The sequence below is a fragment of the Bradyrhizobium murdochi genome (assembly GCF_000472965.1).
Taxonomy (GTDB): domain Bacteria; phylum Pseudomonadota; class Alphaproteobacteria; order Rhizobiales; family Xanthobacteraceae; genus Bradyrhizobium; species Bradyrhizobium murdochi.
Genome location: NZ_AXAU01000004.1, coordinates 282,105 through 338,779 on the forward strand (window position 1 = coordinate 282,105; position 56,675 = coordinate 338,779).

At 63.0% G+C, this 56,675-nt stretch carries 53 protein-coding genes (2 of these 53 cut by a window edge); 41 read left to right on the plus strand and 12 right to left on the minus strand.

All coding sequences use genetic code 11. The annotated features are described in order from the left end of the window. The 14 genes from YUO_RS0114005 to trmB form a co-directional block, all read left to right on the plus strand. On the plus strand, positions 1 to 496 hold the 3' portion of the coding sequence (locus YUO_RS0114005) for a NifU family protein (protein ID WP_028347830.1). 74 nt of this gene lie to the left of the window's left edge; the window shows 496 of its 570 coding nt (coding positions 75–570); its start codon lies beyond the left edge, outside the window; the stop codon is at positions 494 to 496. Positions 497 to 583: 87 nt separating this feature from the next. Next, positions 584 to 1,282: a tRNA (adenosine(37)-N6)-threonylcarbamoyltransferase complex dimerization subunit type 1 TsaB gene (tsaB, locus tag YUO_RS0114010; protein ID WP_028347831.1), complete on the plus strand. Its 699-nt coding sequence runs from the start codon at positions 584 to 586 to the stop codon at positions 1,280 to 1,282. Further along, positions 1,279 to 1,764 carry a ribosomal protein S18-alanine N-acetyltransferase gene (gene rimI, locus YUO_RS0114015; RefSeq protein WP_028347832.1) on the plus strand — a complete coding sequence of 162 codons (486 nt, stop codon included), beginning with the start codon at positions 1,279 to 1,281 and terminating at the stop codon, positions 1,762 to 1,764. The genes tsaB and rimI overlap by 4 nt, the downstream gene beginning before the upstream one ends. Positions 1,765 to 1,815: 51 nt before the next feature. Then, positions 1,816 to 2,265 carry a Fur family transcriptional regulator gene (locus tag YUO_RS0114020; protein WP_028347833.1) on the plus strand — a complete coding sequence of 150 codons (450 nt, stop codon included), beginning with the start codon at positions 1,816 to 1,818 and terminating at the stop codon, positions 2,263 to 2,265. Positions 2,266 to 2,277: 12 nt separating this feature from the next. Continuing rightward, positions 2,278 to 2,976, plus strand: a complete 699-nt coding sequence (locus YUO_RS0114025) for an HAD family hydrolase (RefSeq protein WP_028347834.1) — start codon at positions 2,278 to 2,280, stop codon at positions 2,974 to 2,976. A 140-nt stretch (positions 2,977 to 3,116) separates the two neighbouring features. Beyond that, the gene (locus tag YUO_RS0114030) at positions 3,117 to 3,515 is read left to right on the plus strand and encodes a hypothetical protein (protein ID WP_028347835.1); all 399 of its coding nucleotides are present in this window, start codon (positions 3,117 to 3,119) and stop codon (positions 3,513 to 3,515) included. 263 nt (positions 3,516 to 3,778) lie between these two features. Beyond that, a complete protein-coding gene (miaB, locus tag YUO_RS0114035) occupies positions 3,779 to 5,215 on the plus strand; it encodes a tRNA (N6-isopentenyl adenosine(37)-C2)-methylthiotransferase MiaB (protein WP_028347836.1) in 1,437 nt (478 codons plus the stop codon). 4 nt (positions 5,216 to 5,219) lie between these two features. After that, positions 5,220 to 6,275 carry a PhoH family protein gene (locus YUO_RS0114040; RefSeq protein ID WP_035726726.1) on the plus strand — a complete coding sequence of 352 codons (1,056 nt, stop codon included), beginning with the start codon at positions 5,220 to 5,222 and terminating at the stop codon, positions 6,273 to 6,275. A gap of 62 nt (positions 6,276 to 6,337) precedes the next feature. Continuing rightward, positions 6,338 to 6,862: an rRNA maturation RNase YbeY gene (gene ybeY, locus YUO_RS0114045; protein ID WP_035726746.1), complete on the plus strand. Its 525-nt coding sequence runs from the start codon at positions 6,338 to 6,340 to the stop codon at positions 6,860 to 6,862. A 1-nt stretch (position 6,863) separates the two neighbouring features. Next, positions 6,864 to 7,982: a hemolysin family protein gene (locus YUO_RS0114050; RefSeq protein WP_035726727.1), complete on the plus strand. Its 1,119-nt coding sequence runs from the start codon at positions 6,864 to 6,866 to the stop codon at positions 7,980 to 7,982. Beyond that, positions 7,979 to 9,589, plus strand: coding sequence for an apolipoprotein N-acyltransferase (gene lnt / locus YUO_RS0114055; RefSeq protein ID WP_028347840.1), 1,611 nt, complete (start codon positions 7,979 to 7,981; stop codon positions 9,587 to 9,589). Before YUO_RS0114050 ends, lnt begins: the two co-directional genes overlap by 4 nt. A gap of 247 nt (positions 9,590 to 9,836) precedes the next feature. Beyond that, positions 9,837 to 10,253, plus strand: a complete 417-nt coding sequence (locus YUO_RS0114060; protein ID WP_028347841.1) for a helix-turn-helix domain-containing protein — start codon at positions 9,837 to 9,839, stop codon at positions 10,251 to 10,253. Between the two features lie 123 nt (positions 10,254 to 10,376). Further along, entirely contained in the window at positions 10,377 to 11,501 is a 1,125-nt protein-coding gene (locus YUO_RS0114065) for a M20 family metallopeptidase (protein ID WP_028347842.1), read from the plus strand. Next, positions 11,501 to 12,244 carry a tRNA (guanosine(46)-N7)-methyltransferase TrmB gene (gene trmB, locus YUO_RS0114070; protein ID WP_028347843.1) on the plus strand — a complete coding sequence of 248 codons (744 nt, stop codon included), beginning with the start codon at positions 11,501 to 11,503 and terminating at the stop codon, positions 12,242 to 12,244. Before YUO_RS0114065 ends, trmB begins: the two co-directional genes overlap by 1 nt. 466 nt (positions 12,245 to 12,710) lie before the next feature. Here the strand turns inward: trmB and YUO_RS0114080 are convergent, their stop codons facing one another. After that, the gene (locus YUO_RS0114080; protein ID WP_028347845.1) at positions 12,711 to 13,619 is read right to left on the minus strand and encodes a DUF2189 domain-containing protein; all 909 of its coding nucleotides are present in this window, start codon (positions 13,617 to 13,619) and stop codon (positions 12,711 to 12,713) included. Positions 13,620 to 14,154: 535 nt separating this feature from the next. Here YUO_RS0114080 and YUO_RS0114085 point away from each other — a divergent pair. The 6 genes from YUO_RS0114085 to YUO_RS0114110 all read left to right on the plus strand — a co-directional run bounded on the left by YUO_RS0114085 (position 14,155) and on the right by YUO_RS0114110 (position 19,673). Next, positions 14,155 to 14,988: a cytochrome c oxidase subunit II gene (locus YUO_RS0114085; RefSeq protein ID WP_028347846.1), complete on the plus strand. Its 834-nt coding sequence runs from the start codon at positions 14,155 to 14,157 to the stop codon at positions 14,986 to 14,988. A gap of 76 nt (positions 14,989 to 15,064) precedes the next feature. Continuing rightward, positions 15,065 to 16,840: a cbb3-type cytochrome c oxidase subunit I gene (locus YUO_RS0114090; protein ID WP_028347847.1), complete on the plus strand. Its 1,776-nt coding sequence runs from the start codon at positions 15,065 to 15,067 to the stop codon at positions 16,838 to 16,840. Beyond that, the gene (locus YUO_RS0114095; RefSeq protein WP_028347848.1) at positions 16,837 to 17,541 is read left to right on the plus strand and encodes a cytochrome c oxidase subunit 3; all 705 of its coding nucleotides are present in this window, start codon (positions 16,837 to 16,839) and stop codon (positions 17,539 to 17,541) included. Before YUO_RS0114090 ends, YUO_RS0114095 begins: the two co-directional genes overlap by 4 nt. Positions 17,542 to 17,552: 11 nt before the next feature. Beyond that, positions 17,553 to 18,275, plus strand: coding sequence for a heme-copper oxidase subunit III family protein (locus YUO_RS0114100; RefSeq protein WP_028347849.1), 723 nt, complete (start codon positions 17,553 to 17,555; stop codon positions 18,273 to 18,275). Between the two features lie 9 nt (positions 18,276 to 18,284). Next, positions 18,285 to 18,692: a cytochrome C oxidase subunit IV family protein gene (locus tag YUO_RS0114105; protein ID WP_028347850.1), complete on the plus strand. Its 408-nt coding sequence runs from the start codon at positions 18,285 to 18,287 to the stop codon at positions 18,690 to 18,692. 69 nt (positions 18,693 to 18,761) lie between these two features. Continuing rightward, positions 18,762 to 19,673 (plus strand): heme o synthase, encoded by a 912-nt coding sequence (locus YUO_RS0114110; protein WP_035726728.1) that lies wholly within the window; start codon positions 18,762 to 18,764, stop codon positions 19,671 to 19,673. Positions 19,674 to 19,721: 48 nt separating this feature from the next. Here the strand turns inward: YUO_RS0114110 and YUO_RS0114115 are convergent, their stop codons facing one another. Continuing rightward, positions 19,722 to 20,792, minus strand: coding sequence for a DUF2336 domain-containing protein (locus YUO_RS0114115; protein WP_028347852.1), 1,071 nt, complete (start codon positions 20,790 to 20,792; stop codon positions 19,722 to 19,724). Between the two features lie 338 nt (positions 20,793 to 21,130). Between YUO_RS0114115 and rimP the strand changes: the two genes are divergently transcribed. The 9 genes from rimP to YUO_RS0114160 all read left to right on the plus strand — a co-directional run bounded on the left by rimP (position 21,131) and on the right by YUO_RS0114160 (position 32,450). Next, complete coding sequence (gene rimP, locus YUO_RS0114120) at positions 21,131 to 21,889, plus strand: ribosome maturation factor RimP (RefSeq protein ID WP_028347853.1); 759 nt, start codon at positions 21,131 to 21,133, stop codon at positions 21,887 to 21,889. Between the two features lie 3 nt (positions 21,890 to 21,892). Further along, the gene (gene nusA, locus YUO_RS0114125; protein WP_028347854.1) at positions 21,893 to 23,503 is read left to right on the plus strand and encodes a transcription termination factor NusA; all 1,611 of its coding nucleotides are present in this window, start codon (positions 21,893 to 21,895) and stop codon (positions 23,501 to 23,503) included. A 75-nt stretch (positions 23,504 to 23,578) separates the two neighbouring features. After that, the gene (locus YUO_RS0114130) at positions 23,579 to 24,262 is read left to right on the plus strand and encodes an RNA-binding protein (RefSeq protein WP_028347855.1); all 684 of its coding nucleotides are present in this window, start codon (positions 23,579 to 23,581) and stop codon (positions 24,260 to 24,262) included. A 75-nt stretch (positions 24,263 to 24,337) separates the two neighbouring features. After that, positions 24,338 to 26,989, plus strand: coding sequence for a translation initiation factor IF-2 (gene infB / locus YUO_RS0114135; protein ID WP_028347856.1), 2,652 nt, complete (start codon positions 24,338 to 24,340; stop codon positions 26,987 to 26,989). Positions 26,990 to 27,158: 169 nt separating this feature from the next. Next, positions 27,159 to 27,572 (plus strand): 30S ribosome-binding factor RbfA, encoded by a 414-nt coding sequence (rbfA, locus tag YUO_RS0114140; RefSeq protein WP_028347857.1) that lies wholly within the window; start codon positions 27,159 to 27,161, stop codon positions 27,570 to 27,572. Beyond that, the gene (truB, locus tag YUO_RS0114145) at positions 27,572 to 28,726 is read left to right on the plus strand and encodes a tRNA pseudouridine(55) synthase TruB (protein WP_028347858.1); all 1,155 of its coding nucleotides are present in this window, start codon (positions 27,572 to 27,574) and stop codon (positions 28,724 to 28,726) included. The genes rbfA and truB overlap by 1 nt, the downstream gene beginning before the upstream one ends. 2 nt (positions 28,727 to 28,728) lie before the next feature. Then, positions 28,729 to 28,998 carry a 30S ribosomal protein S15 gene (rpsO, locus tag YUO_RS0114150; RefSeq protein WP_028347859.1) on the plus strand — a complete coding sequence of 90 codons (270 nt, stop codon included), beginning with the start codon at positions 28,729 to 28,731 and terminating at the stop codon, positions 28,996 to 28,998. A gap of 319 nt (positions 28,999 to 29,317) precedes the next feature. Next, entirely contained in the window at positions 29,318 to 31,474 is a 2,157-nt protein-coding gene (gene pnp, locus YUO_RS0114155; protein ID WP_028347860.1) for a polyribonucleotide nucleotidyltransferase, read from the plus strand. Between the two features lie 229 nt (positions 31,475 to 31,703). Then, the gene (locus YUO_RS0114160) at positions 31,704 to 32,450 is read left to right on the plus strand and encodes a superoxide dismutase (protein ID WP_028347861.1); all 747 of its coding nucleotides are present in this window, start codon (positions 31,704 to 31,706) and stop codon (positions 32,448 to 32,450) included. 94 nt (positions 32,451 to 32,544) lie between these two features. Here the strand turns inward: YUO_RS0114160 and katG are convergent, their stop codons facing one another. Further along, complete coding sequence (gene katG, locus YUO_RS0114165) at positions 32,545 to 34,698, minus strand: catalase/peroxidase HPI (protein WP_028347862.1); 2,154 nt, start codon at positions 34,696 to 34,698, stop codon at positions 32,545 to 32,547. 103 nt (positions 34,699 to 34,801) lie between these two features. Between katG and YUO_RS0114170 the strand changes: the two genes are divergently transcribed. The 3 genes from YUO_RS0114170 (at position 34,802) to YUO_RS0114180 (ending at position 36,989) form a co-directional block, all read left to right on the plus strand. Then, the gene (locus YUO_RS0114170; protein ID WP_028347863.1) at positions 34,802 to 35,740 is read left to right on the plus strand and encodes a LysR substrate-binding domain-containing protein; all 939 of its coding nucleotides are present in this window, start codon (positions 34,802 to 34,804) and stop codon (positions 35,738 to 35,740) included. 29 nt (positions 35,741 to 35,769) lie between these two features. After that, positions 35,770 to 36,225 (plus strand): GNAT family N-acetyltransferase, encoded by a 456-nt coding sequence (locus tag YUO_RS0114175; RefSeq protein WP_028347864.1) that lies wholly within the window; start codon positions 35,770 to 35,772, stop codon positions 36,223 to 36,225. A 167-nt stretch (positions 36,226 to 36,392) separates the two neighbouring features. Beyond that, positions 36,393 to 36,989 carry a glutathione S-transferase family protein gene (locus tag YUO_RS0114180; protein WP_028347865.1) on the plus strand — a complete coding sequence of 199 codons (597 nt, stop codon included), beginning with the start codon at positions 36,393 to 36,395 and terminating at the stop codon, positions 36,987 to 36,989. Between the two features lie 150 nt (positions 36,990 to 37,139). Here YUO_RS0114180 and fabI read toward each other — a convergent pair whose 3' ends face one another. The 3 genes from fabI to fabA form a co-directional block, all read right to left on the minus strand. Beyond that, complete coding sequence (gene fabI / locus YUO_RS0114185; RefSeq protein ID WP_028347866.1) at positions 37,140 to 37,940, minus strand: enoyl-ACP reductase FabI; 801 nt, start codon at positions 37,938 to 37,940, stop codon at positions 37,140 to 37,142. 172 nt (positions 37,941 to 38,112) lie between these two features. Then, on the minus strand, positions 38,113 to 39,336 hold the full coding sequence (fabB, locus tag YUO_RS0114190; protein WP_028347867.1) for a beta-ketoacyl-ACP synthase I: 1,224 nt from the start codon (positions 39,334 to 39,336) through the stop codon (positions 38,113 to 38,115). Between the two features lie 61 nt (positions 39,337 to 39,397). Next, positions 39,398 to 39,922 carry a 3-hydroxyacyl-[acyl-carrier-protein] dehydratase FabA gene (gene fabA, locus YUO_RS0114195; protein WP_028347868.1) on the minus strand — a complete coding sequence of 175 codons (525 nt, stop codon included), beginning with the start codon at positions 39,920 to 39,922 and terminating at the stop codon, positions 39,398 to 39,400. Positions 39,923 to 40,279: 357 nt separating this feature from the next. On the opposite strand from fabA, the gene irrA reads away from it, so the two are divergent. Next, entirely contained in the window at positions 40,280 to 40,750 is a 471-nt protein-coding gene (irrA, locus tag YUO_RS0114200; protein WP_051379439.1) for an iron response transcriptional regulator IrrA, read from the plus strand. Positions 40,751 to 40,889: 139 nt separating this feature from the next. Here the strand turns inward: irrA and YUO_RS0114205 are convergent, their stop codons facing one another. Next, positions 40,890 to 41,417, minus strand: a complete 528-nt coding sequence (locus YUO_RS0114205; RefSeq protein ID WP_028347870.1) for an SH3 domain-containing protein — start codon at positions 41,415 to 41,417, stop codon at positions 40,890 to 40,892. A 343-nt stretch (positions 41,418 to 41,760) separates the two neighbouring features. Between YUO_RS0114205 and YUO_RS0114210 the strand changes: the two genes are divergently transcribed. Then, positions 41,761 to 42,762, plus strand: a complete 1,002-nt coding sequence (locus YUO_RS0114210; RefSeq protein ID WP_028347871.1) for a 2-hydroxyacid dehydrogenase — start codon at positions 41,761 to 41,763, stop codon at positions 42,760 to 42,762. Positions 42,763 to 42,869: 107 nt separating this feature from the next. On the opposite strand, the gene YUO_RS0114215 is transcribed toward YUO_RS0114210, so the two are convergent. Then, the gene (locus YUO_RS0114215; protein WP_028347872.1) at positions 42,870 to 43,829 is read right to left on the minus strand and encodes a LysR family transcriptional regulator; all 960 of its coding nucleotides are present in this window, start codon (positions 43,827 to 43,829) and stop codon (positions 42,870 to 42,872) included. Positions 43,830 to 43,949: 120 nt separating this feature from the next. On the opposite strand from YUO_RS0114215, the gene YUO_RS0114220 reads away from it, so the two are divergent. After that, positions 43,950 to 44,942 (plus strand): aldo/keto reductase, encoded by a 993-nt coding sequence (locus YUO_RS0114220; protein ID WP_028347873.1) that lies wholly within the window; start codon positions 43,950 to 43,952, stop codon positions 44,940 to 44,942. Between the two features lie 62 nt (positions 44,943 to 45,004). Here YUO_RS0114220 and YUO_RS0114225 read toward each other — a convergent pair whose 3' ends face one another. After that, the gene (locus YUO_RS0114225; protein ID WP_028347874.1) at positions 45,005 to 45,808 is read right to left on the minus strand and encodes a HesA/MoeB/ThiF family protein; all 804 of its coding nucleotides are present in this window, start codon (positions 45,806 to 45,808) and stop codon (positions 45,005 to 45,007) included. A gap of 149 nt (positions 45,809 to 45,957) precedes the next feature. Between YUO_RS0114225 and YUO_RS0114230 the strand changes: the two genes are divergently transcribed. Continuing rightward, a complete protein-coding gene (locus YUO_RS0114230) occupies positions 45,958 to 47,337 on the plus strand; it encodes a serine protease (protein ID WP_028347875.1) in 1,380 nt (459 codons plus the stop codon). Between the two features lie 142 nt (positions 47,338 to 47,479). Here YUO_RS0114230 and YUO_RS0114235 read toward each other — a convergent pair whose 3' ends face one another. Continuing rightward, a complete protein-coding gene (locus YUO_RS0114235) occupies positions 47,480 to 49,582 on the minus strand; it encodes a HAMP domain-containing methyl-accepting chemotaxis protein (RefSeq protein WP_028347876.1) in 2,103 nt (700 codons plus the stop codon). A gap of 540 nt (positions 49,583 to 50,122) precedes the next feature. Between YUO_RS0114235 and YUO_RS40705 the strand changes: the two genes are divergently transcribed. After that, positions 50,123 to 50,893, plus strand: coding sequence for a ParA family protein (locus YUO_RS40705; RefSeq protein WP_051379431.1), 771 nt, complete (start codon positions 50,123 to 50,125; stop codon positions 50,891 to 50,893). Positions 50,894 to 51,013: 120 nt separating this feature from the next. On the opposite strand, the gene YUO_RS0114245 is transcribed toward YUO_RS40705, so the two are convergent. Then, on the minus strand, positions 51,014 to 51,580 hold the full coding sequence (locus tag YUO_RS0114245; RefSeq protein WP_051379432.1) for a GNAT family N-acetyltransferase: 567 nt from the start codon (positions 51,578 to 51,580) through the stop codon (positions 51,014 to 51,016). Next, positions 51,568 to 52,449, minus strand: coding sequence for a bifunctional DNA-formamidopyrimidine glycosylase/DNA-(apurinic or apyrimidinic site) lyase (mutM, locus tag YUO_RS0114250; protein WP_028347878.1), 882 nt, complete (start codon positions 52,447 to 52,449; stop codon positions 51,568 to 51,570). The genes YUO_RS0114245 and mutM overlap by 13 nt, the downstream gene beginning before the upstream one ends. A 79-nt stretch (positions 52,450 to 52,528) precedes the next feature. Here mutM and ubiE point away from each other — a divergent pair, with 79 nt between their 5' ends. The 4 genes in view from ubiE to dut are tightly spaced (at most 58 nt apart) and all read left to right on the plus strand, a layout consistent with a single transcriptional unit that may run on beyond the window. Beyond that, positions 52,529 to 53,290 (plus strand): bifunctional demethylmenaquinone methyltransferase/2-methoxy-6-polyprenyl-1,4-benzoquinol methylase UbiE, encoded by a 762-nt coding sequence (gene ubiE, locus YUO_RS0114255; RefSeq protein ID WP_028347879.1) that lies wholly within the window; start codon positions 52,529 to 52,531, stop codon positions 53,288 to 53,290. Then, a complete protein-coding gene (ubiB, locus tag YUO_RS0114260) occupies positions 53,287 to 54,861 on the plus strand; it encodes a 2-polyprenylphenol 6-hydroxylase (protein ID WP_028347880.1) in 1,575 nt (524 codons plus the stop codon). Before ubiE ends, ubiB begins: the two co-directional genes overlap by 4 nt. A gap of 58 nt (positions 54,862 to 54,919) precedes the next feature. Continuing rightward, positions 54,920 to 56,362 (plus strand): bifunctional phosphopantothenoylcysteine decarboxylase/phosphopantothenate--cysteine ligase CoaBC, encoded by a 1,443-nt coding sequence (coaBC, locus tag YUO_RS0114265; RefSeq protein WP_028347881.1) that lies wholly within the window; start codon positions 54,920 to 54,922, stop codon positions 56,360 to 56,362. After that, positions 56,359 to 56,675: the 5' portion of a dUTP diphosphatase gene (gene dut, locus YUO_RS0114270; protein WP_028347882.1), read on the plus strand. Its footprint extends 142 nt past the window's final position; 317 of the gene's 459 nt are visible here — the first part of the coding sequence; its start codon is at positions 56,359 to 56,361; its stop codon lies beyond the right edge, outside the window. The genes coaBC and dut overlap by 4 nt, the downstream gene beginning before the upstream one ends.

A 56,675-nucleotide genomic window follows, 5' to 3' on the forward strand; every position in this document is an offset into this window, starting at 1 on the left:
CGGCACGATGGAATTTTCTAGCCGCGAAGCCGCCGCCCGCTCGCCGCTCGCCGAGCGACTGTTCGGTGTACCCGGCGTCTCCGGCGTGTTCTACGGTTACGATTTCGTCACCGTGACCAAGGCGGACGGCGACTGGCAGCACCTCAAGCCCGCGATCCTCGGCGCCATCATGGAACATTACATGTCCGGCGCGCCGCTGCTGGCGGACGGCACGGCCGGCAATGACGAGGCGACGGACGCGGACGGCGAGTTCTTTAGCGAGGCCGACGCCGACACGGTGGCGACCATCAAGGACCTGATCGAGACGCGGGTACGGCCTGCGGTCGCCAATGACGGCGGCGACATCACGTTCCGCGGCTTCAAGGATGGCGTTGTCTATCTCAACATGAAGGGCTCCTGCGCCGGCTGTCCGTCCTCGACGGCGACGTTGCAGCACGGCATCCAGAATCTGTTGCGGCATTTCGTTCCCGACGTGGTCGAAGTCCGGCCAGTGTAAGGGGACGCGAATGGCGAGTAGCGAGTGGCGAATAGAGACGGATATCGATAATCTATTCGCCACACACCATTCGCTATTCGCCCCCTCATGCTGATCCTTTCCATCGATACCGCGCTCGATGCCTGCGCCGCGGCCGTGCTCGACACCAGCGCGGGCGGTTTGATTGCCCGGGAATCGCAGGCGATGAAGCGCGGTCATGCCGAGGCGCTGATGCCGCTGATTGCGCGCGTCATGAAGGCGTCCGGCGTTGCCTTTGCCGCGCTCGACCGCGTCGCCGCGACGACCGGTCCGGGCAGCTTTACCGGATTGCGTGTCGGCCTATCCGCCGCCCGCGGCATTGCACTCGCCGCCGGCAAGCCCGTGGTGGGCGTGACGACACTGACCGTGTTTGCCGCCCCCATCGTCAGCGAGAGCAGCGAACATCCCGTCATCGCCGCGATCGATGCGCGGCATGATCACGTCTATTTCCAGGTGCTCGGCGGCGACGGCAGTTCGCTGGTCAAGCCGAAGGTGGCGCCGATCGCCGAAGCGCTCGATGCGGCGCGCTTCGGCGCGCCGCATCTGGTCGGCAATGCGGCGAAGATTATGGCCGAGCGCTGGCCGGCCGATGCGCCGCCGCCGTTCAAAATCAATCAGCAAGCCGCGCCCGACATCGCCTGGGTGGCGTGGCTGGGCGCCGCGGTCAGTCCCGAGAGCTCTCCGGCACGTCCCTATTATCTGCGCGCCCCCGACGCCAAGCCGCCGAAAAGTCCGTCATCCGACGCATCGCAGCCGCCGGCATCATGATGACATGGTTCACCGAATGGTGGGCCGGCGGCACTTCGGTGATCGAACCGGCCATTCCACGCGATGCGCGACGTCTGGCGCAACTGCACCGCGCATCGTTTCACCGCGGCTGGGGCGAGGGCGAATTCGAGGTGATGCTGACCGAGCGCAACACGCTCGTTCACCGCCTAAGGCTCGGGCGCAAGATCATCGGCTTTGCGGTGTCGCGCATGGCGGCCGACGAGGCGGAGCTATTGTCGATCGCCATCGACGCGACTGAGCGTGGCCGCGGCCTGTCACGCAACCTGTTGCTGACGCACCTCGGCCATCTCGCCGGCCACGGCGTGCGCAAGGTGTTCCTCGAGGTTGAAGAAAATAATCAGCCGGCGCGGCGGCTGTATGAATGGGCCGGCTTCGAGGTCGTCGGCCGCCGGGAACGCTACTATCAGCAGCCCGGCGGGGAGCAGTTGAATGCACTTCTGATGCGGCGTGACTTGTCGTAGTATGCATAGGGTGGCACAACAGCCCGACCTGCTCTTCAAGGCCCCAAAGTCATGCCCGTACTGAAATCCCCGTCTGCGCAAAAGAATACCGGCATCGAGGCTCGCTGCGCCGCCACCGGCATGCGCATGACCGAGCAGCGCCGGGTGATCGCGCGTGTGCTTGCGGAATCGGCCGACCATCCGGACGTCGAGGAGCTTTACCGGCGCTGTGTCGCGGTCGACGACAAGATCTCGATCTCGACGGTATATCGCACCGTCAAGCTGTTCGAGGATGCCGGCATCATCGAGCGGCACGATTTCCGCGAGGGCCGCGCGCGCTACGAGCAGATGCCCGACAGCCACCACGATCATCTGATCAATCTGCGCGACGGCAAGGTGATCGAGTTCACCTCCGAGGAGATCGAGAAATTGCAGGCCGAGATCGCCCGCAAGCTCGGCTACAAACTGGTCGATCACCGGCTGGAGCTTTATTGCGTGCCGCTCGACGACGACAAATCCTGATCGCGTGCCAACTTGAATCCGAATCTCGATCTGGTCATCTTCGACTGCGACGGCGTGCTGGTCGACAGCGAAGTCATTTCGTGCCGCGCGCATGCGGAAATTCTCAGCCGCCACGGCTATCCGATCACGTCGGAACAGGTGTTTCACCGCTTCCTCGGCCGCTCGGCGCGCCAGGCCAACCTCGAAGTCGAGGCCGAACTCGGCCGCGCCCTGCCCGACGATTTTCATCTGCAATTGCGGAATGAGCTGTACCGGACGTTCGAAGCCGATCTGGAAGCGATACCGCACATTCACAGCGCGCTCGATGCCATCACCCAGCCGGTCTGCGTGGCATCGAGCGGCTCGCATCAACGCATGCGAATTAGCCTCGGCCGCACCAGGCTCTATGATCGGTTTGCGCCGAATATTTTTTCGGCCTCGCAGGTCTCTAACGGCAAACCCGCACCCGACCTGTTTCTGTTCGCGGCCGGACAGATGAACGTTGTTCCGGAACGCTGCGTCGTGATCGAGGACAGCGTTCCCGGCGTCACCGGCGGCCGCGCCGCTGGCATGACCGTGCTCGGTTTTCACGGCGGCAGCCATTGCCAGCCAGGCTATGCCGAGATGCTGCGCTCGGCCGGGGCCATCGCGACGTTCGACGACATGCGGCAATTGCCCGGGCTTATTGAGAAGATCGGGTTTGAGGTAACACCGAACCAGGCCGTGTATTGAGAATCGGTCAATGTCCGCTTTGCTTCATAAAGCAGGATCTTCACCGGCACCTCCGGTATGTAAGGAACCACTGAATATCTGCGGACGTTTTCCTGTATCCCTCATTTCGAGCGAGAGACAACCTCAAGCAGGAGGTTCAGATGTCTACACGCATAGTGACCGCAGCAGCATTCGCCCTTATCCTCGCGCCGCCAGCGTTTGCTGATTGTAACCAGGAACTGAAGGCGCTCGAACCGAATATCGTTGCCGCGGGAACGGGCGCGAGCCCGAGCGAATCGGGAATGCCGGGGACCAAGCACCAAGAGGAGGTTCTGGCCGGTAAGCAAAAGAGCGCCGAGCCTGAAACCACCGGATCAACGGCAGCGGCCGTGCAGCCCACTTCACCGCATCAGGAGCAAGTCACCGGCAAGAGCAGCACCCAGAGCGCCGAACATGCCAACCAACTGATGGCCGAAGCCCGCAAGATGTCTGAGGCTGGCGACGAACCAGGGTGCATGAAGAAAGCGGCAGAACTCAAGGACGTCCTGGGAGTCAAGTGAGCGTCAGTTTGCCGGGTGCGCAAAACTGGCAATGACCTTGGATCATCGCCCTCGATTCGTTGGCTTTCGTGGTGGCGCGCAAGCCGGACGAGCGAGCTGCTTTGCTTCGACGGTAGATCTGGCTGGCCAGACCAGCGCCGCTGGTTGGTTTGCGGGGCCCTCCGCCCCGAAAATGCCGCCTACCACGCTGGATTTCTGGCCCTTTAGCCTATACTTAAGCCCCGCGCCCGGATTGGCGCCATTACCCCAACACCTAAGGTTCCATGAAGCCGCCGCGCAAGCTGCATATCAAGTCCTATGGCTGCCAGATGAATGTCTACGATGCGCAACGCATGGTGGATACGCTGGCGGGCGAGGGCTTTGTCGAGACTGAAAGCGCTGACGATGCGGATCTGGTGATCCTCAACACCTGCCACATCAGGGAAAAGGCGTCCGAAAAGGTCTACTCCGAACTCGGGCGGCTGCGCGTCGCCAAGGACGAGGCGGCACGCAGCGGGCGCGAGATGCGCATTGCGGTTGCCGGCTGCGTCGCGCAAGCCGAGGGCGAGGAGATCATCCGCCGCGCGCCGACGGTTGACGTCGTGGTCGGCCCGCAAAGCTATCACCATTTGCCGCAGCTACTGGCGCGCGCGAAGAGCGAAGGTCGCGCGCTGGAAACCGAATTTCCGGTCGAGGACAAATTCGGCTTTCTCCCCGCCCCCAAGCCGGATGCGATCCGCGCACGTGGCATCTCCGCTTTCGTCACCGTGCAGGAAGGTTGCGACAAGTTCTGCACCTTCTGCGTGGTGCCCTATACGCGCGGCGCGGAAGTCTCGCGCCCGGTCGCAAAGATCGTCGACGACGTGAAGCGGCTGGCCGACAATGGCGTGCGCGAGATCACCCTGATCGGGCAGAACGTCAATGCCTATCACGGCGAGGGCCCCGATGGCCGGACCTGGCCGCTCGGCAGACTGCTGCATCGCCTGGCGGAAATCGAGGGCATCGTGCGGCTGCGCTATTCGACCAGCCACCCCCGCGACGTCGACGATTCGCTCATCGCAGCGCATCGCGATCTCGCAGGCCTGATGCCGTTCGTCCATCTTCCGGTGCAGTCCGGCTCCGACCGGATTCTCGCCGCCATGAACCGCAGGCATACCGCCGATGACTACCGCCGCGTCATCGACCGTTTTCGCTCGGCGCGCCAAGATATTGCATTTTCATCGGATTTTATCGTCGGTTTTCCGGGCGAAACCGAGGGAGAATTTGCCGCGACCCTCGCGCTTGTCACGCAAATCGGGTACGCTGCGGCGTATTCGTTCAAATATTCGCCGCGGCCCGGCACGCCGGCGGCGGACATGCGGGAGACAGTGTCAGCGGCTGAAATGGACGAGCGATTGGTGCGGCTCCAGGAATTGATCGACAGTCAGCAATCGGCCTTCAACAGGGCCATGATTGGCAACACCGTCGATGTGCTGTTCGAACGCGCGGCCCGCAATCCCGGCCAGATCGTCGGCCGCACCGCCTATCTTCAGCCCGCGCATGTGTTTGCCTCGCCCGACATCATCGGACAGGTGCTGCCGGTCAGGATCGGGAGCCTGGAGCGTTACAGCCTGCTCGGCGAACTCGCTGATACCTCTGCGCGCGCCATCCCATCACCTGTTTCACACATGACCGATTCTTCTCAATTGACCAATTCTTCGCAAAAAATCATGGGAGCCTGAACCCTTGCCAAAAAGCGCATCGGATTCGTCTTCGCTCGCTCCCAGCCGCAAATTTGATCGCGACATGCAAATTCCGCCCGAGACCCAGGTCGTCATCGATTTCGACGACAACCGCGCCGCTTCCGCCCTCGTCGGCCCTTACGGCCAGAACCTGGCGCTGGTCGAACGGCGGCTCGGCGTCGTGGTCGATTCCCGCGGCAACCACATCACCATCGCCGGCTCGCGTGACGGCTGCGACGCCGCACGGCGCGTGCTGGAGACGCTCTATTCACAGGCCGTGCAAGGCCACGACCTCTCGCAGGGCGAAGTCGAAGGCGCGATCCGCGCCGTACTCGCGCAGGGCTCGCTGTTCGAGTTCGACGCCAAGACCGCGAAGCCCTCGTTCGAGACCATCAATCTGCGCAAGCGTCCGGTGCGCGCCCGCACCGCGGCGCAGGATTCCTACATCCGCGCGCTGAAACGCCACGAGCTGGTGTTCGGCATCGGCCCGGCCGGCACCGGCAAGACCTGGCTTGCAGTGGCGCATGCCGCGCAATTGTTCGAACGCAAGGAAGTCGATCGCATCATCCTGTCGCGGCCTGCGGTCGAGGCCGGCGAGCGGCTCGGCTTCCTGCCGGGCGACTTGCGCGAAAAAGTCGATCCTTATTTGAGGCCGATCTACGACGCGCTGTACGACCTGATGGACGCGCGAGTGGTGGAACGTGCATTGCAGGGCGGAGAAATCGAGATCGCGCCGCTGGCCTTCATGCGCGGCCGCACCCTGACCAATGCCGTGATCATCCTCGACGAAGCGCAGAACACCACATCGATGCAGATGAAGATGTTCTTGACCCGGCTCGGCGAGAACAGCCGCATGATCGTCACCGGCGATCCATCGCAGGTCGACCTGCCGAACGGACAGGCTTCGGGGCTTGCCGAGGCCTGCAAGCTGCTCGACAACGTCGAAGGCATTGCGCAGGTGAAATTCACCGCGGAAGACGTCATCCGCCATGAACTGGTGGCGCGGATCGTCGCCGCCTATGAGGGATTGCCGCAGAAACCGGCAACCGGAAAATCTTGACCGCAAACTCTTCGCGCCCGGACCTGCCGCCGGCAGGCCGGGGCCGCAACCCCAACATTGCAATGCAAACCGCTGGAACGCTCGTGTCCTCCGTCCTTCCCCTCACCGAAGTGCTCGTCGTCGCCGATTGCTGGCAGACCGAGCCGGAGGCCGAGGCGGTGATCCATCGCGCCATCAATGCGGCGGCCGAAATCGCCGATGCCGACGTCGGCGATACGGAACTGGCGGTCATGCTGACCGACGACGCCGGAATCCGCACGCTGAACAGCAACTGGCGCGGCATCGACAAGCCCACCAACGTGCTGTCGTTTCCGGCGCTGCAGCCGGCCGCGGGCGCGCCCACCAACGCGCCTCGTATGCTCGGCGATATCGCCATCGCCTATGAGACCACCCGGAAAGAGGCGGATGACGAAGAAAAGCCGTTCGATCATCACCTCAGCCATCTTGCGGTTCACGGGTTCCTGCATTTGATCGGGTACGACCACGAGAAGGACGACGACGCCGAGGCCATGGAGGATCTCGAACGGGAGATACTCGCGCAGCTCGGCATTCCCGATCCGTATGCGGACGGGGAGCGGATGGACTGAAATGCCGGACTCCGACCCAATACAGGACAACCCGCGCAACACGCGCAACCTGCCGGTGGTGGTGCAGGAAGGCGAGGTTCTGCGTCCAACCGCCGAGAGCTGGCTGATACGGGCGATCCGCACGCTGTTCGGCTGGAGAGGGGGATCGGTGCGCGCCGATCTTCAGGTGGTGCTCGATACTTCCACCCCTGATGATGCCGGCTTCTCCGCCATCGAGCGCACCATGCTGCGCAACATCCTCGATCTCAACGAGCGGCGCATCGCCGACGTGATGGTGCATCGCGCCGACATCGTCGCCGTCAAGCGAGATATTCCGCTCGGCGAATTAATGAGCCTGTTCGAGAGTGCGGCGCATTCGCGGCTCGTGGTCTACAACGAAACCCTCGACGACCCCGAAGGTATCGTTCACATCCGTGACCTGCTGGCGTTCATGACGGCGAAGGCGCGCGTCGGCGACACCACCAAGCCCAAGCGCAAGAAGCCGTTCCCGGCGGGGCTCGACCTGCGCGCGGTCGACCTCGCAATGCCGCTGGCCGAGGCCAACATCATCCGCAAGCTCCTGTACGTGCCGCCGTCGATGCGGGCGATCGATCTGCTGGCGCAGATGCAGGCCTCGCGTATCCACCTGGCGCTGGTGGTGGACGAATATGGCGGCACCGACGGGCTGGTCTCGATCGAGGACATCGTCGAGCAGATCGTCGGCGAAATCGACGACGAGCACGACAGCGACGAGCCGCCATCGATCGTCCGCCAGGGAGACAACGCCTTCATCGCGGATGCCCGCGCCAGCCTCGAGGATGCACGCAAGATGATCGGCGAGGAATTCGTCACCGGCGAGGGGAGCGAGGAAGTCGCCACCCTCGGCGGCTATCTGGTGTCCCAGGTCGGCCGGCTGCCCGTGCGCGGCGAGGTCATTGCCGGTCCGGGCAATTTCGAGATCGAGGTGCTCGATGCCGATCCGCGGCGGGTCAAGCGGCTGCGGATCGGGATTCGGAAAGAACGCCCCGCGCCGCGCGCGACGCGCGAGCGAAGCCGCCGCGAGACCACGCCCGAAACCAGCACGGCGCCGACCAATGACAATACGCCGCCGGCTTCCGGCGATGGAGCCGGCTCGCAGTGATCTCAACCAACAAATTCCGCGCCGCGGGACTTTCGATCATCCTGGCCTGGGGCTGGAAGCGCGCGGCGATCGCGCTCGTCGCCGGCGCAATGTCGGCTCTTTCGATGGCGCCGTTCAACGCCTGGCCGGTGCTGTTTGTGACATTTCCGGTCGCGGTCTGGCTGATCGACGGCGCGGCGGCGGGAAAATGGCGCGGGCTGCCGGCGGCGGCGATGGCGGGCTTCTGGTTCGGGCTCGGCTATTTCGTGCCCGGGCTCTACTGGATCGGCAACGCCTTCCTGGTCGACGCGCCGACCTTTGCCTGGCTGATGCCGTTCGCGGTGCTCGGCCTGCCGGCCTATCTCGCCTTGTTTCCGGCGCTCGGCTTCGCACTGGCGCGGCTGATCTGGACGCGGGATGCGTCGCGGGTTCTGGCGCTCGCGATCGGGCTCACGGTCAGCGAATGGCTGCGCGGCTATCTGCTATCGGGATTTCCCTGGAATGCCTTCGGCTACGCGCTGTCGGAGCCCTTGGCGCTGGCGCAGGCGGCGTCGCTGATCGGGCTGTGGGGCATGACCTTCCTCAGCGTTGCGATCTTTGCCAGCCCAGCGGCGCTGATCGACGGTTCATCGCGCGGCCGCAGGCCCTGGATCGCGCCGGTGGCGGCACTCCTGCTGCTCGCGGCGATGGGAATTTACGGCGCCGTGCGGCTGTCGCTGCAGCCGACGGTCCTGACCAAGGTCAAGCTACGTATCATGCAGCCGAACCTGCAGCAGGACGTCAAATTCAACTACGGCGCCAAGGCGGAGGTGATGCAGAAATACCTTACTCTGTCCGACCGCGCTTCAGGCCCGCAGTCCACCGGCGTGCGCGACGTGCAAATTCTGATTTGGCCGGAATCGGCTTTCCCGTTTTTCCTGACGCGCGAAGCCGACGCGATGGCTCAGATCGCCGAGCTCCTGCCCAAGGGCACGGTGCTGATGACCGGATCGGTGCGCGCTCCGGACACCCCGCCCGGCGTGCGTGTCTCCCGCGCCTACAATTCGATCTATGTGATCGACCATGACGGCGGCGTGCTGTCGGTCTACGACAAGCTGCATCTGGTGCCGTTCGGCGAGTATCTGCCGTTTCAGGAATGGATGGAGAAGCTCGGCTTCGTGCAGCTTACAAAAGTCCACGGCGGCTTCATTCCGGGCACGCGGCGCCGCGCGATGGAGATACCGAATGCGCCGCGCGCGCTACCGTTGATTTGTTATGAGGCGATTTTTCCCGGAAATGTTGCAGCGCGTGACGACCGCCCCGGCTGGATCGTTAACCTGACCAATGACGGCTGGTTTGGAAATTCAACGGGTCCCTACCAGCACCTGCAGCAGGCGCGGCTGCGTGCGATCGAGGAAGGTCTGCCGATGGTGCGCGCCGCCAACACCGGCATCTCGGCGGTGATCGATCCCTCGGGGCGAGTTGTGGCACAGCTCGACCTCGGCATCGAAGGCGTGCTGGATGCCAGCCTGCCGTTCGCGCTGTCGCCGACGGTTTATGCTCGCCTTGGAGATATCCCGGCGGCCGTGATTGTGGCCGCAGCCTTGTTGGTCGTCGTCAGACGCCGCGTTGCGAAGCACGCTGCCTGAGATTTTCACACGACCGAGTTGTCACTGGTTTACTAAAAACGCTGCGTGCGCGGTTCCACCAGTTGACAGAGAGCCTGTGATTCGCTTTCTGCGCTTGCAAGCCAAAAACGACAACCAGTCACTTCCGTTGCTCAGATCGTCCGCAATTCTACCCGATCCTCCGAGCAGGATATGACGGTACCGGCGCGCCTGAGGCATAGCATTTCCACTGCCTCATTCCCGGCGCGCAATCCTAGGAGTGATGCAGATGTCCACCAAAGCGCCCAATCCGGTCGACAAATATGTCGGCAGCCGCGTCCGGATGCGCCGCATCATGCTGGGCATGAGTCAGGAAAAGCTCGGCGAAGCGCTCGGCCTCACATTCCAGCAGGTTCAGAAATACGAAAAAGGCACCAACCGGGTCGGCGCCAGCCGTCTGCAGCAAATCTCGGAGATTTTACAGGTGCCGGTGTCGTTTCTGTTCGATGGCGGGCCGAGCGGCATAGCGAATCCGGACGGATTTGGCGACGGTGCCTCTCCGGCCTACGTGTCCGATTTCCTCGCGACGTCGGAGGGTCTGGCGCTGACACGCGCGTTCACCCGCATCACCGATTCCAAAATGCGCCGCTCCATCGTCGAACTGGTCGAGCAGATCGCGTCGCGCGACGGCCCGGACCCGCGCTGATTTTTGTCCCGCACCGATTTGAGAATTTCGTATTCCGGAATATGCCGTCATTTCGCGCCCGCATTAGCGCGGCTCCACGATGTGCAATTGCGCATCGGGACATGACACCGTATCGGATACGACATGATGATAAACAATCCCTTCGATTCCGCGCCGATCCTCGAGGGCATTCGCCGCTGGGTCGAGATCGAGAGCCCAACCGAAGCGCCTGAGCAGGTCAACAAGCTCGCCGACCTCGTCGCTGAAGGCTATCGCGGCCTGCCCGCGACGGTAGAGCGGATCGCCGGCCACTCCGGCTGCGGCGATCACTTGGTGGCGCGCTCGTTATGGGGACAGGACGAACCGGGCATCCTGGTGCTGAGCCATCTCGATACGGTGCATCCACTTGGCTTCATCGAGCGGCTGCCATTCCGGATCGAAGGTGACAGCGCATTCGGCCCGGGCATCTACGACATGAAGGGCGGCGCCTATCTCGCCTATCATGCGTTTCGGCAAGTCTGCGCCGACAGTGCGCGGCCGCCGCTCGGCATCACGCAGCTCTATGTCTCCGATGAAGAGATCGGCAGCCCGACCTCGCGCGCGCTGATCGAGGCCGAGGGCCGCAAGGCGAAATATGTGCTGGTCACCGAACCGGCACGCGACGGCGGCAAGATCGTCACCGGACGCAAGGGCGTCGGTCGCTTCGATGTCTTTATCAAGGGCGTGCCCTCGCATGCCGGCACCCGGCCGGAAGATGGCCGCAGCGCCATCCGCGAACTCGGCAATGTCATTCAAACGCTGGAGGCGATGAACGACCTTGCACGCGGTATCACCGTCAATGTCGGAGTTGTCCGCGGCGGCACCAAGCCGAACGTAGTCGCGGAAGAGGCCTTTGCCGAGGTCGATTTGCGCGTGCCGACGATGGCCGATGCCGACGAGCTCGTTGCGAAAATCCTCAATCTGAAATCGCGCAGCGAAGGCGTCACCGTCAAGGTGATCGGCGAGCTGAACCGCCCACCTTACGAAAAGAGCAATGCCGGCGCCGCGCTTTACGAGCATGCCAGGACGATCGCGGCGGAGATCGGCTTCGATCTGGTCGACACCTCGACCGGCGGCGGCTCCGACGGCAATTTCACCGCGCCGCATACCGCAACCCTCGACGGCCTTGGCGTCGACGGCCGGGGCGCGCATACCCATTACGAGCAGATGTACGTCTCCTCGATCGAGCCGAGGGCGCGGCTGCTGTTCCGGCTGTACCAGACGCTGTGATGATATCCGCCCCGAACGATACGGAAGATCGCGGCAGCCCGCCCGATGACGGCACGGCCACGCATGCGCGCGGCTCGTTCTTCGGCCGCCGCAAGGGACACAAGCTCCGCATCCACCAGGCCGACCTGATCGACAAACTGCTGCCGCAACTCGCGCTCGACATTGCGACACCTGCGCCGGAGCGGCTTGCCGATCTGTTCGATGGCCGAGCTACGGATGTCAGGCTCGAGATCGGATTCGGCGGCGGCGAACATCTGATCGCGGAAGCGCAGGCCTATCCGAACATCGGGTTCATCGGCTGCGAGCCGTATGTGAACGGCATGGCCAAGATCCTGACGCAGATCGAGGCGCACAACATCGACAATATCAGGCTCTATGCCGGCGACGCCGCGGAATTGCTGGCCTGGCTGCCGCCGCGGTCGCTGACGCGGATCGACCTGATCCATCCCGATCCCTGGCCGAAGCGGCGGCACTGGAAGCGGCGCTTCGTGCAGGACGCAACGGTGAAGGCGATGGCGCGCATTCTCAAGGACGGCGGTGAATTCCGTTTCGTCAGCGACATCGACGATTACTGCGCCTGGACGCTGGCGCATCTGATGCGCTCGCCGGATTTTGTCTGGACCGCCGAGCGCGCCGCCGACTGGCAAAAGCCCTGGGACGGCTACACCATGACGCGCTACGGCCGCAAAGCCGAACGCGAGGGAAGAGTGGCGGCGTATCTGCGGTTTCGGCGGGTCGGCTAGCGGGCGCGTACCCATGGATCCGCGTTACTTGGTGCGGAGCGCCGGCCTGCCAAACTACAGCGCTTGGCCGGAACCTTTTTGAGCCTGGATGCTTGAGTCCACCCCTTGCGGGGCGACGAATTGAGAGGCGGTAATGGTCCTGATGGGACTTGGCGCGCTCCTTGTTATCGGCGGACTCCTGTATATGGCGCGCACCACTATTTGGCGGGGACCGCTTAGCGGCCGGGATTCGGCCGGACCGGTTCGCCAGACGTTGGAGCCGCCACAGCGCAGCGTGCGATTCTTGGGATTTGGCGCGAATTGGCCGGGCATCCTCCTTATGGCCCTCGGCGGAGTTCTGTTGGTGTCGGGGGCCAATTTCTAGAGCTTGACGAAGCAAGCTTGAATCAATGCGCCCGTCACCCCGGGATGAACGCGATTGCGTTCACCCTGGGGTGGCCGCGCACAGCGCGGCCCTCGACCACATCTAGCGCTCGCGGCTCCACGGGAACAGATTGGCCGGGAAATCCGCTGCGTAACGGTGTCCTTTCCGCAGGTGGGGCTCTTCGTGCGGAGGGTTGGGATCCGGCTCCACCGCCTTCCGGTACAGATGCCAGGTGGCATGACCGAGCACCGGCAGAGCGACGGCGAGACCGACGAAGACCGGCAACGAGCCGAGCACCAGCAGCGCCGCAACAATCAGTCCCCATCCGGCCATTTCAACCGGATTCTTCATCACGACGCGCAGCGAGGTCCGGATCGCGTCAATCGCAGTCGCATGGCGGTCGAGCATCAACGGGAACGACACAACGCTAACGCACAGCGCCACGACCGCGAACACAAAGCCGACACCGCAACCAATGATAATGAGCGACCATCCGTCCGCCGTCGTCAGCACGCGCGTTGCGAAGTCAGGGATGCTCGCGGCCGGGGCGTGGCCGAAGATATCAACGTAGATTGCGTTCGCTGCGCCGATCCAGGCCCCGAACAGAACGAGCAGGAGCACGCCGAGCTCGACCATGGCACCGAAAGCCGGAGCGCGCAGCACGGAAAGCGCATCCCATGCGCCGACCTCCTCGCCGCGCTCGCGGCGGCGGCTGAGCTCGTAAAGACCGATCGCGGCAAAAGGTCCGATCAAGGCAAACCCGGCTGCCAGCGGAAACAGTAGCGGCAATACCGAATAGCCAAGGACCAGCCTGAACAGAAAAATACCGAGAACGGGATAAATCACGCACAGGACAACCGCGTGACTTGGCATTGCACTGAAATCTTCCCAGCCCAGGCGCAGCGCCTCGCCCAGGTCGGATAGTTTGATTTTGCGAACGGGATATGTGGCGGCGTCGCCGAATACGTGCCGTGCAAACTTTGAGATGTTATCGGAATACACAGTGGCCATGGACGCACCCTCCCGTGCTCACAGTTGCGGCGGTCGAAACGACGCGCCGCAACATGCGCGTCTCCGCCCTGGTGTGCGAGAGTCGCGGTCGAGCCGAGTACGGCAAACCCAAATGCATCGAAAGGAGCTTAGCCGGACGAAACTTGTCGCGACCTCCCCAGCAGCTTAGCGCTATAGCGTCCCGACAGCGCTCACGGTTCGGTGAACTGTGCACGTTCACGGTCATTTGGTGCATTGCGTCATATCAAACGAATTTGTGCTGACTGATGCTCGCCAGCTTGCTGGCATCCGCGCGGACGCTGAAGTGATCTATTGACGCCAGCCCCGACGCGTACCATCCTCACTCTTGACGCCCCAGACTTGATGGTAATCGGTCGTAACGTGTGCCCGGCGCCACGTTTTGGATGTCGCGACCGGTCAAAGTGGGCGAGGCAAGACACACTGCGATGGCGCACGTGACGTCAGCCATCCAGACGGTGTGAGCTCCGCCCTCCGATTTGTCTCCGTTGCCTTAGGTGGCAAGGAGGAGTGAGGGATGATTGTCGCTATCATACTGCTTTTGGTCGCAGTCGGCTCGGTGCTGTTTCACATCTACAGCCCGTGGTGGTGGACGCCGATCGCCACTAACTGGCGCTACATTGACGACACCATCAACATAACCTTCTGGATCACCGGGGCGGTTTTCTTCGCGGTGATCGCTTTCATGGCCTATTGCGTCTTCCGCTTCCATCACAAGGAAGGAAGACAGGCGCACTACAATCCCGAGAACAAGAAGCTCGAGTGGTGGCTCAGCATCGGTACAGCCGTCGGCGTCGGAGCCATGCTGGCGCCTGGGCTATTTGTCTGGCACCAGTTCGTCACGGTTCCGGCGAACGCTGCCGAGATCGAGGTCATGGGCCAGCAGTGGCAATGGAGCTTCCGCCTGCCGGGGAAGGATGGCCGGATGGGCACGACCGATGTCCGCCACGTCAGTGCCGAGAATCCTATGGGCTTGAATCGCGACGACCCGCACGGGCAGGACGACGTCGTGATCGAAAGTGGCGAGATGCACCTCCCGGTTGGAAAGCCGGTCAAGGTTTTGCTCCGCTCAGTCGACGTCCTGCACGATTTCTATGTGCCCGAATTCCGGGCCAAGATGGATATGGTGCCCGGCATGGTCACCTATTTCTGGATGACTCCGATCCGAACCGGAACGTTTGATGTACTGTGCGCCGAGTTGTGCGGCGCAGCGCACGCGCAGATGCGGGCGAAAGTCATCGTCGAGGAAGAAGCCGAATATCAAGCCTGGCTAGAGCAACAGAAGACGTTTGCGGAATTGTCAGGCCGAAGCGCCGTTACAAGGGCGACATACAGATCAGGCGGCAAGTAGGTGCCGCTGCGAAGATAGATTGGGCGCGTGAGACCGGGTCTCCATGCCCGACGGAAACGACCGAGGAGGTATTTCTATGGTCGATGTTCCATATGAAGCAACCGTCGACGTTCCGCCTGCCGAAGTGCCGGAGGTCGAACTCTATCACCCCAAAAGCTGGTGGACACAGTACGTCTTTTCGCAGGACGCCAAAGTCATCGCGATCCAATACTCGCTGACGGCGACTGCGATCGGTCTAGTGGCGCTGGTGCTGTCGTGGATGATGCGCCTGCAACTGGGATTTCCGGGCACATTCTCCTTCATCGATGCAAGCCAGTATCTCCAGTTCATCACCATGCACGGCATGATCATGGTGATCTACCTGCTTACAGCCTTGTTCCTGGGAGGCTTCGGCAACTACCTGATCCCGTTGATGGTCGGCGCGCGGGACATGGTTTTCCCCTATGTGAACATGCTGAGCTACTGGGTCTACCTGCTCGCCGTCATCGTGTTGGCTTCGACCTTCTTCGTACCCGGCGGGCCCACCGGCGCCGGCTGGACGCTATACCCACCGCAGGCGATCCTGTCCGGCACTCCCGGGCAGGATTGGGGCATCATTCTCATGCTGTCCTCGCTGATCCTGTTCATCATCGGCTTCACCATGGGTGGATTGAATTACGTGGTGACGGTGCTGCAGGCGCGCACCCGCGGCATGACGCTGATGCGGCTGCCCTTGACAGTATGGGGCATCTTCACAGCCACCATCATGGCGCTATTGGCCTTCCCGGCGCTGTTCGTCGCCTCCGTCATGATGCTGTTCGACCGCCTCCTCGGAACCAGCTTCTTCATGCCCGCACTCGTCGAGATGGGGCAGCAGATGAAGTATGGCGGCGGCAGCCCGATCCTGTTCCAGCACCTGTTCTGGTTCTTCGGTCATCCCGAAGTCTATATCGTCGCCCTGCCGGCCTTCGGCATCGTTTCCGATCTGATCAGCACGCATGCGCGAAAGAACATCTTCGGCTATCGCATGATGGTTTGGGCCATTGTGGCGATCGGCGCACTCAGCTTTATCGTGTGGGCGCACCACATGTATGTGAGCGGCATGCACCCGACGTTCGGGTTCTTCTTCGCCACGACGACGCTCATCATCGCGATCCCCACCGCCATCAAAGTTTACAACTGGGTGCTAACCCTGTGGCGCGGCGACATTCATCTCACGGTGCCGATGCTGTTCGCGCTCGGCTTTATCATAACATTCGTGAACGGCGGGCTGACCGGCCTCTTCCTCGGCAACGTCGTCGTGGATGTCCCGCTTTCGGATACCATGTTCGTTGTCGCGCATTTCCACATGGTAATGGGCGTGGCGCCCATCATGGTCGTGCTGGGCGCGATCTATCATTGGTACCCCAAGGTAACGGGCCGGATGCTGGATGACTGGATGGGCAAGTTCCATTTCTGGGTCACGTTCCTCGGCGCCTACCTGATCTTCTTTCCCATGCACTATCTTGGACTGCTCGGGGTGCCGCGCCGGTATCACGAGATCGGCGAAGCGGCGTTCATCACGCCATCCGTGCATACGCTGAATGCCTTCATGAGCGTGGTGGCGCTGATCGTGGGCCTCGCCCAGATCGTGTTCCTGTTCAACCTGGTCTGGAGCTATTTCAAGGGCAGGCCTTCCGGCGGCAATCCGTGGCGGGCAACAACACTGGAATGGCAGACGCCGGAGACGCCGCCCGGACATGGCAACTGGGGCAAGGAGCTCCCGGTGGTCTATCGCTGGGCGTATGACTACAGCGTGCCAGGCGCCAAGGAAGATTTCATTCCGCAGAACCAGCCGCCGGCGAGACGGGCCCTCCAGGGAGCCACGCCGTGAGCGCCATCGTCCTGTTCATGGCGGTGATTGCGGTCATCGTGGGATGGTGGCTGTCGCAGCAACGGCTGACAGCCAAGCCCTGGCTGGAAGAAGGTTCAATCGATGACTTCCCGGGCACGGGAGCGATGACCGTGCCGGCAGCGAAGCTCGGATTGGGAGTGTTTCTCGCTGTCGCCACCTCGTTGTTCGCGCTCTTCATCAGCGCCTACTCCATGCGCATGGACATGGTGGACTGGCGGGCACTGCCTGTCCCGGCACTGCTCTGGTTCAACACTGGCGTCCTGGTTTTGAGCAGCGTCGCGATGCAATGGGCATACGTATCCGTGCAACGGAACAACATGGACGGTGTAATCGTCGGCATATGCGCGGGAGGAGCATCCGCCATCATATTCCTGATCGGGCAGTTGCTGGCGTGGCGACAGCTAAGCGCCGCGGGGTATTTCGTGGCGTCCAATCCTGCCAATTCTTTCTTCTACATGATCACCGCGGTGCACGGGCTGCATCTGATGGGCGGTCTGGCGGCCCTGGGGAGAACGACCGCCAAGGTGTGGCGTGGCGCTGAGATGCCCCAGCTGCGCCTGAGCGTGGAGCTCTGTGTCATCTACTGGCATTTCCTGCTGTTGGTCTGGCTCGTCGTGCTCGGCCTGCTGACGGGCTGGACGGACGATTTCGTCAACATCTGTCGCCGGTTGCTCAGCTAGGGAGGATCCAGATGGCAGAGACTGCGCTGACAACCCCTGGACAGTCGCCTGCGCGGGCTGCCGGCTTGAAGGGTGTCGCCGCCGACTGGTCCTCGGATCAGCGCGCGTTCAAGAACGTGTCCTGGGGGAAGGCCATGATGTGGATCTTCCTCCTGAGCGACACCTTCATCTTCAGTTGCTTCCTGCTCTCGTACATGACGGCGCGAATGTCCACGACCGTGCCGTGGCCCAATCCGAGTGAGGTGTTCGCTCTCGAGATTGCGGGGCATCACATCCCGCTGATCCTGATCGCCATCATGACCTTCATCCTGATCAGCAGCAGCGGGACGATGGCGATGGCCGTTAATTTCGGCTACCGCCGCGATCGCGTCAAAACTGCAGTCCTGATGCTCGTTACGGCAGCACTTGGCGCAACGTTCGTCGGGATGCAGGCCTTCGAGTGGACCAAACTGATCATGGAGGGAGTGCGGCCTTGGGAGAACCCCTGGGGTGCGGCGCAGTTCGGCTCCAGCTTTTTCATGATCACAGGCTTCCACGGAACGCACGTGACCTTCGGCGTGATTTTCCTGATCGCTATCGCGCGAAAGGTCTGGCGCGGAGATTTTGATCACGGACGACGCGGATTCTTCACGAGCCGGAGGGGAAACTACGAGATCGTCGAAATAATGGGCCTGTACTGGCACTTCGTCGATCTTGTGTGGGTTTTCATCTTTGCGTTTTTCTATCTTTGGTGAGGTCAACGCATGACAAACGTGGCGGTAGATTTGGGGACCCAACAACCTTCGCTGCACACTCACATGCATGAGGCAGTCGCAGTCGCTGCTGGAGCCGCGCACGCAGAGGGCCAGCAGCACCCGATCAAGCTCTATCTCGTGGTCTGGGGATGGTTGTTTGTCCTCAGCGCCTGCTCCTATCTCGTCGACTACTTTGGCCTTCAGGGCTATCTCAGATGGTCGCTGATCCTGCTGTTCATGATGTTGAAGGCCGGCTTGATCGTCGCCGTGTTCATGCACATGGCCTGGGAGCGGCTGGCCCTGGCCTATGCTATTCTGCTGCCGCCGGTGCTGGTGCTGGTGTTCGTGGCCATCATGGTATTCGAGTCCGAGTACACGCACCTCATACGGGTCCTGTTCTTCGCGTCACCGACGTAGTTATCTTTGCTTCGCGCGAAGGTGCTTCAAGCCGTCACCAGTTCGCTTGCAACAGGGGGCATCAGTCTCATGCAAATCAATCGTTCAATTCTCCTTCGCGGGAGGTATGCCAACGTCGGGGATTATATCGCGCTGACAAAGCCGCGCGTCATGTCGCTGGTCGTCTTTACGGCACTCGTCGGTCTCATGGTTGCGCCAGGCGACATCGATCCATTCGCCGGTATGGCTGCCCTACTTTGCATAGCTGCCGGAGCCGGCGCTGCAGGTGCTCTCAATATGTGGTACGACGCCGACATCGATGCGGTGATGGCGCGCACCGCCATGCGTCCCATTCCCAGCGGCCGCGTATCTCGCTCGGAAGCATTGGTTTTTGGACTGATGCTCGGCGTGTGCGCCGTTCTGGCTCTCGGCACTTTGCTGAACTTGGCCGCGGCTGCGCTGCTTGCTTTCACAATTTTCTTTTATGTCGTCGTCTACACGATGTGGCTCAAGCGCCGAACACCGCAGAACATCGTCATTGGCGGTGCTGCTGGCGCACTTCCTCCGGTGATCGGCTGGGTTGCTGCCGCAGGAAGTGCCGGTATCGAGCCGCTGATCCTGTTCCTGATCATTTTCCTTTGGACACCACCCCACTTCTGGGCACTGTCGCTCAATCTTGCCGGAGAATATACAAGGGCCGGGGTGCCGATGCTGCCGGTCGTAGCCGGCGAGGCCGAAACAAAACGCCAGATTCTTCTCTACAGCGTTTTTCTCGTTCTGATCTCACTGCTGCCCTGGGCGCTGGGGTTCGCCGGAGCGATCTATGGCGCGGCTGCGGCGATCCTTGGGGCGGTCATGGTTTTTCTTTCATGGCAAGTGCATCGGAGCGACGATAAGCAACGGCGGCCTGCTCGTCGCCTGTTTGCGTTTTCCATACTCTATCTGGTTCTTCTGTTTGGCGTGCTGCTGATGAATGCTACACCCTACGCTCAGCCCCGCTAGAACGAAGTCCGCCGCTACGCGCAATGACGCCGGCGGCCGGCGAAACCGTTACCGCGTCTTCCAGAACTCGACGACGCGCTGGGCGGTCATGGGCATCAGGCGCACGTAGTTCACACGCGCGCTTTCGATGTCGGCAGGTGATGCCGTCCGGTTCGGACCGAGCCGAAGGATGATCAGCGCGCGAACCGTCGCCCATTCGAGATCGATGGCTTTGCCGGCGATCAGGATCGGATCGTAGCGATCGCCGCTGATCAGGCGGTCGAGGGTTTCGATCTTGACGCCGGTCATCGCCGACAGCGCGGCGATCGATTCCTCGTATTTGAAGACCCTGGCAAAGTTGAGCAATGCGCCTTCGCCGAGCGCGCCCTCGCGGTGGAGCTTCAGCACCGTGCGCTGCGCCGGCACGAAGTCGCGTCGCTCCTCGCGTTCGGACGGGCCGGTGATAGCGCTCATCGCCTGCTTGATATCGGCCTGCCGCTCGGGCTTGACGACCTGGAACAGGCGGCGACGGATGACGTCGATGGAGCCGGAGAGCAACTCCTTCAATTGCGCAGGCGACAGGTCGTCGCGCTGGCCGAGCCTGATCGTCAGCACGCCGTCCTGGCCGGCGCGCTTGATCAGCGTCGAATAGCCCTCCGATGAAAAGGCCGCGCCCGCATTGCCGGCGGCGCGCCTGACCACGGCGCGGTCGCCGCGGGCGATCATGACGTCGGTGAGATCGGCCGAAAGCGTCGGCCGCTCCGCCATCGCCAGCAGATGACCCTGGCCCTTCATGGATGCAATTTCGAGCAGCATCTTCTCGTCGATGACCGGCGAGTGGCGCAGCAACGGGCCTGCAATGGCGATTTCATCTTCATGGGCGAGTTGGCCGACCAGGCCACGCGGCGCATTCGCCAGCGTCGACAGGCGCTCGGCCAGTTCGGCGCGCGCCTCGATCTCGGCATGCGGAACGAGGCTGGTCAGGACGCCGTCAAAAAAATCGACGTGATCGGGGCGGAAGCTTGCTGCACCCTGCAGGAAAAGCTCGCTGATACGACGCGCGGCATCGGCGCGGCGCTTGGGGTCGCCACGACTGACAATGTCGTCGAGTTCGGGGATCAGCGATGGTGAAACAATCATAAACCCACCTAAACCGGCCAAAATTGGCTGGTTTTTCGGGAAATCTAGGCAGCGTTCATGAATGAAGGGTTAGGCTTTACCCCGCTCTCAAAGCTTGGCAAAATCGGCCTTAACGGGATTGTGGGCCTTGTCGGATTGCGGAAAAACCGCTATATCCGCGGCAACTTATGGTTCTCATACGATCGCGTATTGAGAGTGGGCCCCCCGGGACCCGCTCTTTTTTATTACCTGAACGCGCCCTGCCGAGAACGGGCCTCAAGGGCGGTTCGGGGAACCGGCCGGAGCTCCGGTTGGGCCCGGCCTAAACCCATGCAAGTAAGACGCTTTTGACCCTGGACATGACCGATCCAACTGCTGTTCCCGAGGATGCCGACCTCTTGGCCGAGCCCCGTCTCGTCGTCGAGCCGGGCGTGGCGGCGCGGGTGTCGGCCGTGGCCGGCCCGGTTTTGCAGGGAATGGGCTACCGGCTGGTTCGGATCAAGATTTCAGGCGAGGCCGGATGCACTGTCCAGATCATGGCCGAGCGGCCCGACGGCTCGATGCAGATCGAGGATTGCGAGGCGATCTCGCGGGCGCTGTCGCCGGTGCTCGACGTCGCCGATCCGATCGACCGCGCCTATCGTCTGGAGATTTCATCGCCCGGCATCGACCGCCCGCTGGTGCGCCGTTCCGATTTCGAGCGCTACGCCGGTCATCTTGTGAAGATCGAAATGGCGGTCGCCCATCAGGGCCGCAAGCGCTTCCGTGGTACGCTGGCAGGTGTCGAAGGCAATGCCTTGCGGCTACATCGGGATGACACACGCGCGGACGAAGATGCCGACGTGCTCCTGGTGATGGAAGACATCTCCGACGCCCGGCTGGTTCTGACCGACGAGTTGATCGCTGAATCGATGCGGCGCGGCAAGCAAGCCGAGCGCGAGTTGAAGCAAAATCTCGGGCTGGTGCCGCCGCCTCCGCCGCACGCAAAAAAGAGCGATCCGGCGAAGGGCAAGAAACCGAAGACCGGCAAGAAGCCGGAGCCGACGAATACAAAGAAACACCGCCTCGCTGCAGAAAGACTCCGCAGGGGCGAGATCGATCCTACCGAAGGAGACTAGACCATGGCAGTCAGTGCCAACAAACTCGAGCTGCTGCAGATCGCAGACGCGGTCGCCCGCGAAAAGTCGATCGACCGCGGCATCGTGATCGCCGCGATGGAAGACGCCATCGCCAAGGCGGCCCGCGCCCGTTACGGCAGCGAGACCGACGTTCACGCCGAGATCGACGCCAAGAAGGGCGAACTGCGGCTATCCCGCCACATGCTGGTGGTCGATCACGTCGAAAACTCGGCGAACCAGATTTCGCTGGCGGACGCGCAGCGCGCCAATCCGGGCGCCCAGGTCGGCGACACCATCGCCGACACCCTGCCGCCGCTGGAATATGGCCGCATCGCCGCGCAATCCGCCAAGCAGGTGATCGTGCAGAAGGTGCGCGAAGCCGAACGCGACCGGCAATACCAGGAATTCAAGGACCGCATCGGCGACATCGTCAACGGCGTCGTCAAGCGCGTCGAATATGGCAGCGTGATCGTCGATCTCGGCCGCGGTGAAGCGATTATCCGCCGCGACGAAATGCTGCCGCGCGAGGTGTTCCGCAACGGCGACCGCGTCCGCGCCTATATCTTCGATGTCCGCCGCGAAACCCGCGGACCGCAGATCTTCCTCTCCCGCACCCATCCGCAGTTCATGGCCAAGCTGTTCGCGCAGGAAGTGCCGGAAATCTATGACGGCATCGTCGAGATCAAAGCGGTGGCCCGCGATCCCGGCTCGCGCGCGAAAATCGGCGTGATTTCCAGGGATTCCTCGGTGGATCCGGTCGGCGCCTGCGTCGGCATGCGCGGCTCGCGCGTGCAGGCGGTGGTGAACGAACTGCAGGGCGAAAAGATCGACATCATTCCGTGGTCGCCCGACATCGCGACCTTCGTCGTCAACGCGCTGGCGCCCGCCGAAGTCGCCAAGGTCGTGATCGACGAGGACCGCGAGCGGATCGAGGTCGTGGTTCCCGACACCAACAATCAGCTCTCGCTGGCGATCGGCCGGCGCGGCCAGAACGTGCGCCTCGCTTCGCAGCTCACCGGCTGGGATATCGACATCCTCACCGAGCAGGAAGAATCCGAGCGCCGCCAGGCCGATTTCGAGAACTCGACCCGCGTTTTCATGGAAGCGCTGAACGTCGACGAAGTGGTGGGTCAGTTGCTGGCATCCGAGGGCTTCACGTCGGTCGAGGAACTGGCGCTGGTCGATGCCAAGGAATTGGCCGGCATCGAAGGTTTCGACGAGGAAACCGCCAACGAGCTGCAGAGCCGGGCGAGAGAATATCTGGAGCAGCTCGAAACCGAGCTGGAAAACAAGCGCAAGGAACTCGGCGTGGAAGATGCAATGAAGAAGGTCCCCGGCGTGACCTCGAAGATGCTGGTGAAGTTCGGCGAAAACGACATCAAGACGGTCGAGGATCTGGCGGGCTGCGCCACCGACGATCTGGTCGGCTGGACCGAGCGCAAGGAAGGCGGCGAGCCGACCAAGCATCCCGGCATTCTCGACGCCAACGAGATCTCGCGCGAAGATGCGGAAGCCATGATCATGCAGGCGCGCGTCATTGCCGGCTGGATCACCGAGGCCGAACTCGCCAAGCAATCCGAAGCGGCTGAAGCCAGCGAAGACCAGACGGTGTAATGCGGGTGTTCCGCAAAACCGAAACTCTTTTCTGCGCGCAGACCGTGCGCAGATGACTGGAGCTATCAAACCGGCATGCTTGCTTTGGCTGACCCCGATCTCGACCATGGGCCGCGGACCGACAAGTCCGCGACCATGCGGATGTGCGCGGTCAGTCGCGAGGTGCGTCCGATCGACGAGCTGATCCGGTTCGTTGTCGCCCCCTCGGGCGAGGTGATCCCCGATTTGAAACGCAAGCTGCCCGGCCGCGGCCTCTGGGTATCGGCCTCGCGCCGGACGGTTGCGGAAGCGGTGCGGCGTCACCAATTTAGCAGAGGGTTCAAGCGCGACGTCCGGGTCGCGGCGACCCTTCCCGCCGATACCGAGGCTCTGCTGGAACGGAGCTGCACCGAGGCACTGGCCATGGCGGCCAAGGCCGGTCAGGTGATTTCCGGCTTTGCCAAGGTCGAGGGCCTGCTCGAACAGGGCCGGGCCGAAGTCCTGGTCCACGCTTCCGACGGCGCGGCCGACGGAATCCGCAAATTGGACGCGATCGCCGGGCAAAGGGGCCGAAATATCGGCGATTCGAGGGGTTTGCCGATTGTTAGTGCTTTAACCTCGGCACAATTGGATTTGGCACTGGGCCGGTCAAATGTGATACATGCTGCCCTGCTCGCGGGCCCGGCGAGCAAGACGTTCCTGTCGCGCTGCCAGATCCTGGTTCGATACCGGACGGACGATGACGACAAGACCGGGATGGCGGCCAGAAATTCTGACTGACGAAGATTGGTTCCGAAGACCTGCTTCAATGACGGTGCGGAAAACGCACAACGCTAACGAGATTAGGACTGCTGAATGGTTGATACCAAAACGCCTGGCGACAAGACTTTGAGTGTTCCGACCAAGACCTTGACGCTGAAGCCGCGGGTCGAGACGGGCACTGTGCGCCAGAGCTTCAGCCATGGCCGGACCAAGCAGGTCGTGGTCGAAAAGCGTGGCAAGCGCCGCGTCGGCGGCGACGCGCCCACCACTGAGACGCATGCGCCCGAGCCGGCCGCCGCCAAGGCGGCGCCCGCCGCAAAGGCCCCCCTCTCCCGCCCTGCGGCAACGCCGGGTGCCGCGCCGCGCGGCGGTTCGGGCGTGGTGCTGCGAACATTGACGGAAGACGAGCGTTCCGCCCGCGCCAGCGCGCTGGCCGACGCCAAGATGCGCGAAATCGAGGAGCGCCGTCTGGCCGAGGAAGAGGCCAAGCGCCGCGCCAGCCGTGAAGGCATCGAACAGGCCGAACGTGAGGCCGCCGAAGCCCGCCGCAAGGCCGAGGAAGAACGGCACCGCCTGGAAGAGGAAGCCAAGCGCAAGGCCGAAGTCGAGGCCAAGAAGCGATTTGGCGAGACCGAGGCCAAGCCCGCGGCGACGCCGGCACCCGCCGCAGCGCGACCCGCCGCAGCCCGCCCAGCCGGCGCCCGGCCGGCGGCAGTGCCGCCCGCGCGTGCCCCGGGCGTTGCCGCCGACGGTTCCGATGAAGACGAAGGTCCGCGTCAGGTTCGGCGCGGCCCCGGCGGCGCCATGCGCCCCGTAGCCGCTCCCAAGACCACCCATAAGCCGGGCCCGCAAAAGGAGCGCGGCCGCCTGACCGTGGTCACCGCGCTCAATGATGACGTGCGCGAGCGTTCGATCGCCTCGTTCCGCCGCCGCACCCAGCGCCTGAAAGGCCATGCCGCCAACGAGCCGAAGGAAAAGCTGGTCCGCGAGGTCACGATCCCGGAAGCGATCACGATCCAGGAACTCGCCAACCGCATGTCGGAGCGCGCGGTCGATGTCATCCGCCTGCTGATGAAGCAGGGCGCAATGCACAAGATCACCGACGTGATCGATGCCGATACCGCGCAGCTAATCGCCGAGGAACTGGGCCACACCGTCAAGCGCGTCGCGGCGTCCGACGTTGAAGAAGGCCTGTTCGACGTCGTCGACGATTCCACCGATACCGAGCCGCGCTCGCCGGTCGTCACCGTGATGGGCCATGTCGATCACGGCAAGACCTCGCTGCTCGACGCGCTGCGCCATGCCAACGTGGTGTCGGGCGAAGCCGGCGGCATCACCCAGCATATCGGCGCCTATCAGGTGAGCTCGCCGGAAAGCGGCAAGAAGATCACCTTCATCGATACGCCCGGCCACGCCGCGTTCACCGCGATGCGTGCACGCGGCGCCAAGGTCACCGATATCGTGATCCTGGTGGTGGCGGCCGATGACGGCGTCATGCCGCAGACGGTGGAGGCGATCAACCACGCCAAGGCGGCGAAGGTGCCGATGATCGTGGCGATCAACAAGATCGACAAGCCCGACGCCAAGCCGGAACGCGTGCGCACCGAGCTATTGCAGCACGAGGTTCAGGTAGAATCGTTCGGCGGTGAAGTCGTCGACGTCGAGGTTTCCGCCAAGAACAAGACCAATCTCGACAAGCTGCTCGAAATGATCGCGCTGCAGGCCGAGCTGCTCGACCTCAAAACCAATTCGGAACGGCCTGCCGAAGGCACCGTGATCGAAGCCAAGCTCGATCGCGGCCGCGGCCCGGTTGCGACCGTGCTGGTGCAGCGCGGCACGCTCAGGGTCGGCGACATCATCGTGGCCGGCGCCGAAATGGGCCGCGTCCGCGCGCTGATTTCGGACCAAGGCGAGAACATTGACGAGGCCGGACCTTCGGTGCCGGTCGAAGTGCTCGGCTTCAACGGCCCGCCGGAAGCCGGCGACCGCCTTGCGGTGGTCGAGAACGAAGCCCGCGCCCGCCAGGTGACGAGCTATCGCGCCCACCAGAAGCGCGAGAACGCCGCCGCCTCGATTTCCGGCATGCGCGGCTCGCTCGAGCAGATGATGTCGCAGCTCAAGACCGCGGGCCGCAAGGAATTCCCGCTGATCGTCAAAGCCGACGTGCAGGGTTCGCTCGAAGCCATTTTGGGTTCGCTGGAAAAACTCGGCACCGACGAAGTCGCCGCGCGCATCCTGCACGCGGGTGTCGGCGGCATCTCCGAATCCGACGTCACGCTGGCCGAAGGCTTTAATGCCGCGATCATCGGCTTTTCGGTGCGCGCCAACAAGGAAGCTGCCGCGGCCGCCAAGCGCAACGGCATCGAGATCCGCTACTACAACATCATCTACGATCTCGTCGACGACATCAAAAAGGCGATGTCCGGCCTGCTCGCGCCGACGCTGCGCGAAACCATGCTGGGCAATGCGCAGATCCTGGAAGTGTTCAACATTTCCAAGGTCGGCAAGGTCGCCGGCTGCCGCGTCACCGACGGCACCGTGGAGCGCGGCGCCAATGTTCGCCTGATCCGCGACAACGTCGTCGTGCACGAAGGCAAGCTTTCGACGCTGAAACGCTTCAAGGACGAAGTGAAGGAAGTGCAGTCCGGCCAGGAATGCGGCATGGCGTTCGAGAATTACGGCGACATGCGTGTCGGCGACGTCATCGAATGTTATCGCGTGGAGACGATCCAGCGCTCTCTGTAAGTCCAAGTCTTACGAAGAGCTTGGAATTTTGAACTAAAACCGTCATGCCCCGCCTTGTGCGCAATTGCGCCCGAGGGCGGGGCATCCAGTAGTCACCGCAACTAACGTTGAGCACGGAATACGTCATCACCCGCTTTCGCGGGTGATGACGGCAATTGGGATTTCGACAATGCCCCGCCACCACAGCAAGGGTTCCGCTCCCGGCGGCTCGCAACGACAGTTGCGCGTCGGCGAAACGGTGCGCCATGCGGTCGCCGATATTCTGTCGCACGGTAACGTGCACGATCCCGACCTCGAAGGCCACATCATCACCGTTCCCGAGGTGCGAATGTCGCCGGACCTTAAACTCGCGACGATTTACGTGATGCCGCTCGGTGGACGCGACACCGACGTCGTGATTGCGGCGCTCGAACGCAACAAGAAATTCCTGCGCGGCGAGATCGCGCATCGCGTTAACTTAAAATTTGCTCCCGACCTTCGCTTTCGCGTCGACGAACGATTCGACGAAGCGGAACGGATCGAGAAATTACTGCGAACACCTGCGGTGCAAAGGGACCTCGCACCCGATTCGGACGACAAGTGATGGTTACGACCACTGCCAACCGCGCGATCGAGCAGCAAACTGCCGAGTCGCACGACGCTGAAAAAAATAATTTTTCCGATTCACGCAACGATGGTGAACGCCGCGTCGACAACGGCGAACGCCGCGCGGACGATAGTAATCGCCGCGACAACAACGATCCGCGCCATACCAAACAGCCGCGCCAGAACAACCAGCCGCGACGCGACAAGCGCGACGTTCATGGCTGGGTGATTCTCGACAAGCCGATCGGCATGACCTCGACGCACGCGGTTGCCCTTCTCAAGCGCCTGTTCCAGGCCAAGCGGGCCGGCCATGCCGGCACGCTCGATCCGCTGGCGTCCGGCGGCCTGCCGATCGCGCTCGGCGAGGCCACCAAGACGGTTCCGTTCGTGATGGACGGCCGCAAGCGCTACCGCTTCACGGTCGCCTGGGGCGAGGAGCGCGACACCGACGATACCGAGGGGCGGGTGACCCAGAGCAGCGAACTCCGCCCGTCAGCGGACGCGATCCGGGCCCTGCTGCCCCAGTTCACCGGGCTGATCGAGCAGATCCCGCCGCAATATTCGGCGATCAAGGTCCAGGGCGAGCGCGCCTATGACCTGGCGCGGGATGGCGAAACCTTCGAATTGAAGCCCCGGCCGGTCGAGATTCACGAATTAACCCTTGTAGAACATGGAGATAACGGTCAATCCGTGTTCGAGGCGGAGTGTGGCAAGGGCACCTATGTCCGGGCACTGGCCCGCGATATCGGCCGGATTCTGGGCTGTTTCGGCCATATCTGCGCGTTGCGGCGGACGGTGGTTGGCCCGTTCCGCGAAACGGACATGATTCCGCTGGAAGAGTTGGAGGCTTTGTGCAATAGAGCCGCGTCTGGCGAGGGAAGCCTCGCCGACGCGCTTTTGCCCGTTGAGACCGCGCTGGACGACATCCCGGCACTGGCCGTCACACGGGCTGATGCGGCAAGGCTCCACAGGGGCCAGGCCGTTTTGTTGCGCGGACGGGATGCGCCCAATAGTAGCGGCACAGTCTATGTCACGGTGGCAGGCCGCCTTTTGGCGCTTGCCGAGATTGGCAATGGCGAACTCATCCCCAAGCGCGTGTTCAACCTGACCGGGCTGACTGCCAGTCCCGGTCGCAGCAATGAGAGAGTTTGACGATGTCGATTACCGCCGAACGTAAAGCGGAAGTCATCAAGACGAATGCCACCAAAGCCGGCGACACCGGCTCGCCCGAGGTCCAGGTTGCGATCCTGTCGGAACGCATCAACAATCTCACGGGCCACTTCAAGACCCACGTGAAGGACAATCATTCACGCCGCGGCCTCCTGAAGCTCGTGTCGACGCGCCGCTCGCTTCTCGACTACATCAAGAAGAAGGACGAGGCGCGTTACAAGGCGTTGCTCGAAAAGCATAACATTCGCCGTTGATTTGAGTGTACGCGCGCGCAGTTTGCGCGCGCTTTCGCATGATTTTCCGAAGAAGCGGACTCCAGTTTTTGGAGGCGATCATGCGCAAGGAGCATCATCCGACAAGGATCGTGCTCGACAAACGTCCAGCAGCAATCCGGCCGCTGGACAGGGCAAGGTGCCCATGACTGCCGGGAGGATGGACGCCATCCGAAAGATAAAGACCATGGCAGGATCGCCGGATGCTGATCTCATGTTGCGATCAGCGTCCCGCAATCTTGCGCATGGTCTTTGTGTTTTTGGGCTCCGCTCTCTCGTGAACCCATGAAAGAAGACCACTATGTTTAATACGCATTCCGTCGAGATCGACTGGGGTGGACGTCCCCTCAAGCTGGAAACCGGCAAAATCGCCCGTCAGGCCGACGGCGCCGTGATGGCGACCTATGGCGAGACCGTGGTGCTTGCCACCGTCGTTGCCGCCAAAGCGCCGCGCGAAGGTGTCGACTTCCTGCCGCTGACCGTGGACTACCAGGAAAAGACCTACGCCGCAGGCCGCATTCCCGGCGGCTACTTCAAGCGCGAGGGGCGTCCGACCGAAAAGGAGACGCTGGTCTCCCGCCTGATCGACCGCCCGATCCGTCCGCTATTCGCCGACGGCTGGCGCAACGAGACCCAGGTCATCGTCACCGTGCTCTCGCATGACATGGAGAACGATCCGGATGTGCTGTCGATGGTCGCCGCCTCGGCCGCGCTGACGTTGTCAGGCGCTCCGTTCAAGGGACCGATCGGCGCCGCGCGCGTTGCCTTCAGCAACGACGAATACATCCTCAACCCGACGCTCGATGAAATGACCGACACGCAGCTCGACCTCGTCGTCGCCGGCACGTCGGACGCGGTGCTGATGGTCGAATCCGAAGCCAAGGAGCTCTCGGAAGAGATCATGCTCGGCGCGGTCATGTTCGGCCATCGCCACTTCCAGCCGGTGATCAAGGCGATCATCGAGCTGGCCGAGAAGGCCGCCAAGGATCCGCGCGAAGTCACCACCATCGACAACAGCGAGATCGAGAAGGAAATGCTCGGCCTGGTCGAGCAGGACCTGCGCTCGGCTTACGCGATTCCGATCAAGCAGGAGCGCTATGCGGCGGTCGGCAAGGCCAAGGAAAAGGTGATCGCGCACTATTTCCCGGAGGGCCAAGAGCCGAAATACGACAAGCTGCGCATCGCCGGCGTGTTCAAGGAGCTCGAAGCCAAGATCGTTCGCTGGAACATCCTCGATACCGGCAAGCGCATCGACGGCCGCGATAGCAAGACCGTGCGCAACATCATCGCCGAAGTCGGCGTCCTGCCGCGCGCCCATGGCTCGGCGCTGTTCACCCGCGGCGAGACCCAGGCGATGGTCGTGACCACGCTCGGCACCGGCGAGGACGAGCAGTACATCGACGCGCTGTCGGGAACGTATAAAGAGACGTTCCTGCTGCACTACAATTTCCCGCCCTTCTCGGTCGGTGAAACCGGACGCCTCGGCGGCACCAAGCGCCGCGAGATCGGCCACGGCAAGCTCGCCTGGCGCGCGATCCATCCGGTGCTGCCGCCGCACCACGAATTCCCTTACACGGTGCGCGTGGTCTCCGAGATCACCGAATCCAACGGCTCGTCGTCGATGGCCTCGGTGTGCGGCGCCTCGCTGGCGCTGATGGATGCGGGCGTTCCCTTGAAACGGCCGACCGCGGGCATCGCGATGGGCCTGATCCTGGAAGGCTCCCGCTTTGCGGTCCTGTCCGACATTCTCGGCGACGAGGATCATCTCGGCGACATGGACTTCAAGGTCGCCGGCACCGACCAGGGCATAACCTCGCTGCAGATGGACATCAAGATCGAGGGCATCACCGAGGAGATCATGAAGGTCGCGCTCGGTCAGGCCAAGGAAGGGCGCGTCCACATCCTCGGCGAAATGGCCAAGGCGCTCACCAACGCCCGCGCCGAGCTCGGCGAATACGCGCCGCGCATCGAGACCTTCAAGATCGCGACCGACAAGATCCGTGAAGTGATCGGCACCGGCGGCAAGGTGATCCGCGAGATCGTCGAAAAGACCGGCGCCAAGGTCAACATCGAGGACGACGGCACCGTCAAGGTCGCCTCCAACGACGGCGAGGCGATGAAGGCCGCGATCAAGTGGATCAAGTCGATCGCCTCCGATCCGGAGATCGGCCAGATCTATGAGGGCACCGTGGTCAAGGTGATGGAGTTCGGCGCCTTCGTGAACTTCTTCGGCGCCAAGGACGGCCTGGTCCACATCAGTCAGCTCGCCGCCAACCGCGTCCAGAAGACCTCCGACGTCGTCAAGGAAGGCGACAAGGTCAAGGTCAAGCTGCTCGGCTTCGACGACCGCGGCAAGACCCGGCTGTCGATGAAGGTGGTCGATCAGGTCACCGGCGAGGACCTCGAGGCCAAACAGAAGGCGGAAGGCCAGGCGCCGCGTGAAGCGGCCGGCGAGTAAGGCATCGCTAAAATGTGAACAAAAGGGCGGCCGAACGGTCGCCCTTTTTTGTTGGCGGCCTGAGTTACACTGCCAGGACCGCGCGGCACCTGTGCGATTCCGTCGCAGGGTTATGAGGAAAGAAAACGAAACCCGATCGCGCCCCTCTCCCGTAACTTGCCGCGCGCAGCGGCCTGCGGCGTTACGTCCAACATATTCACCAGGCTCACCTACAGGTAAGGAGAATTCGATGTCATCCATGTCCCGACGCCATTTGATGTTTGCTGCAACCGGTATCGCGGCCGTGGCTGCAGCCCCACGTCTGGTCTTCGCGCAGGCCGCCGCTCCCGCCCCGGCCGCCGCCCCAACCGGGCCGTTCACGCTGCCGCCGCTGACCTATCCGACCAATGCGTTCGAGCCCCACATCGACGCCAAGACGATGGAAATCCACCATGGCAAGCACCATGCAGCCTATGTCGCCAACATCAACAACGTCGCCAAGACCAATCCGCAATTGGGGACGGCGAAGATCGAAGACGTGCTCGGCAACCTGAATGCGCTCGACGACAGCATCAAGTTCACCGTGCGCAACAATCTCGGTGGCCACGCCAACCACACCATGTTCTGGGAAATCATGGGCCCGAACGGCGGCAAGCCGGAGGGCGAGGTGCTGGCGGCGATCGATCGCGATCTCGGCGGCATGGAAAAATTCCAGAACGATTTTAATGCTGCCGGCGGGCGCCAGTTCGGCTCGGGCTGGGTGTTCGTGACGGTGGGCAAGGACGGCAAGCTTGCGATCGAAACCCGTCCGAACCAGGACAATCCGATGATGGACGGCAAGCGCGCCCTGATGGGCAACGACGTCTGGGAGCACGCTTATTACCTGAACTACCAGAACCGCCGCGCGGATTATCTGAAAGCGTGGTGGAATACGGTGAACTGGGCCAAGATCGCGGAGCGTTATGCCGCGGCGAAGGCCGGTACACTCGGCGTTTGAGCGCATCCCAAGTGAAATCCCAGTGAAATCTCATGTGAAAAGGGCGGCCTCTCGGCCGCCCTTTTTTGTTTTCCGGATAGCTCTCTTGTCAGGATCAGGCGATGTCGAATCGATCGAGATTCATCACCTTGATCCACGCCGCCACGAAATCCTTGGCAAACTTCTCCTTCGAGTCCGTGCACGCATAGACTTCCGCGAAGGCGCGGAGCTGTGAGTGCGAACCGAAGATCAGGTCGACGCGGGTGCCGGTCCACTTGACGGCATTCGTCTTGCGGTCTCGGCTCTCGTATACGCCGTCGGAGCCGGCGGGCTGCCATTGCGTGCCCATGTCGAGCAGATTGACGAAGAAATCGTTCGTCAGCGTGCCGGGCTTTTGGGTGAACACGCCGTGCTTCGACCCGCCGAAATTGGCGCCGAGCACACGCAGGCCGCCGACGAGAACCGTCATCTCGGGCCCCGTCAGCCGTAGCAACTGCGCCCGGTCCACCAATGCTTCCTCAGGCTTCATGAACTGGTGCTTCTTGGCACTGACGAAGTTGCGGAAGCCGTCGGCACGCGGTTCGAGCGGGGCAAAGGATTCGACGTCGGTCTGCTCCTGCGACGCGTCCATGCGACCCGGCGTGAACGGCACCTTGACGTCCAGTCCGGCGTCCTTGGCGGCTTTTTCGACCGCCGCGCAGCCGCCGAGAACGATCAGGTCGGCAAGCGAAACCTTCTTGCCGAACTCCTTCTGGATCGCCTCTAACTTCTGCAGCACGGTCTTGAGCTCGGCCGGCTGGTTGACCTCCCAGTCCTTCTGCGGGCTGAGGCGAATCCGCGCGCCGTTCGCGCCACCGCGCTTGTCGGAGCCGCGGAACGTCGAGGCCGACGCCCATGCGGTCGAGACGAGCTGGGACACCGACAGGCCGGAGGCGAGAATCTTCGCCTTCAGCGCGGCGATGTCCTGCTCGCCGATCAGCGGATGATCGACCGCCGGAATCGGGTCCTGCCAGATCAGCGTTTCCTTCGGCACCAGCGGGCCGAGGTAACGCGCGATCGGGCCCATATCGCGGTGCGTGAGCTTGAACCAGGCACGCGCGAACGCATCCGCGAACTGGTCCGGATGCTCGTAGAAGCGCCGCGAGATCTTCTCGTAGGCCGGGTCGAGGCGCAACGACAGGTCGGTGGTCAGCATGGTCGGCACATGCTTCTTCGACTTGTCGTAGGCGTCCGGGATCGTGGCTTCCGTCCCTTTTGCCTTCCACTGCTTCGCGCCAGCCGGGCTCTGCGTCAGTTCCCATTCGTTTTCGAACAGGTTCTTGAAGAACAGATTGCTCCACTTGGTCGGCGTTTGCGTCCACGTGACTTCAGGGCCGCCGGTGATGGCGTCGGGGCCGACGCCCGTGCCATGCTTGCTCTTCCAGCCGAGGCCCTGATCCTCGAGCGCACCGCTTTCCGGCTCCGGGCCGACCAGTGACGGGTCGCCGGCGCCGTGGGTCTTGCCGAACGAGTGGCCGCCCGCAATCAGGGCGACGGTTTCCTCGTCGTTCATCGCCATACGGAAGAAGGTCTCGCGGATATCCTTGGCCGCCGCGATCGGGTCCGGATTGCCGTTCGGCCCTTCCGGGTTGACGTAGATGAGGCCCATCTGCACGGCGCCGAACGGCTCGGCGAGCTGGCGTTCGCCGCTATAGCGCTCGTCGCCGAGCCAAGTGCCCTCAGGCCCCCAGAACAGCTCCTCGGGCTCCCAGACATCGGGACGGCCGCCGGCGAAGCCGAACGTCTTGAAGCCCATCGATTCCAGCGCGACGTTGCCGGCCAGAATCATCAGGTCGGCCCATGAGATCTTCCGACCGTATTTCTGCTTGATCGGCCACAACAGCCGGCGCGCCTTGTCGAGATTGGCGTTGTCAGGCCAGCTATTCAGCGGCGCGAAGCGCTGCTGACCGGCGCCGGCGCCGCCGCGGCCATCCGTGATGCGGTAGGTGCCCGCGCTGTGCCACGCCATGCGGATCATCAGGCCGCCATAGTGACCGAAGTCGGCCGGCCACCATTCCTGCGAGTCCGTCATCAACGCGTGCAGGTCCTTGATCACGGCATTGAGGTCGAGCGTCTTGAATTCCTTGGCGTAGTCGAACGCCTCGCCCATCGGATCGGAGAGCGTGGAATTGCGGTGAAGAACCGACACGTCCAGCGCGTCCGGCCACCAGTCGCGGTTCGTGCGCGCGCGATTGCCGCCCGAGAACGGGCATTTGGTCTTGTCATCCATGATTGTCTCCTGAGGTCGCTTCCTGTTCGGATTGGAAGCACTCTAAGCAGTGCCTTCCATCAGGTGAAGTTGATTTTAATGATCGATACGATAAGATATTCTGATGCTACAGATCACGCTCCGACAGCTCCGCTACTTCGATGCGCTGGCGCGTCACGGCCATTTCGGACGCGCCGCAGACGAGTGTTCAATCTCGCAGCCGGCGCTGTCGATGCAAATCAAGGAAATGGAAGAGGTCCTGGGCGGCGTGCTGCTGGAACGAAGCGCGCGACAGGTGACGCTGACGAAATTCGGCGAAGAGATCGTCCAGCGTGTCCGCGACATCCTGCGCTCGGTCGATGAACTCGGAGATTTTGCCCGTGCCTCGCGTGACCGGCTCGCAGGGCGCTTACGCATCGGCATGATTCCGACGATTGCGCCCTATCTTTTGCCGAAGGTGATCGAGCATCTCGCGCGCCTGCATCCGGAGCTCGACATTCACGTCCGTGAGACGCTAACGCCGAAGCTGATCAAGGAAGTTGTCGAGGGCCGGCTCGATACCGCGATCGTTGCGCTGCCGGTGTCGGAGCCTTCGCTGACCGAGGTCGCGTGTTTTTCCGAGAATTTCCTGCTGGTGCGGCCGGGCGAGGATGAGGGCACGCCGGTGCCGAGCCACGACACGTTGCGCGAAATGCGGCTCTTGCTGCTCGAGGAGGGCCACTGCTTCCGCGAACAGGCGCTGTCGTTCTGTAACATGCAGTCCTCGCCGCCGCGGGAAGTCCTGGACGCGAGCTCGCTGTCGACACTCGTGCAAATGGTCGGCGCCGGCATCGGCGTCACCCTGATTCCGGAAATGGCGGTCGCGGTGGAAACCCGCTCGGCGCCGGTCTCCGTCGCCCGCTTCAGGAATCCGCAGCCGTCGCGAACCATCGGCATGGTCTGGCGCAAGACGAGCCCGCTCGCCGGACAGCTCCAGCAAATCTCCGAAGTGGTCTGCCTCGCCGCCGACGCATTGCGCGAACAGCGCAAGACGGGATCGTCATCACGGAAAGCGCGGGCCTGACGAGCCGGGCATCTTGGGAGACGTCGACCATGTCACAACCGATCATCCGCCTCGCCCGCGCCGACGAGTACGATGAGGTCGCCCGCATCTGGATGGAGAGCTGGGTCTCGACCGGATTGGAGGATGCCAGCGATGCCCTGCTAGCAAAGTTGCGCGCGCGTGTCCCGATGGAGGTGGAGAAGGGCTGGAGCCTTTACGTCGCCGACGACAACGGGAAATTGGCGGCGATGCTCGCGTTGCATCTTTCAGATCGCTATCTCGACCAGTTGTTCGTCGCACCGGAATATCAGGGCAACAGCGTCGGACGCCAACTACTCGCCTTTACGCGCAAACATCTGCCGGACGAAATCTGGCTGCGCTGCGTGCGAGAGAACGAAAAGGCCTGGCGCTGGTACGAGCGCGAGGGCTTTGTGTTCGAGAAGGAAGAGGTCGAACCGATGACCGGCCGCTTCATGAAATATTATCGCTGGCGAAAATCGGCGTGAAGGCCATCGCTCGGCTTGCGGACGGGGCCTGCATGCTGCGCGAAATGAAGTTGACCAACATATCGTTGGAGCACGGCTCGTTAGTTCCAGGCGTAGTGCGTTGCCAATTCGCGGTAGACGCGCAATGAACAAGCGCTGTTCGTCCACGTCGAAGAAAGGTTCGTCCCATGATCCAACTCTACTGGTCGCCGCGCTCCCGCTCGTTCTCCGCGATCTGGCTGCTGGAAGAAGCCGGGCTGCCTTATGAGCGCGTGCTCACCGACATCACCACGGGCGCGCAGAAGGCGCCGGAGTATCTAGCGATCAATCCGATGGGCAAGGTGCCGGGATTGAAGGACGGCGACGCCGCGCTCGGAGAAGCGGCCGCGATCTGCGCCTACATCGCCGACCGCTATCCGGAAACCGACCTTGCGCCGGCCGCCACCGATCCGCTGCGCGCAAGATATCTGCAGTGGCTGTTCTTCTCGCCGAGCTGCATCGAACCGGCGCTGATCCAGCTCTTCACGAAGCTGGAGGTGCCGTCGAGCACGGCGTCATGGGGCAGTGCGACCCAGACGTTCGACGTGCTCGATGCCGCCCTGCAGAAGGGCCCCTGGATTCTCGGAGAGAAATTCTCCGCCGCCGACATCATGCTCGGCTCGGGGCTGAATTTCGCGGTGCGGATGTTCAAGATGGTGCCGCCACGGCCGTCATTCGACGCTTATATCGACCGCTGCGCGGCGCGTCCGGCCTTCCAGCGCGCGGAGAAGATCGCGGCGGGGTGAGGCGCCGCCGTTGTCGTCACCCGCGAAGATCGTAGGGTGGGCAAAGGCGCACTTGCGCCGTGCCCACCATCTATCGCCAGACCTTCTCCTGAATGGTGGGCACGCTGCGCTCTGCCCACCGTACGGACCGACTCCATCCGGGCTACAATCCTACTCGCCCTTCAGCTCTTCGGGCCGCGGCATCGAGATCACGTTGTAACCGGAATCGACGTAGTGGATTTCGCCGGTAACGCCGGTCGAAAGGTCGGACAACAAATAGAGCGCCGAGTTGCCGAGTTCGTCCAGCGTTACTCCACGCCCGAGCGGCGAATGCTTCTGCATGAACGCAAACATCGCACGAGAATCGCCGATGACCGCTCCTGCAAGGGTTCGCACGGGGCCGGCCGAGATCGAGTTAACACGAATTTTTCGCCCACCGAAATCGGCCGCGAGATAGCGCACCGAAGCTTCCAGCGCGGCCTTGATCACTCCCATGACATTGTAGTTCGGCATCACGCGGGTGGAGCCGCCGAACGTCAGGGTAATGATCGAGCCCCCCGATTCGGGCATCAGATCGGCAGCACGCTTCGCCGTCTCGGTGAAGGAAAAGCACGAGATGACCATCGAACGGGAAAAATTCTCGCGCGTCGTGTCGGCATAGCGGCCGCGAAGTTCGTCCTTGTCGGTGAAGCCGATGGCATGGACAAGAAAATCCAGATGGCCCCACTTGGCTCGCAGAGTTTCGAACACCGCATCAACGCTGGCGATATCTTCGACATCGCAAGGCAACACGATGTCGGCGTTCAGCGATTGCGCCAGCGGCTTGACGCGCTTGCCGAGCGCCTCGCCCTGATAGGTGAAGGCGAGTTCGGCGCCCTGCGCGTGAAGCGTCTTGGCGATCCCCCAGGCGATCGAATGATCATTGGCGACGCCCATGATCAGCCCCCGCTTTCCCTTCATCAGGTCTTGCATTCGCCTACGCTCCACTCATTTCGTTGATGACATCACCCGCGAAGGCGGGTGATCCAGTAATGCGAGGATCAGAGATTATCACGAGCGCCGCGGCGTACTGGATGCCCCGACGGAGCCTCTCATGGCTCGCCGAAGGCGAGACCCGGTGGCGGGCATGACAACCAATTAAAAGCTACGCATCCAGCCGCTTGAACACCAGCGTGGCGTTGGTGCCGCCGAAACCGAAGGAGTTCGACAGCACGGTGCCGAGCTTGGCGTTGTCGATGCGCTTGCGCACGATCGGCATGTCGGCAAACACCGGATCGAGTTCGGTGATATGGGCGCTCTCGCAGACGAAGCCGTTGTTCAGCATCAGGAGCGAATAGATCGCCTCCTGCACGCCGGTAGCGCCGAGCGAATGGCCGGTCAACGCCTTGGTCGCCGAGATCGGCGGGCACTTGTCGCCGGTGCCGAACACCCTTCGGATCGCCTCGATCTCCGGCGGATCGCCGGCCGGCGTCGAGGTGGCGTGCGGATTGATGTAGTCGATCGGCGTCTTCACCGTCGAGATCGCCATGCGCATGCAGCGCTCGGCGCCTTCGCCCGACGGCGCCACCATGTCGTAACCGTCCGACGTCGCGCCATAGCCGACCAGTTCGCCGTAAATGCGTGCGCCGCGCGCCTTGGCACGTTCGAGCTCTTCCAGCACCACCACGCCGGCGCCACCGGCAATGACAAAACCATCGCGGCTGATGTCGTAGGGACGCGAGGCCGTCGCCGGCGTGTCGTTGTATTTGGACGACATTGCGCCCATGGCGTCGAACAGCACCGACAGGGTCCAGTCGAGCTCCTCGCAACCGCCGGCGAAGATCACATCCTGTTTGCCGATCTGGATCGTCTCATAGGCGTTGCCGATGCAATGGTTCGAGGTCGCGCAGGCCGACGAGATCGAATAATTCACACCCTTGATCTTGAACCAGGTCGCCAACGTCGCCGAGGCCGTTGACGACATGCCCTTCGGCACCGCAAACGGGCCAATCCGCTTCGGGCCCTTGGTGCGCGCGATGTCGGCCGCTTCTACCAGCGTCCGCGTCGACGGTCCGCCCGACCCCATGATGATGCCGGTGCGCTCATTGGAGACTTCGTTGGGTTCAAGGCCGGAATCGCGGATCGCCTGCTCCATCGCGACGTGATTCCAAGCCGCTCCTTCGGCGAGGAATCGCATGGCGCGACGATCGATGACGTCAGCGGGATTGAGTGTTGGCGCGCCCTGCACCTGCGAGCGAAAACCGAGTTCGGCGTGCTTTTCCGCGCGCGTGATGCCGGATTTTGCCTCGCGAAGGCTCGCAAGCACTTCCTGGGTGTTGTTTCCGATGGATGAGACGATACCCATCCCCGTGATGACAACCCGCCTCATGATCGCCTCGCCTTGCCGTTTACGTGTTCTGTGAAGGTTTGCTGCTGCTTGATCGCGTTGCTCAGCCGCCCGGCGCGAAGCCCTGCTTGAACAGCCCGACCTTCAGATCCTTGGCGCGATAGATAATCTCGCCATCCATGGAAAGCCAGCCGTCGCCGACGCCGAGCACCAGCTTTGAACGCATCACGCGTTTCATGTCGATGTTGTACACAACCTTGCGGGCGTTCGGCAGCACCTGGCCGGAGAACTTCAGTTCCCCGAGCCCTAGCGCCCGGCCGCGTCCCTCGCCGCCGATCCAGCCGAGGTAAAATCCGACCATCTGCCACATCGCGTCCAGGCCAAGGCAGCCCGGCATCACCGGGTCATTCTTGAAATGGCAGCCGAAAAACCACAGGTCCGGCTTCACATCGAGTTCGGCGCGGATCAGACCCTTGCCGAACTCGCCGCCCTTGTCGGTGATCTCGGTGATGCGGTCGAACATCAACATCGGCGGCAGTGGTAGCTGCGCATTTCCGGGGCCGAACATCTCGCCGCGACCGCAGGCAAGCAAATCCTCGTATTCATAACCGCTGCGCCGATCCAGCATCGTATTCAGCCTCACCTTAGATGTCCCGATGGAGCGCTTTTGAGCGAACCGGACCCGTTTCCCCACGGGAAGAACGTTTGTTTCCCGCAATTTGGCGCTACTTAGGGTGCTATCGGCGTTAGTCTCTGCCGATATTGCATATGTGGTCCGCGCGCTCTGTAACATAGGCATTAGGGCCCGGCAAAGCGCTGGAACGGGCTAAAACGTCCCATAGTCACGCTGGTTCCTCTTAACCTTGGGCCGGTTCTAGTTGCGAAAAACTTGCATCTACCTGATTTCCTTTTATATTGGGCAAGAATATTGCCCAAGTTAGCGCGTGTGGTACCCGAAGTGGACAGAACCGACCAAGCCTCGCCCCTGAACGACGACGGTATCGATCCGGCTGCCCGCGCCGCCGGACACCAGCCTTCGTTGACCGGCTGTCCTTGGCACGACGTCAACGAAATGCTGCAGGCCGCGGGTCTGCGGCCCACCCGCCAGCGCATGGCGCTGGGCTGGCTGCTGTTCGGCAAGGGTGCCCGCCATCTGACTGCGGAAATGCTCTACGAAGAAGCGACGCTTGCCAAGGTTCCGGTGTCGCTGGCCACCGTCTACAACACGCTGAATCAGCTCACCGACGCCGGCCTGTTGCGCCAGGTCTCGGTCGACGGCACCAAGACCTATTTCGACACCAACGTCACCGCGCATCACCACTTTTATCTCGAGAACAACCACGAGCTGGTCGACATTCCCGATCCGCACCTGGTGCTGTCGAAGATGCCCGACGTGCCCGAGGGCTACGAGATCGCCCGCATCGACATGGTCGTGCGGCTGCGCAAGAAGCGCTGACTCTTCTGGTTTGAAAATTCGTAGGGTGGGCAAAGGCGCGTTTGCGCCGTGCCCACCATCTATCCAACGCCGCTGAAGAAATGGTGGGCACGCTTCGCTTTGCCCACCCTACAGTTCTGCGCACGACGCGCTGGCGGCCTCACTCCACCCTCTCGTCCGCATACACGCCCCACAGGCGCTGCTGCTCGATCCAGCCGTCAAAGCCGTTGCCGACGATGCGGCACCAGCCATTGGCGCATTTCTTGACTTGCGCGACGACGCCGGCCTGCAGGCGGGCGGCAACCGCGCTGGTCGGATCGGGACTATCGTACAGCGACGCCAACTCGTTCTTGCTCTTCATGGTGACGACCGCAGTGCGGCGGCCGGACAGCAGCGAATGATAGACCCAGCCCTCGGCGCCTTCGGAATCGCGCACGCGCCGCCAGTTCTCGAACTCAGCGGTGATTTCGACCGGCAGGCCGGAGCGGGTATAGACCCAGGCGACGTCGTTGTCCTTGGTAGGACCGGCCCGCACATTCACATGATCGGATTTGAGGCTGACATAGCGTGGCACCGGGAGGCCGCTCGTGGTGGTGGCCGAATCCTTGGCCGAAAACCCTGTGCTGACGGAAGCGACCAGCCAGCACGCCGCCAGCACCGCTACCGAACAGAAACGCCCCAACGCCATCAACCCGTCTCCTGCCGAGCCACACCCAACTCGAATTCTCCGAGTTGAAACCGCCCGCTAACGCCCGAAACCCCAGACCCCGTGCCCCGCTTTGGCCGCACCCGGCTTGCGACGGCCGAGGGTTCTTGTCTTGGCCCGGTCTTCTGATAGAGAGGACGGAACGCCTAGAACCAGAACGCCCGGATTTTCCGCCGAGAATCCGAGGCAAGTATTGGGGAACCCAAGGGACCTACCTCAGCAAACAGCCGGATACCGAGACCGCGTGGCCATCGCAGTGTCGAACAACCGGGTTAATGAGGTCTGAACGGCGCGCCTCTGCGCACCTCCCTCATGAGAGCAGGACATGTCGATCAAGAAAAAACCTCTCGTCGTCGTCACTCGCAAATTGCCGGACTCGATCGAGACCCGGATGCGCGAGCTGTTCGACGCGAGGTTGAATCTCGACGACACGCCGATGACGCCGCAGCAGATTGCCGAAGCCAGCCGCTCGGCCGACGTGCTGGTGCCGACCGTCACCGACATGATCAGTGAGGAAATGCTCAAGCACCCTGACTGCAAGCTGCGCATGATCGCCAATTTCGGCAACGGCGTCGACAATATCGACGTCACGGCGGCACATGCGCGCGGCATCACGGTGACCAACACGCCGAAGGTCCTGACCGAAGACACCGCCGACATGACCATGGCGCTAATTCTCGCAGTACCGCGGCGACTGATTGAGGGCGCGACGATCCTCCCCGACGGCAAGAACTGGCCCGGCTGGTCGCCGACCTGGATGCTGGGCCACCGCATCGGCGGCAAGCGCCTCGGCATCATCGGCATGGGCCGCATCGGCCAGGCGGTGGCTCGCCGCGCGCGCGCCTTTGGCCTGCAGATCCACTATCACAACCGCCGCCCGGTGGCGCCTATTATTGCCGAGGAACTCGGCGCGACCTATTGGGAAAGCCTCGACCAGATGCTGGCGCGGATGGACATCATCTCGGTGAACTGTCCGCACACGCCGGCGACCTATCACCTGTTGTCGGCCCGGCGGCTCAAGCTGATCCGCAAGGACGCCTATATCGTCAACACCGCGCGCGGCGGCGTGATCGACGAGGATACGCTGATCAAGCTGCTCGAAGCCGGCGACGTCGGCGGCGCCGGGCTCGACGTCTACGAGCACGAGCCTGCGGTCAATCCGAAGCTGGTGCGGCTCGCCAAAGCCGGCAAGGTGACGCTGCTGCCGCATATGGGCTCGGCCACCATCGAAGGCCGCGTCGAGATGGGCGAGAAGGTGATCATCAACATCCGGACCTTCCTCGACAACCACAAGCCGCCGGATCGCGTACTGCCCAGCATGCTGTGAGCGGGAGGCTTCAACGAAGTCGTCCCTGCGAAAGCAGGACCCATAACCACAGGCCTGTGGTTACGACAAGCTGGGCCCAAGTTCTTTCCGACAGGCAACATCGGTGGTTATGGGTCCCGGCTCGCGCTTCGCTTGGCCGGGACGACGGGAAATTTTTCGCTCCTCCGCCGCTCCCGCTTCCGCCATTCCGCGACGAAAGCCACGAACGCGGCAAGCGCCGGCGGCGGCTGGCGACGGCTCGGATAATACAAAAACGGTCCCGGAAACGGCGGGCACCAGTCGTCGAGCACGCTGACCAGCGCGCCCGACTTGATGCCGTACCGAACATAACCTTCGAACGTCAACCAGAAGCCCACCCCGTCATGGACGGCGCGCAACGCCAGGCCCAGATAGGTCGCGACCAGCTTGGCCGGCGGTGAGACCTTCACGACGCGGCCCGCTTTCTCGAACTCCCAATCCAGCATCGCGCCGCTGCCGAAGCGGGTGCGGATACAGGCGTGGTCGAGCAGATCCTTCGGCGCTTCCGGTCGACCATGCTGAGCAACATATTCCTTCGACGCCACCACCGCGTAACGCTGCGGCGCCCCGAGCGAGACCGCGATCATGTCCTGCGCCAGATGTTCGCCATAGCGCACGCCGGCGTCGAACCCGCCGGCGACGATATCGACAAACGCACTCTCACCGACGATCTCCAGCTCGACCTTGGGATGCTTCTCGAGAAACGGCGCGACCATCGGCGCCAGCACGAGGTCGATTGCCGGCGGCGGCGCGTTGATGCGCAGACGCCCCGACGGCACAGCCCGCAGGCCGCGCACCTGATCGAGCACCGCACCGACATCCGATAGCGCCGGGCCGACACGCCCCAGCAACAACTCGCCGGCTTCGGTGAGGGCTACGCTGCGCGTAGTGCGATTCATCAGGCGCACGCCGAGCCGCTCCTCCATGTCGCGCAGCCGCTGGCTGAGACTTGAGACGGAGACGCCTTGCTCGATCGCGGCACGGCGGAAATTCCGGGTGCGCGCCACGGCAACAAAAGCATCGAGGTCGCGGAGGTCGATATCCTTCATTGTTCGGTATAGTGAACAAGCTATTTGAAATTGTCCACCTTACCGGTTCAGTCGAGAAGGTTCATATCAGCCTCGTCATCACGGGCGCAGATCCGGCGCCGATTACGAGGAGAAACCGCCATGGAAACACGCAAACTCGGCGCGACGGGGCCAACCGTCTCCGCCATCGGCCTCGGCTGCATGGGCATGTCAGACTTCTACGGCCCGGCCGACCGCAGCGAGAGCATCGCCACCCTCCACGCCGCACTCGATGCCGGCATCACACTGCTCGACACCGGCGATTTCTACGGCATGGGTCACAATGAAATGCTGATCGGCGAAGCGCTTGCCGCGCGCGGCCGCGATAGCGTCCAGATCAGCGTCAAGTTCGGCGCGCTGCGCGATCCTGCAAAGAACTGGTCCGGCTATGATAGCCGCCCGGCGGCGATCAAGAATTTCCTCGCTTATTCGCTGCAGCGGCTGCGCGTCGATACAATCGATATCTACCGACCGGCACGGCTCGACCCGGACGTACCGATCGAGGAGACAGTCGGTGCGATGGCCGACATGGTGAAGGCCGGCTGGATCAGGCATATCGGCCTGTCGGAAGTCGGCGCGGAGACCATCCGCCGCGCCCATGCGGTGCACCCGATCACCGATCTGCAGATCGAATACTCGCTGATCTCGCGCGGCATCGAGGACGACATCCTGCCGACCTGCCGCGAACTCGGCATCGGCATCACGGCCTACGGCGTGCTGTCGCGCGGGCTGATCAGCGGACACTGGACGGCCGATCGCGGAACCAAGGATTTTCGTGCCATGAGCCCGCGTTTCCAGGGAAGCAATCTCGACGCCAATCTGGCGCTGGTGGACTCATTGCGTGCGATTGCAAGCGATCTCGGCGCCTCCCCTGCACAGGTCGCGATTGCATGGGTCGCCGCGCAGGGCAACGACATCGTGCCGCTGGTCGGCGCCCGCCGTCGTGACCGTCTCGCCGAGGCGCTCGGCGCGCTCGATGTGAAACTGACGCGGGCTCACTTGGCCGCACTGGCCGAGGCGTTTCCGCCCGGCGTGGCGGCTGGCGCGCGGTATCCGGAGTCGCAGCTTGCGCATATGGACAGCGAGAAGCGCTGAACCACTCCCTCTCCCGCTCTTGCGGGGGAGGGCCGGGGTGGGGGTGGCGCCACGCAGGGACTCTACGCCGCGTGCCCGCTCAAGTCGGTGATGACAGGTCCATCGCCGTTGAGCGGGTTTTGCGGATCGCGTGCGTAGCGCAGGGTTTCAAACCGCATCGCACGTGCATCGACCATCACCAGTCGACCGACCAGGCTCTCGCCGAAGCCGACGATCTCGCGGATCGCTTCCAGCGCCATCATAGAGCCCAGCATGCCCGCCAGCGCGCCCATGACGCCGGCCTCAGCGCAGGCCGGTATGGTGCCGGGGGGCGGCGGCTCGGGAAACAGGCAGCGATAGGTCGGATTGAAGTGGCCGTCGGCGTCCCGTTCATGCGCCCGGATCGTGGTCAGCGATCCGTCGAACATCCCGAGCGCCGCCGTGATCAGCGGCTTGCCGGCAAAGAAGCAGGCATCGGACACCAGATAGCGGGTCTCGAAGTTGTCGGAGCCGTCGAGCACGAGATCGTAATCGTCGATCAGCGACATCACGTTCCCTGCATCGAGACGCACCCCATGCGCCTCGAAACGAACATGGGGATTGAGCGCATGAACCGTCTCCGCGGCGCTGTCGACCTTGCGCCGCCCGATGTCGGGCGTGGCGTGGATGATCTGCCGCTGCAGATTGGACAGCGAGACGATGTCGTCATCCACAGCGCCGAGCCTGCCGACACCGGCCGCCGCCAGATACATCAGGACGGGCGCGCCAAGTCCGCCGGCGCCGATCACCAGCACAGACGCCGCTTTCAAGGCGGCCTGTCCGGGACCGCCGACTTCGCGCAGCACGATATGGCGGGCGTAGCGTTCGAGTTCGTCGGCGCTCAGCATGGTCGTGTGCCGTCCTTCCTTCGCTAGCAAATCCTCATGGTGAGGGGATGATCCCCCTGAACCGAGGCGCGGTTGTTGCCGACTAAGCAGATGTGCTTAATTGGCCGGCCGTCAATGATCGCATTCTCCTTATTCTGCCGGGATTTGTCATGAGATTGGTGCTTTCAGCAACATTGACGATCGCAGCCTCGGTTTTTGTGATCTCCGGGGCCGCCGCGCAGGAGCAAATGACGTCACCTTCCACGGCGGGCGCCAAGCCGAAGCAAGTCACGACGGTGCCGATCCGTCCCGCGCTGCAGAAGCCGGAGGACACCGCGAAGGCCTTGGGCCAGGCCGAGCGGCTGGCGCTGCAGTCGGACCTCGCCTGGGTCGGGCAATATAACGGCGCCATTACCGGCGACGTCAGCGAGCGCATGGTCAATGCGATCAAGGAATTCCAGAAGTCGCGCGGGGCCAAACCAACCGGCGTGCTCAATCCGCAGGAGCGCGGCCTCCTCGCCGATACTGCCAGGAAAAAGCAGGAGAGCGTCGGTTGGAAAATCGTCATCGATTCCGGCACTAGCGCGCGGCTCGGCATTCCCACCAAGCTGGTGCCGCAGCAGGCCAGCGACGCCAACGGCACCAAATGGACGTCACCAACCGGCACGATCCAGATCCAGCTTTCGCGGCGCAAGGAAACCAATCCGACCACGGCAAAACTCGCCGAGCGCGAGAAGAAAGAGCCGGGCCGCAACCTCGATTACACCGTGGTCAAGCCGGATTTCTTCGTCCTGTCCGGCCTGCAGGGCCTGAAGAAGTTTTATATGCGCGGCACCTTCAAAGGCGACGAGGTCCGCATCCTCACCATCATGTACGACCAGGCCACCGAGAACACGGTCGAGCCGGTCGTGATCGCGATGTCGAGCGCGTTCAATGCGTTTCCGGCGGTCGCGCAAACGGCGGGGCCTCCGCCGCGCAAGACCGTGGAGTACGGCACCGGTGTCGTCGTCGGCGACGATGGCGCGATTCTGGCCGACCGCCAGATCACCGACGGCTGCCTCACGGTCGCGATCGCAGGGTTCGGCAATGCCGATCGTGTCGCCGAGGACAAGGAGCACGATTTGGCGCTCTTGCGCATCTATGGCGCGCGCGGGCTGAAGGCGCTCAATCTCGCCACTGCCGCCACCAAACCGGCGCTCGACCTCACCGGCATTGCCGATCCGCAGAACCAAGGTGGCGGCTCGGCGGTGACCAACACCAAAGCGTCGGTGGCCCAGCTAGGCGGCCGCAGCGACATCACGCTGACGCCCGCGCCGGCGCTCGGCTTTTCCGGCGGGCCCGCGCAGGACGACGACGGCAAATTCGCCGGCATCGCGCTGTTGAAGCCGGTTCAAGTGGCGGGACCTACCAATGGCGTGCCGGCGGCGCAAGCGATGCTGGTAACCGCCGAAACCGTGCGCGACTTCCTCAAGGCCAACGGCATCAACGCGGCTGGCGGATCGACGGACGCCAAGGCGTCGGTGGTCCGCGTGATCTGCGTCAGGAAGTAGGAGCTTGTGTCCCGGACGCGGCGCAGCGCGTCAGCGGTGCGCCTCTGAGCCGGGACCTATGCTGCGGAAGATGGCGCCCCGGCTCTGCAGCGCACCACTTCGTGCTGCGCTGCGTTCGGGGCACGAGACCGGCGCGAGAGAATCAAGCCGCTTTGATGTTGCTGAGGAAGGCTTCGACCTCGCCGCGCATCGTCTCGGACTGCTTCGACAGTTCGCTCGACGCCTGCAGCACCTGATGGGCGGCGGCGCCGGTATCGCCGGCGGCCTGCTGAACGCCGACGACGTTCGCCGATATTTCACCGGTGCCGAGTGCCGCCTGCTGCACGTTGCGGGCGATTTCCTGAGTGGCCGAGCCCTGCTCCTCGACGGCGCTGGCGATTGCGGACGCGATCTCGTTCATTTCATTGATCGTGGACGTGATCCCTCGGATCGCGGTCACCGCCTCGCTCGATGAATTCTGGATCGCAGTGATCTGCGCGCCGATCTGTTCGGTTGCCTTGGCGGTCTGCTCGGCCAAGCTCTTGACCTCGGACGCCACCACCGCAAATCCGCGGCCAGCCTCGCCGGCGCGTGCGGCCTCGATCGTGGCATTGAGCGCGAGCAGGTTGGTCTGCGAAGCAATGTCGTTGATGAGCTTGACGACATCGCCGATGCTGGCGGCGCCGTCATACAGGCCCTGTACCGTCGTGTTGGTGCGATCGGCCTCCTCGACCGCCTTCTGGGCGATCGCGGCGGATTGCGCCACTTGCCGGCCGATCTCTGTGACCGAGCTCGCCAGTTCTTCGGATGCGGCCGCGACGGTCTGCACGTTGGTGGAGGCCTCTTCGGTGGCGGCTGCGACCGCAGTCGCCTGGTTCGAAGTCTCCTCCGCCGTCGCCGTCATCGATGATGCCGTCGCCTGCAGCTCGGTCGAGGCCGAGGCTACGGAGCGCAGCACGGTCGATATGCTGGAATCGAACGCCTGGGTGAGTTCGTTCACCCGCGCCGCCCGCGCAATGCGCGCCTGGATCGCCTCGGCCTCCTTGTCGGCAAGCTCCTTGGCCTTGATCATGTTCTCCTTGAAGATCAGGACCGCCCGAGCCATCAGGCCGATCTCGTCCTTTTTGTCGGTCGCGGGAATGGCGACGGAGTGGTCGCCGCCGGCGAGCTGACCCATGGCGCTAACCATCTTGAGGATCGGCGGCACGATCGAGCGATTGGTGAGATAGACGACCGTCGCTGCGACGCCGATGCCGACACCGAGCAAAACCCAGAGCAGCGTCATCAGGAAGTTGGTTTCGGCCAGCATCGCATCGCCGTCGCGTTTCAGATTATTCTGCTGCCGCGAGACCATTCCGCCCGCGCGCGAGCCGGTCGCGTCTTTGGCGCCGGCAAAGATGTCGAGCAGCTTGTTGGCGCGCGGCGCGGCTTCGTTGGTCAAAAACCACTGCGCCATGTTCCAGCGATCGGAAGCGCGGATTTCGAACATTTTCTGCGGCAGCGGCGAGAATTTGGCGCGGGCTGCCACCAGCGCGTCGAACGCGCTCTGCTGGGCCACCGTCATTTCAGCGCGGCGCTTCGCGAGCGCCTCGAACTTTTTCTGGTTGAGCGCCCAAAGCTCCTCGAACTCGGTCTTGAAGGCCTTGTCCGCGGTCAGAAGATAGGCGCGGATCGCGCCGATTGCGGATGCCATGCTGCCGCGCATGTCGGCAAAGTCGATCAGCAGGCTCTTGCGCGCATCGGTCGAGGCAATGCTGCCCTCCTCGTCGATGATCGAAGTCGCCTTTTGCAGCATGAGCTTGGCCAACGGCGCGGCTTCGGTGGCGAGGATCTTGGCCGCCGGCTGCTCGTCGATGGTGTGGGCGATTGCTTCTGCCTTGTCCTGGGCGCTACGTAGTTCTTCAAGCAGCGGCCTGGCCTGCTTCCAGTCCGCCTTGTTTTGCTCGGACGTCCATTGGGTCGAGATATCGTCCATCCTGGCGCCGTAGCGCTGCATTTCCTTCCAGAGAATCGCGCGCTCGGCCTTGAACGTATCATTGCCGGTGATCAGCCAGCCGCGCAGTGAGGCAAGCGAAGCGTAAACGCCGGCCACCACGTCGCTTGCTGTCATCGCCGTCGGCACACGAAGGTTCACCGTGCGGTCGGTGAATTCGTTCACGGCGCTAACCTTGACGATGGTGGTGCCGACCACGACGGCCAGCAGCGCGCAGAGCACACTAAAGCCCAGGATCAAACGTCCTCGGATGTTCAGATTCAGGAGTGTCACGGCTCATCCCCTTCGATGCGTCAGCGCCAGTGCTGAAAACCCGCGCATCAAGGGTCGGTCGCTACGGTGAACAAAAAACAAATGGACGAACCGTACTAGTACGCAATTTCGTCGCGAGGAATACGGAGTCTCCCGCAAAACCACGGACTTATGACTACTCTAAGGATTTGTGAGATGCATACGTAACGGCAGGCGCGCAGGGTTGATCACGCAAACCCACGCCGGCTCCCGCGAGACCGCCGGCGATGCCGATCGGCCCACCGTCAGCGCACCAGCAGGCGAATGACCCGTCATGCTGCTTTCCCGCTTCTTGCCGTCGTTTCCGTTGGGGCAAATGCGCCGCACGGCAGTATTTGCCCGGATGACCACACTTCCATAATCGGGCATCATTGCAAGCTGACTGATTCGGACTACCGCGATCCCCTGACCTTTGGATCGGGCTGGGCACGTCTGAACGAGCGCGTAACTCGGCGCCGCAGAATGCGGCGCGGCTCGTGTGCCGTAATCAAAATGCCTGAAAGCCATCCAAAAGGATCTGAAATGCAGACGATCGTATTGGCCACCCAGAAGGGTGGCTCCGGCAAAAGCACGCTCGCCATCAGCCTTGCGCTTGCCGCCATCCGGGCCGGGCACAATGTCCGCCTGATCGAGACGGACTCGCAGGGCACCCTTTCGAACTGGAAGCGCCGCCGCCCCTATGCCGCGCCGGTCGTCGAGCCGGTCTACGCCGCCAGGGAGGTCGAACAACGCCTGCAATCGCTCGACCGCGAGGGCGTGACGGTAGCGATCGTGGATACCGCCGGCGGCGTCAGCGCCGCGACCAATTCAGCGATTCGTTATGCGGATTTCTGCCTGATCCCGACGCGCCCGAGCATCGCGGACATTGAGGCGACCGCTCCGACGCTCCGCGTCGTCAGGGCCTGGCACAAGCCGTTCGCCTATGTCCTGAACCAGACGCCGATCCGGAGCGCGGCGCGGCTCGCCAGCGCGGAGAACGCACTGAGCGACGAGGCCGCGCTCGACATCGGCGATATCCTTGCCAAACCCTTGATCGTGATGCGCAACGATCATCAGGATGCGCTCAGCGCCGGACTTGCGGTCTGCGAATACGCGCCGTGCGGCAAATCTGCCGAGGAAATCCGCGCTCTCTGGCAGTGGATCGAAATGCGGCTCGGCAATATGGCAGCGGCCGGCGACGATCCGATCATCGAGGAATTGGTGGAAACGCCTGCGATACTTCCGGCAATGGCTGCGCTGCCGGTCATGGCGAACGACAGCGCTCTCTTCCTGAGAGCGCCGGCTCGCGCCTGACATTCCCGCTTCGCGCAGCGTCACTGCCCGAGGCGAAGACGGAAGCAATCCCGCCAACCAGCCCCGCTGGATTGCTTCGCGGAGCCTGTCATCCGGCGGCGCTTCGCGCGACCGGGTGGCCTACCTGTTCCGGCGCAGCCATTGTTCCCGCGTCACACGCCATCGTTCCGCCAGCGTCTGACCGTTGTGATGGGCAAGCTCGGTGTAGCCGACCAATTCGGCGCCGGTCTTTTGCTTGACCCGGCGCGACGCCTCATTGGTTACCGCGTTACAGACGTAGAAAACCTCGAGGCCGAGTACGCCGAAGACGAAATTGTTCACCTCCGCGACGGCTTCGCTCATCAGGCCTTGATTCCAATAGCGCTCCGCGAGCCAGAAGCCCCGGTTGCCCTTCGCATTGTCCGCCCTCGGGTGAAAGCGAATATTCCCGATCGCCTCGCCATCACCGCCGCGCAGCACCAGCATCCAATTATAGATCTCTTCCCCTGCGGCGACCCTCTCCAACTCCCTCGTAATGAAAGTGGTCGCGCCGTCCTCCGGATATGGCCAGGGGACAACCGATGCGAGATGCTGGATGATATTCCAGTTGTTGAAATGACGTTGGATCGCCGGCGCATCGGATAGCGCCAGCGGCCGCAAGATCAGTCGCTTGGTTTCGAGCGTCGGCGTGATGGTCATTTCTGACATTTCGGACACCAGAAGGTTGAACGGCCGTTCTGTACGAAGCGTCGCACGACACCGCCGCAGCCTTTAGTTTGGCACTTCTCGCCCTCGCGATCATAGACCTGGAACGAGTGCTGGAAATAGCCGAGTTCGCCCGAGGTCAGCCGATGATCGTTGATCGAGGAGCCGCCGGCTTTGATCGCCTGGTTCAGCACCGAATGAATTGCATTCACCAGCCGCCCGGCGTGATCGGTCGGCTCGCCCTTGTTGGTTGCCAGCGTCGCCGCCAACCGGCGCGGTGAGAGGTGTGAGCGATACAGCGCCTCGCAGACGTAGATATTGCCGAGGCCGGCAACCACGCGCTGGTCGAGCAGCGCGGCCTTCAGGCTGGTCTTCTTGTTGAAGCAGGACCGCGCCAGCATCGCGGCGCCGAATTCGTTGCCGAGCGGCTCGGGCCCGAGACCCTTCAATAGCGGTTCATCCTCCAGCACGTTGCGGGCAATAATCTTCATGTAACCGAAGCGGCGCGGATCGTTGAACACGACGGATCTGCCCGACGACATGTGAAACACCACGTGATCATGCGCGCGGTCCTCGCTGCGCGGATGGTGGAATTGGCCGGGCGTATTGTTAGTGCCGCCATCGAGCACCCGGAACGAGCCGGACATGCCCAGATGCATCAGCAGCACGTCGCCGGAGGTCAGGTCCGCCATCAGGTATTTGGCGCGGCGGCCAAGACCGGTCACCGTCTGGCCCTCCAGCCGAGCGATAAAGTCTTTTTGAAAGGGAAACCGCAAATCCTTGCGCCGGGCTTCCGCTTTGAGGATTTTAGACCCCTCCATGGCGGGTTGCAGGCCGCGGCGGACGGTCTCAACTTCGGGCAATTCAGGCATCCAGGCATTCACCTTATGGAGGTGACGTGATAGCGCCATTGCGACGGGCGCGCTATGGTCCGGTAGTGGAGTACATCTAATGGATCGGCCGGATCAAACCACCCATTTTGGCTTCAGGGACGTACCCTTAGGGGACAAGCAGACGCTGGTGAACGACGTGTTTCACAGCGTGGCAAGGCGCTATGACCTGATGAACGACCTGATGTCGGCGGGCCTGCACCGGGTCTGGAAAGACGTCATGATCACGGCGCTCAACCCGCCGAAAAGTGATGCGCCGTTTGCGCTGCTCGATGTCGCCGGCGGCACCGGCGACATCGCCTTCCGTGCGGCCAAGGCCGCAGGCTTTGGCTTCCGCGCCACCGTCTGCGACATCAATGCGGATATGCTCGAAGTCGGCCACAACCGCGCGCTGGCGCAGCATCTCGACCATCAGGTATCTTTCGTCGAAGGCAATGCCGAGACGCTGGCTTTCCCGGATCGTTCGTTCGACGCCTACACCATCGCCTTCGGCATTCGCAACGTGCCGCGGATCGAGGTGGCGCTGCGCGAGGCCTATCGCGTGCTGCGGCCGGGCGGCCGATTCCTGTGTCTGGAATTCTCCACCGTCGACGTTCCCGGACTGGACTGGCTGTACGACCAGTTCTCGTTCAGGGTGATCCCGCCGCTCGGCCGCGCCGTGACCGGCGATGCCGAATCCTATCAGTATCTCGTCGAATCGATCCGGAAATTTCCCCGGCCCAATGTATTTGCCGAGATGATCCGCGGCGCCGGCTTTGCGCGGGTGAAGTGGGAAAGCCTGTCCGGCGGGATCGTGGCGCTGCATTCGGGCTGGCGCTTGTGATTTCTGCGGCGACCCACATCGCGCGGCTTGTCCGCGCCGCTTACGTGTTCGCGCGAGAGGGCGTGTTCGGCGTCGTCGATCCGAGCCTGGTGCCGGCGCCCGGGCAGCTCGCGCTGCGACTGGCGCGATTGATCGAACGGCCCGGCGCCAAATCCGGCCCACGGCTATCCCGCGCGCTGACGCGGCTGGGACCGGCGTACCTCAAGCTCGGGCAGTTTCTGGCGACCCGCCCCGACGTGGTCGGGGTTGCGATGGCGCGCGACCTGGAAAGCCTGCAGGACCGGCTGCCGCCGTTTTCGCAACGTGAAGCGGAAGCGGTGATCGCACTGTCGCTGGAACGCTCTGTGGCCAAGGCCTTTGTCAGCCTCGGCCCGGCGGTCGCCGCCGCGTCCATCGCGCAGGTGCATCGCGCTGAGATCGAGCGCAACGGCGTGCGCCAGCCGGTCGCCGTAAAGGTACTCCGGCCCAACGTTGCCTCGCGCTTTCGCCGCGACCTCTCCGACTTCTTCTTTGTCGCGCACAATGCGGAAGCGCATTCGGCCGAAGCGCGGCGGCTGCGGCTGATCGAGGTCATCAACACGATGTCGCGCACGGTCGCGATGGAGATGGACCTGCGGCTCGAGGCTGCCGCTCTTTCCGAGATGGCGGAGAACACCCGCGACGATCCGGATTTCCGCGTGCCGGCGGTCGACTGGGACCGCACCACCCATAACGTGCTGACGATGGAGTGGATTGACGGCATCGCACTGAACGACCATGCAGGCCTCGAAGCAGCGCAAGTCGATTTGCCCGACCTCGGGCGCAAGGTGATCCAGAGCTTCCTGCGCCACGCGCTGCGCGACGGCTTCTTTCATGCCGATATGCATCCCGGCAATCTGTTTCTCGACGACACCGGACGGCTGGTGGCGGTCGATTTCGGCATCATGGGCCGGCTCGGCGTGAAGGAGCGGCGTTTCCTCGCCGAAATTCTCTTGGGCTTCATCACGCGCGACTACCGCCGCGTCGCGGAAGTCCATTTCGAGGCCGGCTACGTGCCGGGGCATCATTCGGTGGAAAATTTCGCGCAAGCCATCCGCGCCATCGGCGAGCCGATCCACAACCGCACCGCCGAAGAAATCTCGATGGCGAAGCTGTTGACCCTGCTGCTCGAAGTCACCGGCCTGTTCGACATGCAGACCCGGCCCGAACTGATCCTGCTGCAGAAGACCATGGTTGTGGTCGAAGGCGTTGCCCGCGGATTCGACCCGAAACTGGACATTTGGAAAGTGGCAGATCCCGTGGTGCGCGAATGGATCGAGCGCAATCTCGGCCCGCTCGGGCGGGTTCAGGGAGCGATGACCGGCGCCGGCGAACTCGGCCGCGTCATGACGGGCCTGCCGGCGATCGCGTCGCGGGCAGTTGCCGTGATCGAGAACATGGAAAAGATGTCCCGCGAGGGCCTGACGCTGTCGCCAGAGACCATTGCGGCGCTCGGCCGGGCCGAAGGCCGCAAGAGCCGCTGGCGCACGGTGGCACTCTGGATCATCGCAGCGACCTTTATCGGAATTCTGTTTGCGATCCTGCAGTTGTGATTGCAATGCTAGCATAACGTGCTAGCATTGACTGCACAGTTTTGCCGGAGGCCGCCCTATGGCCAGCCTGACCATCCGAAAACTCGACGAGGCCGTCAAAGCCTATCTGCGGCTCAGGTCGGCGGGAAACGGCCGCTCCGTCGAAGAGGAAGTCCGGGTCATCCTGGGAGAACTAATCCAAGGACGCCCCGAACTACCAGGCGGCACGACCTCACCGCCCTCCGTAGACGTCCCCGCACAGGCAGTGCGATCGGCCGGTGCCTCCAGCACACCGAACGTCACCCTGATCATCGGCGGCGGCATTGCCGCGTTCAAGTCGCTGGAACTGATCCGGCGGCTGAAAGAGCGACACATCGACGTCCGCTGCGTGCTGACCAAGGCAGCCCAGCAATTCGTCACGCCCCTTTCGGCCAGCGCACTGTCGCATGAGCGCGTCTATACGGACCTGTTCAATCCCGAGAGCGAATTCGACGCCGGCCATATCCGGCTGGCGCGCGAATGCGATCTGATCATCGTGGCGCCGGCGACCGCCGACCTGATGGCGAAGATGGCGCACGGCCATGCCGACGATCTCGCCACCGCCATCCTGCTGGCGGCCAACCGGCCGATCCTGCTGGCGCCTGCGATGAACCCCCTGATGTGGAACAACGCCGCCACCCGCCGCAACGTACTGCAACTTCGCCGCGACGGCATTCACATGATTGGCCCCAACGCCGGGGAGATGGCTGAGTCCAATGAGGCCGGCATCGGGCGGATGTCGGAGGCGGCCGAGATTGCCGCTGCCGCCGTAGACATCCTGCGCCCGCCGCGGCCGCGTCCGCTCGTGGGCAAGCGCGTGCTGATCACGGCAGGCCCGACGCATGAGGCGATCGATCCTGTGCGCTATATCGCCAACCGCTCCTCCGGCAAGCAGGGCTTTGCCATCGCCGCCGCGGCGCAGGCCGCGGGCGCGGACGTCACGTTGGTGTCCGGCCCGGTCGACTTGCGCGATCCCCCCGGCGTCACGGTGATCCGGGTCGAATCGGCTCGTGACATGCTGCATCGCGTGGAAGCCGCCTTGCCAGCCGACATCGCGATCTTCGCAGCCGCCGTGGCCGACTGGCGCGTTGCCAATGAAGGCGAGCAGAAACTGAAAAAGACGTCCGCCGGCATGCCGCAGCTCCAACTGGTGGAAAATCCCGACATTCTGGCAACGATCTCGAAGTTGAAGGAGAAACGTCCGCCGCTGGTAATCGGCTTTGCCGCCGAGACCGAACATCTGATCGACAACGCGAAAGCCAAGATCGCGCGCAAGGGGTGCGACTGGATCGTCGCCAACGACGTGTCGCCTTCAACCGGCGTGATGGGCGGCGACCGCAACACCGTTCATCTGCTGACGCGCGACGGCGAGGAGATCAACGTCGACAGCATCAAGGTGGAGTCTTGGCCGGTGATGACCAAGGAACAAGTCGCAGCCGAGCTGGTGGCGAAGATTGCGCAGACCATGGAGAAGAATTCGTGAGCGTGACGGTGAAGGTCGACGTCTACCAATTGCCACATGGCGAAGGTCTCGCACTGCCGGCCTATCAGAGCGCCGATGCCGCCGGGCTCGACCTGCTGGCGGCGGTGCCGGCGGATACGCCGCTGATCCTCCCGCCCGGAAAATTCGCGATGGTGCCGACCGCGCTCACGATCGCGTTGCCTTCCGGATATGAGGCGCAGGTGCGGCCGCGCTCCGGGCTTGCCGCCAAACACGGCGTCACGGTGCTGAACTCGCCCGGCACGGTGGATGCGGATTACCGTGGCGAGATCAACGTGCTCCTGATCAACCACGG

What these genes read in the sequence shown, in the direction of transcription:
- tsaB (WP_028347831.1), top strand. Translation starts at nt 584, where the DNA reads ATGCTGATCCTTTCCATCGATACCGCGCTCGATGCCTGCGCCGCGGCC.
- rimI (WP_028347832.1), top strand. Translation starts at nt 1,279, where the DNA reads ATGATGACATGGTTCACCGAATGGTGGGCCGGCGGCACTTCGGTGATC.
- YUO_RS0114020 (WP_028347833.1), top strand. Translation starts at nt 1,816, where the DNA reads ATGCCCGTACTGAAATCCCCGTCTGCGCAAAAGAATACCGGCATCGAG.
- YUO_RS0114030 (WP_028347835.1), top strand. Translation starts at nt 3,117, where the DNA reads ATGTCTACACGCATAGTGACCGCAGCAGCATTCGCCCTTATCCTCGCG.
- miaB (WP_028347836.1), top strand. Translation starts at nt 3,779, where the DNA reads ATGAAGCCGCCGCGCAAGCTGCATATCAAGTCCTATGGCTGCCAGATG.
- ybeY (WP_035726746.1), top strand. Translation starts at nt 6,338, where the DNA reads ATGCAAACCGCTGGAACGCTCGTGTCCTCCGTCCTTCCCCTCACCGAA.
- YUO_RS0114050 (WP_035726727.1), top strand. Translation starts at nt 6,864, where the DNA reads ATGCCGGACTCCGACCCAATACAGGACAACCCGCGCAACACGCGCAAC.
- YUO_RS0114060 (WP_028347841.1), top strand. Translation starts at nt 9,837, where the DNA reads ATGTCCACCAAAGCGCCCAATCCGGTCGACAAATATGTCGGCAGCCGC.
- YUO_RS0114065 (WP_028347842.1), top strand. Translation starts at nt 10,377, where the DNA reads ATGATGATAAACAATCCCTTCGATTCCGCGCCGATCCTCGAGGGCATT.
- trmB (WP_028347843.1), top strand. Translation starts at nt 11,501, where the DNA reads ATGATATCCGCCCCGAACGATACGGAAGATCGCGGCAGCCCGCCCGAT.
- YUO_RS0114080 (WP_028347845.1), bottom strand. Translation starts at nt 13,619, where the DNA reads ATGGCCACTGTGTATTCCGATAACATCTCAAAGTTTGCACGGCACGTA.
- YUO_RS0114085 (WP_028347846.1), top strand. Translation starts at nt 14,155, where the DNA reads ATGATTGTCGCTATCATACTGCTTTTGGTCGCAGTCGGCTCGGTGCTG.
- YUO_RS0114090 (WP_028347847.1), top strand. Translation starts at nt 15,065, where the DNA reads ATGGTCGATGTTCCATATGAAGCAACCGTCGACGTTCCGCCTGCCGAA.
- YUO_RS0114100 (WP_028347849.1), top strand. Translation starts at nt 17,553, where the DNA reads ATGGCAGAGACTGCGCTGACAACCCCTGGACAGTCGCCTGCGCGGGCT.
- YUO_RS0114105 (WP_028347850.1), top strand. Translation starts at nt 18,285, where the DNA reads ATGACAAACGTGGCGGTAGATTTGGGGACCCAACAACCTTCGCTGCAC.
- YUO_RS0114110 (WP_035726728.1), top strand. Translation starts at nt 18,762, where the DNA reads ATGCAAATCAATCGTTCAATTCTCCTTCGCGGGAGGTATGCCAACGTC.
- YUO_RS0114115 (WP_028347852.1), bottom strand. Translation starts at nt 20,792, where the DNA reads ATGATTGTTTCACCATCGCTGATCCCCGAACTCGACGACATTGTCAGT.
- rimP (WP_028347853.1), top strand. Translation starts at nt 21,131, where the DNA reads ATGACCGATCCAACTGCTGTTCCCGAGGATGCCGACCTCTTGGCCGAG.
- nusA (WP_028347854.1), top strand. Translation starts at nt 21,893, where the DNA reads ATGGCAGTCAGTGCCAACAAACTCGAGCTGCTGCAGATCGCAGACGCG.
- YUO_RS0114130 (WP_028347855.1), top strand. Translation starts at nt 23,579, where the DNA reads ATGCTTGCTTTGGCTGACCCCGATCTCGACCATGGGCCGCGGACCGAC.
- infB (WP_028347856.1), top strand. Translation starts at nt 24,338, where the DNA reads ATGGTTGATACCAAAACGCCTGGCGACAAGACTTTGAGTGTTCCGACC.
- rbfA (WP_028347857.1), top strand. Translation starts at nt 27,159, where the DNA reads ATGCCCCGCCACCACAGCAAGGGTTCCGCTCCCGGCGGCTCGCAACGA.
- truB (WP_028347858.1), top strand. Translation starts at nt 27,572, where the DNA reads ATGGTTACGACCACTGCCAACCGCGCGATCGAGCAGCAAACTGCCGAG.
- rpsO (WP_028347859.1), top strand. Translation starts at nt 28,729, where the DNA reads ATGTCGATTACCGCCGAACGTAAAGCGGAAGTCATCAAGACGAATGCC.
- pnp (WP_028347860.1), top strand. Translation starts at nt 29,318, where the DNA reads ATGTTTAATACGCATTCCGTCGAGATCGACTGGGGTGGACGTCCCCTC.
- YUO_RS0114160 (WP_028347861.1), top strand. Translation starts at nt 31,704, where the DNA reads ATGTCATCCATGTCCCGACGCCATTTGATGTTTGCTGCAACCGGTATC.
- katG (WP_028347862.1), bottom strand. Translation starts at nt 34,698, where the DNA reads ATGGATGACAAGACCAAATGCCCGTTCTCGGGCGGCAATCGCGCGCGC.
- YUO_RS0114170 (WP_028347863.1), top strand. Translation starts at nt 34,802, where the DNA reads ATGCTACAGATCACGCTCCGACAGCTCCGCTACTTCGATGCGCTGGCG.
- YUO_RS0114175 (WP_028347864.1), top strand. Translation starts at nt 35,770, where the DNA reads ATGTCACAACCGATCATCCGCCTCGCCCGCGCCGACGAGTACGATGAG.
- YUO_RS0114180 (WP_028347865.1), top strand. Translation starts at nt 36,393, where the DNA reads ATGATCCAACTCTACTGGTCGCCGCGCTCCCGCTCGTTCTCCGCGATC.
- fabI (WP_028347866.1), bottom strand. Translation starts at nt 37,940, where the DNA reads ATGCAAGACCTGATGAAGGGAAAGCGGGGGCTGATCATGGGCGTCGCC.
- fabB (WP_028347867.1), bottom strand. Translation starts at nt 39,336, where the DNA reads ATGAGGCGGGTTGTCATCACGGGGATGGGTATCGTCTCATCCATCGGA.
- fabA (WP_028347868.1), bottom strand. Translation starts at nt 39,922, where the DNA reads ATGCTGGATCGGCGCAGCGGTTATGAATACGAGGATTTGCTTGCCTGC.
- YUO_RS0114205 (WP_028347870.1), bottom strand. Translation starts at nt 41,417, where the DNA reads ATGGCGTTGGGGCGTTTCTGTTCGGTAGCGGTGCTGGCGGCGTGCTGG.
- YUO_RS0114210 (WP_028347871.1), top strand. Translation starts at nt 41,761, where the DNA reads ATGTCGATCAAGAAAAAACCTCTCGTCGTCGTCACTCGCAAATTGCCG.
- YUO_RS0114215 (WP_028347872.1), bottom strand. Translation starts at nt 43,829, where the DNA reads ATGAAGGATATCGACCTCCGCGACCTCGATGCTTTTGTTGCCGTGGCG.
- YUO_RS0114220 (WP_028347873.1), top strand. Translation starts at nt 43,950, where the DNA reads ATGGAAACACGCAAACTCGGCGCGACGGGGCCAACCGTCTCCGCCATC.
- YUO_RS0114225 (WP_028347874.1), bottom strand. Translation starts at nt 45,808, where the DNA reads ATGCTGAGCGCCGACGAACTCGAACGCTACGCCCGCCATATCGTGCTG.
- YUO_RS0114230 (WP_028347875.1), top strand. Translation starts at nt 45,958, where the DNA reads ATGAGATTGGTGCTTTCAGCAACATTGACGATCGCAGCCTCGGTTTTT.
- YUO_RS40705 (WP_051379431.1), top strand. Translation starts at nt 50,123, where the DNA reads ATGCAGACGATCGTATTGGCCACCCAGAAGGGTGGCTCCGGCAAAAGC.
- YUO_RS0114245 (WP_051379432.1), bottom strand. Translation starts at nt 51,580, where the DNA reads ATGTCAGAAATGACCATCACGCCGACGCTCGAAACCAAGCGACTGATC.
- mutM (WP_028347878.1), bottom strand. Translation starts at nt 52,449, where the DNA reads ATGCCTGAATTGCCCGAAGTTGAGACCGTCCGCCGCGGCCTGCAACCC.
- ubiE (WP_028347879.1), top strand. Translation starts at nt 52,529, where the DNA reads ATGGATCGGCCGGATCAAACCACCCATTTTGGCTTCAGGGACGTACCC.
- coaBC (WP_028347881.1), top strand. Translation starts at nt 54,920, where the DNA reads ATGGCCAGCCTGACCATCCGAAAACTCGACGAGGCCGTCAAAGCCTAT.